Genomic DNA, 49,198 nt, shown 5'->3' on the forward strand with positions numbered 1-49,198 from the left:
CACCCACAGCGGGGGCGGGGGCGGTGCGTCAGGCGGTGATGCAGGTCGCCGTCGGGGCCGTGGTGTTGCCGTTGGAGTACAGGGTGATCCCGAATGAGTTGCCGTTGCCGTTGGGTGTGGCGGTCAGGGTGCCGGTGGTTCCGGACACGTCAGCGTTCCAGGAGCTCTGCACCGACTGGCCGGACCCGGTGCTGATGGTCACGAGCCAGCTGTCGGCGTCGGTGACCTCGAAGGTGGTGTTGAAGCGGTCACCCCACTCGTCGGTCTTCGTCACCGTGACGGTGCAGGCGTCGGCGCCTCCGTCACCCCCGGAGGCGGACGAGCAGGTGGCCGTCGGGGTCGTGGTGTTGCCGTTGGAGTACAGGGTGATCCCGAAGCTGTTGCCGTTGCCGTTCGGCGTGGCGGTGAGCGTGCCGGTGGTGCCGGACACGTCGGCGTTCCAGGAGCTCTGGACGCTCTGTCCGCTGCCGGTACTGATCGTCACGACCCAGTCGTCGGCGCCGCTGACCTCGAAGGTGGTGTTGAAGCGGTCGCCCCACGAGTCGGTCTTGGTCGCCGTCACCGAGCAGGTGCCGTCGCCCCCGGGGTCCGTGGGACCGCCGTCGTCCCCGCCGTTGTCGTTGCCGTCACCGCTGTTGAGCTGGTCGAGCACGTAGTTGTACGCGGCCTTCTTGTTGCCGTTGCCGTCGAACAGCAGCGGCGTGCCGGAGGCGCGCCACGAGTCGGTGTCCCGCACGCCCCACACGGTGATGCCCTGGCAGCGGGCGACGGCCATGCAGGCCTGGACCACGCCGCGGTACTGCTCGGCCTGGGAGGTGCCGGAGCCCTCGATGTCGAGCTCGGTGATCTGCACGTCCACGCCCAGGTCGGCGAAGTTCTGCAGGGTCTCGTGGTAGTTGCTCGGCACCGGGTTGCCCGAGTTGAAGTGGGCCTGGAACCCGACGCAGTCGATCGGGACGCCGCGCGCCTTGAAGTCGGCGACCATGTTGTAGACGCCCTGCGTCTTGGCGTGGTTCCAGTTGTCGGTGTTGTAGTCGTTGTAGCAGAGCTGGGCGTTCGGGTCCGCGGCGCGGGCAGCGCGGAACGCGGCCTCGATCCAGTCGTTGCCGGTGCGCTGCAGGTTGGAGTTGCGGCGGGCGCCGGACGAACCGTCCGCGAACGCCTCGTTCACCACGTCCCAGGAGTGGATCTTGCCGCGGTAGTGGGTGGCGACCTCGGTGACGTGGTTGAGCATCGCCTGGCGGAGCTGCTGCCCCTCCATGTTCTGCATCCAGCCCGGCTGCTGCGAGTGCCACGCCAGAGCGTGCCCGCGGACCTGCTTGCCGTTGCTGAGCGCCCAGTTCACGATCTGGTCGCCGCTGCTGTAGTTGAACTGGTTCTGCGACGGCTCCGTCGCGTCCATCTTCATCGCGTTCTCGGCCGTGATCATGTCGAACTCACGGTTCGCGATGTTCATGTACTGCTGGTCGTTCATCCGGCCGGCGGCGATCGCCGTGCCGAAGTAGCGGCCGGACTCGGCCGCGGCGTCCTGCAGGGTGGAGCCGGCCGCCTGGGCGGAGCCGACGCCGATGCCGGTGGTGATCACCAGCGCGGCGAGGGTGGAGAGCGCGGCGGTGCGCCGCCTCGTCGTGCTTCTCGAGAGTGGTGCTCGGGTCATCGTTGATCCTGCCTCCCTGGGCGGACCCACGCTGGTCCGCCCTGTCGAAAAGGATTTCGAGATTCGACCGTAGCGGGCCGACCAGGACTTCGCAATCGTTTTCGAGAAACTGGACGACGCCGCACGCTGCCCGGTTGCCCCGGACATCTCACCTGATCAGGGCCGGGAGCGCCCGGAGGTGTGCGTCCGGCTCAGAGCCCGGTGCGCCCGTCGATGCACTCGCGCAGCAGGTCGGCGTGGCCCATGTGGCGGGCGTACTCCTCGACCATGTGGATGATGACGTCGCGCACCTCCACGGTGCCGCCGTCGAACGGGACCTCGCGGTCCAGCTCCTCGTGGATCATCTGCTCGTCCGCGGCGTCCACGGCGGCGTGCCACGCCTCCCAGGCCTCGTCGGCGCACTCCTCGGTCGGGTAGACCTCGTCGAAGTCGACGTCCGCGGCGCGCGCCCGCTCGAACGGTCCGGGCGCGGCGGTGCCCTGGAGGACACGGGTGAACCAGTGGTGCTCAGCGTTCGCGAGGTGGCGCACCAGCCCCAGCAGGGACAGGTTCGACGGCGGCACGCTGCGCCGCGAGAGCTGCTCGGCGTCCAGGCCCTCGCACTTCATGACCAGCGTCATGCGGTACCGGCACAGGTACTCCCAGAGGGTCTCCTTCTCACCGACCGGGTCGATGCCGGTCGTCCGCGGGTCCTGCTCGGGTGCGACCCACATACCCGTCATCGTTGCGCTCACCCGCACAATCTGGCGGTCGACGGGCACCCAGGTCAAGGTCGCGAAGGCAACGATCTGGACACCTTCGGCGTGTCATTGGGTAGCCTTCGCCAACATGAGGCGGATCACAGCGAACGACGAGGCGCTGCCGCCCGCCGACGGTTCTTCCGTCGCCCCAGGTCAGACTGGCTTTCCGTTCGGTCCGGTGCCGACAGGTGGGGACGACGGCGCTGCCGCCGGAGACGCGCCGGCCGATCCGGGCAACCCGCCACCGGCCGCTCCCTGGGCCACGCCGCCGGCCTCGCCCGCGCCGCCCTGGGCGAGCGCCGTCGTCCCCACCGCGGCACCCGCGCTCGACGACGTCCTCGACGGCACGGCGGACGTCGCCGGGACCTTCCGCGACACGGACCGCAAGCCCCGCAAGACCAAGGGCAGGACCAGTGACAAGTCCACGAGGTCGTCGCGCCGCACGTCCCGCACGAGCCGGGAGACCGACTCCGGCGCCGGCGACGACGCGCCCCTGCCCGCACTGCTCGCGGACGCCCCGGGGGACGCAGCGCCCGACGCCCCGCCGTCGCGGCCGTCACGAACGTCGCGCTCCGCCCGGCGGCCCGCGACCCGCCGCGGCGGCGAGCCCCCCGCAGGTTCCGCCGTCGTGCAGGACCTCACGGCGCGCGCCCGGTCGGCGGCCACGGCGCTCCCGCGCCGGAAGGCCACCGGCTTCTTCGCCCGCAGGGCCACGCTGTTCGTCGCCGGCGCCGCGGCGCTGCTCGCCGGGGTGGGGGCCGGCGCGGCGGTCGACCTGGTGCGCGGCGGTGCGGAGACGAGCACCGACGTCGCGACCGCCGCCGTCGTGTCGCCGGAGGTGTGCGCCGCCGCCCAGGTCGCCTGGTCGCGGGCCGCGTCCGCCCAGGTCCGGATGGACGCCGAGTCGCCGCGGTCGCTGCGCACGGGGTTCGTCGGTGCGCGGGACTACCTCAGCAAGGTGGACCCGCCCGCCGCGGTCATCACCGACTGGGCGACCGTCCTGACGTACGTGACGGCCGCGGCGGACGCGGCACAGGAGGCGGAGGACGGCGAGGTCGGCGAGGCCGTCGCCGGTGCGCTGCAGGAGCACGACACCGCGGCGATGACCGCGGCCTCCCAGCGCATCACGGACTACCTGGGCGCCGACTGCGCGCCCGACGCGCCCTGACGCGCCCTGCTCGCCGGAACTTCGTCCCGACTCGCCCGGTCTGCCCCGTGAGACGTCTCACGAGATTCCGCCTGGATTTCCCGCGCGCGCGACGCGTAGGCCACCATGGTGGGATGCTGCCTCTCCGTCTGCGCACCCGCCGCACCGCCGCCGCCGTCGCGGTCGCGCTCGCCGCCGGGACGGTCGTCGGTGCCTGCAGCTCGTCCGAGGGCTCGCCGCAGGCGGCCTCCGAACCGGCTCCCGCCATCTCGATCGATTCCGACCTCTCGATGGGCACCGGCGACGGGAACGAGCCTTCCCCGGGCCTCAGCGAGGAGTGCGTCGCGCTCCAGGAGGCCTGGGCCGAGACCAACCGCGCCCTGGCCGGGGTCGACGAGGAGCACCCGCGGCTGCTGGTCGCCGGGATCCGGGCGGCCCACCGCTCCATCAGCTCGGTGGAGGACACCGCCGAGGTGCCCGGCTGGGACGGGATGACCGCCTACCTGGACAAGGCCGTCGGCGCCTTCGAGGACGTCGACCCCGACGACGACCAGGCGGTCGCCTCGGCGATGACCCTGGCCGTCTCCGACGTGGACACCGCGCGGGCCACCACGGCCCACGCGTCCGTGACCGAGTACCTCGAGGCCGGGTGCCGCGGATGACCTCTGCGCCCGCACCGTCCGGTGACCCCGGACAGGTGGAGGCGCTGCGGTCGGCGCTGGAGTCCTCCGGCTTCAAGGTCGACGGCGTCGAGGACCTGCTGGGCGACGTCGCCTCCGCCGCGCTGCACCGCGAGCAGGCCCTGCCCGCGCGCCGCGTGGTGGCCGGGCTCGACGACGCCCGCGCGACGCTCACCGCCCTCTTCCTGCTGGGCGACGACGTCTCGCGCGCCGCGCTGGATGCCGCGCTGCCCGGGGTGGGGGCCGACGGCGCCGCGCGGCTCGGGCTGGTGCGTGCGGCCGGCCAGGACCCGGTGGACCCCGTGCGCGCCGTCGTCGACCTGCGGCCCTACGCCGCCACCGACGCGACCGGTCCGGTCGGGTGGTGGCTGGCGAGCGACCTCGGCGAGGCCGTGACGGGGCGTCGGCTCGCGGGCGACCACGTGCTCGGCGCCGGTGGGGCGGCCCTGACGCTCGCTCAGGTCACGGTGCGCGCGCAGGTGGGCCGTGTGCTGGACCTCGGTACGGGCTGCGGCATCCAGGCGTTGCACGCCGCCCGGCACGCCCGCGCGGTCGTCGGCACGGACATCTCGCACCGTGCGCTCGGGTTCGCGCGTTTCAACGCCGCCCTGAACGCGCCCGGCGCCGACCTCACCCTGCGCCACGGCTCGATGCTGGAGCCCGTCGCCGGCGACCGGTTCGACCTGGTGGTCTCCAACCCGCCGTTCGTCATCACGCCGCGCACCGGCGCCGCCGGCGCCACCGTGTCCGCGGCGCTCGGCGACTTCGAGTACCGCGACGGCGGACGGGCCGGGGACGACCTCGTGCGCGACCTCGTCACGGGCGTCGGCGCCGTCCTCGCTCCCGGCGGGGTGGCGCAGATGCTCGGGAACTGGGAGCACCGCCGCGGCGAGCCGTGGACGGAGCGGGTGGGCTCCTGGCTCGACGACTCGGGCCTGGACGGTTGGGTCGTCGAGCGTGAGCTGCTCGACCCGGCGGAGTACGCCGAGACGTGGATCCGGGACGGGGGCACCACCCGGGCACGTGAGCCGGCCGCGTGGGACGCGGCCTACGGTGCCTGGCTGGACGACTTCGCCTCCCGCGACGTCGAGGCCGTCGGCTTCGGCATCGTCACGCTGCGCCGTCCGGCAGGGGCGGCCGACGGCGGCACGGGCGACGGGCGCGTCACGCTGCGGCGGCTCGAGGAGCACCACGGCTCCCTGCGGCAGCCGCTCGGCGGGCACCTCGCCGCGTCGCTCGCCGCGCACGACTGGCTGGAGCGCCACGACGACGACGCGCTGGCCGCGCAGCGCCTGGTCGTGGCGGGCGACGTCACCGAGGAGCGGTACCTGTCGCCGGGCGCGGCCGACCCGAACGTGATCGTGGTGCGCCAGGGTGACGGTCTGGGCCGCGGCGTCCAGGCCTCGACCGGCCTCGCGGCCTTCGTGGGCGTGTGCGACGGCGAGCTGACGGTCGGCCAGACCGTGGGTGCGCTGGCAGCGCTGCTGGACGTGCCGCCGTCGGACCTCGCGGCCGAGCTGCTGCCCGCCGTGCGCGGCCTGGTCCGCGACGGCTTCCTCGGTCCCGCCTGAGCGGACGGCCCGCTCAGGCCGGCGTGAGGTACGGGTCGGCCCAGGCGCTGATGATGCGGGCCGCGCGCTGGGCCTGGCCCGGCCTGGTCAGCAGGTGGTTCGAGCCCTCCAGCGAGACGAAGCTGCGGGGGTGCCGCGCGGCGCGGAAGATCTCGCTCGCGTTGTCGATCCCCACCGTGTTGTCCGTGGGGGAGTGCATCACCAGCAGCGGCAGGCCGAGCTCCGGGATGCGGTGCGCGAGGTCCGCGGCGCGGACGTCCTCGACCATCCCGCGCTTGAGGTTGAGGCGCTTGCCCCCGACCTGCCAGACGGCGTTGCCGCTCTCGAGGACCTGGTCGACGAGGTCGTCGTAGTGGTGCTCGGCATGGCTCGGGTCGAACGGTGCGCACGCGGTGACGACGGCGCGGGCGTCGGGGATCTCCGGCGCCGCGGCGATGGCGGCCGCACCGCCCCACGAGTGCCCCGCCACGACGCTCACCGGGGTGCCGCGCGCGGCCATGAGCTCGGCCGCGAGCACGGTGTCCGCGACCTTCACGGTGAACGACCCGTCGCCCCAGTCGCCCTCCGAGTCGCCGAGCCCCAGGTTGTCGTAGCGCAGCATGCCGATGCCCTCGGACGCGAGCTGCTTGCAGATCCGCGCCGCCGCCGGGGAGTCCTTGCCGAGCGTGAACCCGTGGACGAACAGTCCCCAGCCGCGCACCTCGCCCGCCGGCTCGTCGATGATCCCGGCCAGCTGCGGCCCCGTGCTGGACGCGAACGTCACGCGTTCTGCCATCGTGCTCCCTCTCGTCGGTACCGTGGGGCCAGTGTGCACACGGCACGTGTCTCGCGCGCACGACGGTCCGCACCGGAGCGCCGGGCCGGGCCGCTGTGACCAAGGGACCATCCCACAGATGCTCTGACGGAGATATCTTCTCGGTATGGAGATCGACCTCCGGCACCTGAGGCTGGTGACCGTCGTCGCCGAACAAGGCAGCGTGACGAAGGCGTCCGCGGCCCTCGGCATGGCGCAGCCGGCCCTGTCCGCACAGCTCAACCGCATCGACCAGGCCCTCGGCGGCCCCGTGTTCGTGCGCGACCGGCACGGCACACGCACCACCCCGCTGGGCGAGCTCGTGCTGCGGCACGCGCGCGTCCTGCTGCCCGCGATGGAGGCATTCCACGACGACGTGCGCCGCCACGTGCTCGCGCGGCCCGACACCGCCACCTCGCTGCGCGTGGGGACCGTCTCCACCGTCCTGGGCGGGATCTTCCTCAACCGGCTGCGCGCCGACCTCGCCGGCGTCACCGTCACGTCCTTCACGTCCTGGTCGGCGGACGCGGCGGCGGTGCGGCTGGCCGACGGCACGCTCGACGTCGCGCTGGTCGGTGCGTGCGGTGACGCCGTCCTGCCCACCGAGGGCGGCGTGGAGTGGACGCGGCTGCGCACCGACCCGGTGTTCGTGCTGCTGCCGGAACACCACCGGCTCGCGGGCGACGACGAGGTGCCGCTGGGTGAGCTCGCCGAGGAGAACTGGCTGTCCGCGCCCGGAGACGGCTGCTTCGAGCGGTGCTTCGTCACCGCCTGCGCCCGCTCCGGGTTCACACCGCGCGAGGTCAGCGAGACCGAGCGCGCGTCCGCCGTCGAGCAGGTCAAGGGCGGGCACGCGATCGCCCTCGTGCAGCCGCTGCTCCTCGACCTGCCCGGCGTCCGTGCGGTCGCCCTCGAGGGCGAGCCGCTGCGCTGGACGCAGTACGTGGCCTGGCGCGGGGACGCCGCGGAACGGTTCGACGTGGACGTCGTGCGGGCGGCCGCCGTCTATGCCCACGCAGAGGCCGTGCGCCGCACCCCCGCCTACGAGCGCTACGTGATCGCGCAGGGTTCGGCACCCTAGGAGCTCTTCCGCGGCGGCCGGGCGGGGCGCTACGGTGCCCTGCGTGTCGCGACGACGAGGGCCCAGCACCAGCCTGCGTCAGCTGGTCGCGCTCCTGGTCACCTTCGCCGTCGGGGTGGCGCTGGTCCTGGCGACGGCACTGCTCGCTCCGGACGTGCTGCGGATCGACGACTACCGGGGAGCCGGCACCTCGGCGGCATCGGCTGCCGGGACGGAGGTGCTGGTGCAGGCCGCGGTCCGGGGTGGGTCCGGCAGCGCGAGCACGGAGGGCAGTGACAGCGGTTCGAGCCCGCAGGAGTCCGCGGGTGTCGCGGCGGACGGCGAGCCCGAGTCAAAGCAGCCGGCCGACGAGCCCGACGGTCCCGCGACAATGGAGCCGGCCGACGAGGCCGACGAGCCCGCGACAAAGGAGCCGGCCGACGAGCCCGACGGGTCCGACGCGGTCGACGGCGGCGCGGCGAGGTCTGCGGGCGGGAACGACGGCATGGCCGCCCGCGTCCTGGCGCTCGTCAACACCGAACGCGCTGCTGCGGGTTGCGGCGACCTGCGTGCGGACCCGGCGCTGGACGACCTCGCGCTGGCCCACTCCCAGGACATGGCCGACCGGGAGTTCTTTGACCACACGAACCCCGAGGGGCTGAGTCCTTGGGACCGCGCCGACGCCGCGGGGGTGCCGGGCGTCGGCGCCGAGAACCTCGCCCGCGGCCAGCCGGACGCCGAGGCCGTGGTCGCGGCGTGGATGGACAGCCCGGGTCACCGTGCCAACATCCTGAGCTGCGACCTCGTGCGGCACGGGCTGGGGATGCAGGCAGGTCCCGGCGGCCCGTGGTGGACCCAGGTGTTCGGACGCTGACGCCGTGCCCGTCGCGGGGCAGGATCGATCAGCCGATGATGACGGCGGACTCGGGACGGCGGTAGAACTTGTGACGCGATCGCAGGGCCAGGCCCGTGCCGAGGGTGATCGGGCCGAGGCGCCCCAGGAACATCAGTACGGTCAGGAGCACCTGGTGCCAGCCGGCAAGATCGGCGGTGACGCCGGTGGACAGGCCCGTGGTGGTGAAGGCGGAGATCACCTCGAACAGCACGCGGTCGAGGGGCAGCACCGTCGGTGACACGGACACCGTGATGGCGAGCGTGGTGACCACGACGGCGGCCACGCCGACGAGCGCGACGGTCAGCGCCTGCCGCTGCGTCGCCCGGGCGATCCGCCGGTCGAAGGCGGTGACGTCGGGGTCGCCACGCAGCTCGGACCAGATGATGAACGCGAGCACCGCGAAGGTGCCGACCTTGACGCCGCCCGCCGTGCCGGCGCTGCCACCTCCGATGAACATGAGCATGTCCGTGAAGAACCAGGAGCCGTGGTTGAGCTCGGAGGTGTCGATCGAGTTGAAGCCCGCGGTGCGCGGCATGACGGACTGGGTGAAGGCGGCGAGCAGCTTGCCGGGGACGCTCAGCGGGCCGAAGGTCTGCGGGTTCGCCCACTCCACCACGAGGAAGAAGACGGTGCCGACCGTCAGCAGCACCGCCGTCGTCCCCAGGGTGAGGCGGGCGTGGATGCTCCAGCGCGTCGGGTCGCGCAGCGCCGATCGCAGGTTGTCGCCGCGCCGCGTGCGCGACAGGCGCCACAGCTCGAGCAGCACGGGGAAGCCGAGCCCGCCGATGATGACGGCCGCGCAGATCGGCAGGCAGATCCAGGGGTCGCTCACGAACCGCATGAGCGAGTCGCCGTAGATCGAGAAGCCGGCGTTGTTGAAGGCGGACAACGAGTGGAAGATCCCCGACCACGCGGCGTGCCGGAACGTCTCGCCGTAGCCGATCATGAGGCGGACCGTGAGGACCACGGCCAGGACGAGCTCCGCGACCACGGTGAAGCGCAGCGCCCCCAGCATGACCTTCTTGACGTCACCGAGCCCCACGGTGTGCGTGGACTCGGCGGCGACCATGCGGGTGCGGAGCCCCAGGCGTCGGGAGAGCAGCAGCCCCAGCAGCGAGGCGACGGTCATGACCCCGAAGCCGCCGATCTGGATCAGGACGAGGATCACGCCCTGGCCGAACGGGGTCCAGAACGTCTCCGTGTCGACGACGACGAGCCCGGTCACGCAGGCCGCGGAGGTCGCGGTGAAGAGCGCCTCGACGAAGCTGGCGCGCTGGCCGGTGGTCGAGATCGGCAGCAGGAGGAGCGCGGTACCGATCGCGATGGCCGAGAGGAACCCGAGCGTCACCACCTGTGCGGGTCGGCGTCGCAGGCTGGCGGGAGAGGGGCCCTCGGCGCGGGGGTCCCGCCGGAGTGGCAGGTGCACGAGCAGACAGTCTTGCACGCCCCTGGCCCGTCCACAGGGGCTAGAACGTGTGTTCGAAAGTTGGTAGGTTCGAACCATGACGACGCAGACCGCCGGCCCGCTCCCCGCCTTGGCTCCGGCCCCGGCGGACCGGCCGGCCGTGCACGCGGACGTCGAGATGTCCCGCCTCGACCACCTGCTCGACGCGCTGGCCGAGGTGCAGGCTGCGATCGGCACCCTGGAAGGGCGTCGTGCCGTCCTGCTGGCCGAGGCCGCCCAGCTCGCCGAGCGGGCAGAGGCCCGGCTGGTGGACGACGGCGGGACGGCCGCGCGTGCGACGTCGTCCCGGCGTCAGGAGCTCGCCCGCCGGGCCGTCGTGGCCGAGGTCGCGACCGTGCTGCACGTGGGCGAGCACGCGGCCGGAACGCTGTGCGACCACGCCGATGCTCTGCGCGCCAAGGCTCCGCGCACGTTGGCGCTGCTGTCGGCGGGCCGGTGCTCCTGGGCGCACGCCGCGCGCGTTGCCCGGCACGTCGCCGACCTGGACGAGGGCGACGCGCGGCGTGTGGAGGAGTCGGTCGCTCCTGTACTGACGACGAGCACCCCCGGGCAGGTCGATGCACGGGCCCGCCGGGCACGGGAGAACGTCCATCCTGAACCTGTCGAGGTGCGGCACGCTCGGGCCGTCGAGGCCCGGGGCGTCTACCTCGACGACGGCCGCGACGGCATGGCGTGGCTGTCGGCGCACCTGCCCGCGGTGGTGGCGCACGCCGCCTACGACAGGCTGACCAGCACGGCGACCGGCCTGCGGGACCAGAACGGGTCGCTCGGCCGGAGCCAAGGGATGGCCGATGCCCTCGCCGCGCTGCTGCTCGACGACGGCACGCTCGACCGCACGTGCATGCCCACGTCGGCCCGGCCCGCCCTGAACGTGCCCGACGTGACCGAACCGCCCGGACCCGCGCCGTCATCGACGATTCCTGCGCTGGCTGCACTGGCGAGGTCCATCCGACCGCGCGTGACGGTGACCGTGCCGGTGCTGACCCTCCTGGGTGCCGCCGACGTGCCGGGCGAGCTCGACGGCTACGGTCCGGTCGGCCCCGAGGCCGCCCGGGAGCTGGCCGAGCTGGCGCCGTCGTTGCGCCGTGTGCTGACGCATCCCGAGACGGGGGTCCCGCTGTCGGTCGGGCGCGAGTCGTACACGGTGCCGTCCGCGCTGAGGGCGGCCCTCGCACGGCGCGACGAGACCTGTCGCTTCCCTGGCTGCGGTGTCGCTGCCCACCGTGCGGACCTCGACCACACCACCGACTGGGCAGCTGGTGGAACCACCAGCGCGGACAACCTGGCCCACCTGTGTCGTCGGCACCACGTGCTGAAGCACCAGACGGGCTGGTCGGTGCGCCGGGTGGCACCCGACGAGGCCGGGGGTGACGGTGCCACCGGCGATCGACCGGGGCTGGGCGGCACGCTCGAATGGACGTCGCCGACGGGCAGGCGGCACGTGACCCGACCGGACGGCCGTCCGCCCGCCAGCATCCATCGGTCCGTCCCGGAGCCTCCGGTGCCACCGGGTCTTGAGCCGCCGGCCCCGCCGGATGTTGAGCCCCTCACCTCGCCAGGTCCGCAAAGGCTGGCATCGCCGGGTCCCGAGCCGCCGGCCCCGCCGGATGTTGAGCCACTCACCTCGCCAGATCCTGAGGCGTCAGCCTTGCCCGGCGCGACGCCGCCGCCCCACGGCTTCGGTGAGCCACCGTTCTGAGAGCGGCAGTGCGCGCTCAGCGCGACAGCGCCGCCAGCAGCCGGAAGGCCGCCAGTGCCACGCTCCGGCCGTGGTTGGTCAGCACGACGACGGCGTCGCCGGCGGCCGGCCGGAGGCACAGCGCCGAGCGGAACCCGCCGGTGCCCCCGCTGTGCCAGATCACCAGGTCGCGCCCGCGGCGTCGCTCGGCCTCGCCCACCGTGCGCTGCCAGGCGAGGCCGATGCGCGGGCCGTGCTCGGCCACGGCGAGCCGCACCGCCTCGCCGAGCTCACCCGGCGGAGGGTCGAGGTGCGCCCGCGCCCAGCCCAGGAGGTCGGTGGCCGTCGAGTGCAGGGCTCCGGCGCCGGGCAGGGCGCCGAGATTCCACGGGGCCGCCGGGGTGCGCCGTCGGTGGTGCCCGACGGCGGCACGGGCGGCCTGCTCGGACGTCGCACGCTCGCTGGTCCCCGTCGCGGCGAGCCCCAGCGGTTCGGTGGCGTCGCGGGCCACCAGCTCCGCGAACGGGAGGCCGGCGTGCCGGGCGAGGGCGATGCCGAGCAGGCCGAAACCGCTGTTCGAGTAGGCCTGGCGGCCGGTGCCGGGGGTACGCCGGAGCCTGCCCGAGCGGATCGCGCCGAGCAGCGCCTCCTCCGAGTGGTCGCGGTACGGGTCCAGGCCGCGGTACGCGTCGAGGGTGCCGCGCAACATCGGCACGTGGACGCGCGGCAGGCCGGACGTATGGGTGGCGAGGTGGCGCAGGGTCACCGGTGTGCCGTCACGTCCGAGGTCCGCGACCTCAGGGACCAGGTCCCCGACCGGCATGTCGAGATCGAGCTGGCCTGCCGCCACGGCACGGGCCAGCGTCAGGCCGGTGAAGGTCTTGGTGATCGAGCCGATCTCGAACCTCGTGAGCGCGTCCGGGGTGCCGCCGTCGGGCAGGGACGTGCGACCGGTGCCGCGCACCGTCATGGTGCCGTCGGGTGCGAGGTGCCCGACGACGACCCCGACGCGGCGGCGGGCCAGCCGGCCGGCGGCCCGTTCGAGGAGCGCGGCGGCGTCGCTCACGGTGCCGGCGGCAGGTGCTCGGCGCCCCGCAGGACGGCGGCGAGGATCGCCTCGATGGCGAAGGCGGTGGACTCCGGCAGGGAGACGACCTCCGGGTCGAGCAGCCACTGGGTCTGCAGGCCGTCCATGACGCCGATGACGGCGCTCGCGGCCCGTTCGGAGTCAGCGAGGGGCACCTCGACGCCCCGGTCGTGGGCCACCTCGCGCAGGGCTGCGGCGATCTCGGTGCGCAGCACCTCGAAGCGGTGTCGGACCCGGTCGGCGGCGGGGTGCCCGTCGGTGACCGCCTCACCCGTGAGGACGGAGTAGGCCTGGACGATGCCGCGGCGGTCGGTGTTGAGCTTGGCGGTCTTGAGCAGGTGGCGGAAGAGCTCCAGGCCACCGGGGATGTGCTTGCCCTCCAGGTGCTCGACGTCGACGCGGTCGCGGTACTCGAGCACCTCCCAGAGCAGCTTGTCCTTGCTGCCGAAGTGGTGGAGCACCCCTGCGTGGGTGATGCCCACCTGGTCGGCGACGTCGGCGAGCGAGCCCGCCCGGAAGCCCTTCGACCCGAAGACACGCGTGGCCGCGGCGAGGATCTCCTCGCGGCGCTCGGCGCGCGGGACGCGGCGGGCGCGTGGGGGCTGCGAGACGTCAGTCATGTCGTCACCATACTGTGACCTGGACTACTTACTGACTAGTCAGTAAGTGTGCTCTACTGGGCGTCGATGTCACCGCAGACAGGAGCAACCCGCGTGTCGATGCAGACCGTGCCCAGCAGCAGCACCGCTGTCGAGAACGGCCTCGAGAACGGCCTCGAGCACGATCTCGAGGCAGCACTCGACGCGCTCGTCGCGCGTCTCACCACCGCCGAGAAGACCGGCCTCGTCGTCGGCGCCGACATGTGGTCCACCCGCCCGCTCGCGCGGATCGGTCTCGAGCCGGTCGTGATGTCCGACGGACCCGTCGGGGTGCGCGACCCCCTCGGCGGCGGCACGTCCGCGATGCTCCCCGCACCCTCCGCGCTCGCCGCCACCTGGGACACCACGTCCGCCCGCCGGGTGGGCAGCCTCTTCGCCGCCGAGGCCCGCCGCCACGGCGTCCACGTCGTCCTGGCCCCGCAGGTCAACCTGCAGCGCACGCCGGTGGGCGGCCGCCACTTCGAGTGCTACAGCGAGGACCCGCACCTGACGGCGGAGCTCGCCGTCGCCGTCGTCGGCGCCGCGCAGGAGGACGGCGTGGCCATGTGCGTCAAGCACTACGTCGCCAACGACTCCGAAACCGACCGCACGCGCTACCTCGCCCGCGTCGACGCCCGCACCTTGCGCGAGGTCTACCTGGCACCCTTCGAGCGGCTCGTCGCGGCCGAGGCCTGGAGCGTGATGGGCGCGTACAGCGGCATCGACGACGGCACCACCGCCGCGCCCGCCCTCGAGCACCGTCCCCTGCTGACCGGCGTCCTCAAGCAGGAGTGGGGCTTCGACGGTCTCGTCGTCTCGGACTGGGTCGCCACGCAGTCGGTCGCCGCCGCCGTGCGGGGCGGCCTCGACCTCCAGATGCCCGGTCCCGACGGCGCGTGGGGAGACGGCCTGGACGCCGCGCTCGCGGGCGGCGAGATCGAGGAGGCCGAGCTCGACGACAAGGTCCGGCGCCTGCTGCGGCTCGCCTTCCGCGTCGGTCGGCTGACGCTGCCCGACGGCGGCACCCCGGACGGAGGACCGGCCCGCGTCACGCCCGGGTCGCCGGCACCGACGGGATCCGCACCGACGGGATCCGCACCGACGGGATCCGCACCCGGGGCATCCGCGCCGGGTTCGCCGGGGGACCGCGCGAGGTTCCTGCGCGAGCTGGCCGCCCGTGCCGCCGTCGTGCTCAAGGACGGTGCCGGCCTGATCCCGCTGCCCGGCGTCGAGGAGGGCGTCCCGCTGCGGGTCGCACTGCTCGGTGCGTCCGCCGTGGACCCGTTCTTCCAGGGTGGCGGCTCCTCGTTCGTGGTGCCCGAACGGCTGTCCTACCCCGCCGAGGCGCTCGCCGACGCCCTGCCCGCGGGCTCCCACCTCGACGTGGTCGCGGGCTCGCGTGCCCTGCGCAACCCGGCTGCGCTCGACGTCGGCCGCTGCACGGACCCCGTGACCGGAGCACCCGGCATCCGCGTCGAGCTGCTCGACGCGGCGGGAGAGGTCCGGCGCACCGAGGTGCGCACCACCTGGGACGGCTGGTACGGCGACGTCGGGCCCGAGGACGCCAGCCTGCGGCTCACCGCACGCGTCGACACGAGCGAGCTCGGAGCCCACGAGCTGGGTGTCGGCACCGTCGGCGTGCACCGCGTCACCGTGGACGGGCGGCTCGCCTCCGCCGGCGACGTCGTCGCGACCGAGGACGTCATCCTCGCCTCGACGCACAACCACCCGGTGGCCGGGACGGTGGCCGTCACCGGACCGACCGCCGACCTCGTCGCCGAGCTGCAGGTGGTCCACCCCGTCGGCTACGACCGGTTCGTCCGGGCCGAGATCGTGCACCGCCGCCCCGGCCCGCGCGCCGCGGAGGAGCTCCTCGCCGCCGAGGCCGCGGCGCGCGCCGCGGACGTCGCCGTCGTCGTCGTCGGCACCACCCACGAGGTCGAGTCCGAGGGCTTCGACCGGACCGACCTGCACCTGCCCGGCAACCAGGACGAGCTCGTCCGGCGGGTGGTCGCCGCCAACCCGCGCACCGTCGTCGTCGTCAACGCCGGCGCCCCGGTGCTGCTGCCCTGGCTCGAGGAGGTGCCCGCCGTCGTGTGGGGCTGGCTCGCCGGGCAGGAGGCGGGAGCGGCCCTGGCCGACGTGCTCACCGGCGTCACCGAGCCGTCCGGACGCCTGCCCTGGACCCTGCCGGCGCGGGCCGAGGACGTGCCGGTGCCGCACGCCGTCCCGGTCGGTGGGGTCGTCGACTACGCAGAAGGCCTCGACGTCGGCTACCGCGCCTGGGAACGGCACGGCGAGCCGGCTGGCGGCCCGCAGCCCGCGGCGCCCTTCGGCCACGGGCTGGGGTGGACCACCTGGAACTACGAGTCGGCCGTGACGGCCGGCGGGAGCCGCCCGGCCGCCGCCGACGAGGACGTGCAGCTCCGCGTCCGGGTGTGCAACACCGGACGCCGGACCGGGCGCGAGGTCGTCCAGGTGTACGTGGAGCCGCCGCCCGGCACCGCGCAGCGCGACCCGGCGCGCCCCGTGCGCTGGCTGGGCGGCTTCGCCGTCGTCGACGCCCGACCGGGCGAGGCCGCCGAGGCGGTCGTGACCGTCCCCCGCCGCGCGCTGCAGGTCTGGGACGCCTCGGCCGGCTGGACCACCCCGCCCGGCAGGTACCGGCTCCGCGCGGGCCGGTCGGTGCGCGACCTGCGCCTGGACGTGGACCTGCACGTCGACGCCTGACCCTCCGACGACCCCGACGACCCGACGACCCCGAAGAAGACCCGAGAAGAAGACTCGTGCAAGGAGGCACACCGTGAGTATTCGCAAGCTGTCGACGGCCGTCGCCGGCGCCGCCGTCGTCGCCCTGCTGGCGACCGCGTGCGGCGGTGGCGGCACCACCGCCACCGACGACCCGGACGCCCGGACAGGAGGCGGCACCGGAGAGGTCCTGACCGTCGGCATGCCGAACGGGACGCAGACCGAGAACCAGTCGCCCTTCGCGACCGGCTCGGCCGCCCTGTCCCTCGGCTACGCGTTCGTGATCTACGAGCCGCTCATGATGCTCAACGACGCCCGCCCCTCCGAGGAGCCGCAGCCCTGGCTCGCCGACTCCATCGACTGGAGCGACGACTACACGCAGGCGGTCATCACGCCCCACGAGGGGATCACCTGGTCCGACGGCGAGGAGTTCGACGCCGAGGACATCGCGTTCTCGATCCAGCTCCGCCAGGACTTCGAGGGCATCAACACCTCCGCCCTGCCGATCGAGGCGGTCGAGTCCGACGGCTCGACCGTGACCGTGTCGTTCGCGTCGCCGCAGTTCGTCAACCAGGCCAAGCTCGCGGACATGCTCGTCGTGCCCGAGCACCTCTGGGCCGCCGTCGAGGACCCCACCACCTTCACCAACACCGAGCCCGTGGGCACCGGCCCGTACACGCTCGAGTCCTGGACGCCGCAGGCCGCCACCCTGGTGGCACGGGACGACTACTGGGGCGGCGACCTGGCGGTGCCGGAGATCCGCTACTCGTCATACAACGACAACAACGCCCTGACGACGGCGCTCACCACGGGCGAGGCCCAGTGGGGCTGGACGTTCATCGCCGACTACGAGAACGTCTACATCGCCCAGGACCCGGAGCACTACCACCAGTACGCCGCCGCCGGGCTCGGCATCGACGCGCTGTTCCTCAACCTGGAGGAGAAGCCGTTCGACGACGTCGCCTTCCGCCGGGCGCTCAACATGGCCATCGACCGGGGTTCCCTCACCGAGGTCGCCACCTCCGGCGTCAACCCGCCGATCACGAGCGTCACGGGCCTGCCCCTGCCGGCCGGCGAGGAGTTCGTGAGCGACGAGTACGCGGGCCAGGAGTACGCCGTCGACGTCGAGGGTGCCAAGGCGCTGCTCACCGACGCCGGCTACACCGGGGTCGGGGAGAAGCTCGTGGACCCGGACGGTGAGCCCGTCGCGTTCGAGCTCACCAACCCGGCCGGCTGGAACGACTACCTCACCGCGCTGGACCTCATCAAGAACGCGGCGGCCGAGCTCGGCGCCGAGGCCACCGTCCAGCCGGCGAACGCCGACGGCTGGTTCGCGGACATCATCCCGCCGGGCAACTTCGACGCCACGCTGCACTGGACCGACGGCGGCGCCACGCCCTGGGACCTGTACGCCAACCTCATGGACGGCGCCCAGTACCAGCCGCTCGGCGAGCCGGCGACGTGGAACTTCGGCCGCTACCAGGACGAGGACGTCACCGCGGCGCTCGCCACCTACGCGGCCACCACGGACGACGCCGAACGCTCGGAGGCGCTCGCGACCATCCAGCAGCACTTCGTGGAGGACGTGCCGGCGATCGCCGTCTGGGCCCGGCCGGCGACCGCGCAGTACTCGTCGCTGAACTACGTCGGCTGGCCCTCCGAGGAGGACCCCTACAACCAGCCGCAGCCGACCGGGTCGCAGGCCGCGCAGATCCTGCTGAACCTCGAGCCGGCCGCGGGCTGACCGGGTTCCCGGCGTGACCGGCGGTCCCCGCCGCCGGTCACGCCGGTGCCCGCCGGCGCCCGCCGGACCTGCCCTCCCTCCGAACCCCTCAGGTGATCGCATGAGTACCCCAGCCCTCGGCGCCGCTGCGGTGCCACCGTCCGCGGCTCCGGCGTCCCCGGCGCCCGACGACGGCGCCGCTCCCGACGAGTCGCCCGTCCTGCGGGCGACCGGTCTCACCCGGCACTTCCCGGTGCGTGGCCGCCGGGGCGCCGTCGTGCACGCCGTGGACGGCGTCGACCTCGAGATCCACCGCGGCGAGGTCGTCGCGCTCGTCGGCGAGTCCGGCTCCGGCAAGTCCACCGTCGCGCGGCTCCTCGCGCAGCTGATGCCCCGGACCGCCGGCGGGCTCGAGCTGCACGGCCGGGACGCGACCGTCCGCGGACGCCGGGCCTTCCGCGCGTACTGCCGCCGCGTACAGATGATCTTCCAGGACCCGTTCGGCTCGCTGAACCCCGTGCACACGGTGCGGTACACGCTGTCCCGCAGCGTGCGCATCCACCAGGGCAGGCTGCGCGGCGCGGAGCTCGACGCCGCGATCCGGCGCGTCCTCGAACGGGTGCACCTGTCGCCCACCGACCGCTACATCGACAAGTTCCCGCACGAGCTGTCCGGCGGGCAGCGGCAGCGTGTCGCCATCGCGCGGGCGCTCGCCGCCGACCCCGAGGTGCTGCTCGCCGACGAGCCGATCTCGATGCTCGACGTCTCCATCCGGCTCGGCATCCTCAACCTGCTGCAGGACCTGCGCGACCGGCTCGACATCGCGATCCTGTACATCACCCACGACATCGCCTCGGCCCGCTACTTCGCCGACCGGACCGCCGTGATGTACGCGGGCCGGGTCGTCGAGTCCGGCGACAGCGAGTCCGTGACCCAGGACCCGAAGCACCCGTACACCCAGCTGCTCATCGGGTCCGCCCCGGATCCCGACGACCTGGCGGCGCGGGCGCGCGGTGCGCGTGGCGAGGCCCCCAGCCTCGTCGACCCGCCCGCCGGGTGCCGGTTCAACCCTCGGTGCCCCGTCGCCGCGGACGTCTGCCGGACCGAGACACCCGCGCTGATCGAGGTGGCGGAGGGCCGCCGGGTCGCGTGCTGGGGCTACTCCGACCGCCCCGACCGCCCCCGCGTCGGGGACGAGGGAGGCACGCGATGAGGTTCGCCGTCCGACGCACGATCTTCTACCTGATCACGGCCTGGGCCGCCGTGACGATCAACTTCCTCATCCCTCGACTCATGCCCGGCGACCCCGTCACGGCCCTCATGGGCCGGATGCAGGGTCGGATCGACTCGAACGCGGAGCAGTCCATCCGCGTCCTCTTCGGACTCGACACGGAGAGCTCGGTCTGGCAGCAGTACGTCGACTACTGGGGACTGCTGCTGCGCGGCGACCTGGGGCTGTCCTTCACGTTCTTCCCGACGCCCGTCGCCGACATCGTGCAGCAGGCGCTGCCGTGGACGGTCGGGCTCGTGGGGATCGCGACCATCATCGCCTTCACGCTCGGCACCCTCGTCGGGACGGCGATCGGCTGGCGGCGCGGCACGTGGGCGGACTCGCTGCTGCCGATCACCACGTTCTTCTCGGCCGTGCCGTACTTCTGGCTCGGGCTCATCGCCATCACGGTGTTCTCGGTGACGCTGGGCTGGTTCCCCTCGTCGGGCAGCTACGACCGCGGGCTCGTGCCCACCTGGTCGTGGGAGTTCGTCGGCTCGGTGATCTACTACGGGTTCCTGCCTGCCCTGACGGTGGTGCTGTCCTCCGTCGCGGGCTGGATCCTCGGGATGCGCAACATGATGGTGACGGTCTCCTCGGAGGACTACGTCACCGTGGCGCACGCCAAGGGACTGCCCGAGCGCACGGTGATGGTCGGCTATGCCGCCCGCAACGCGATCCTGCCCCAGGTGTCCAGCTTCGCGCTGTCCCTCGGTTTCGTCGTCGGCGGGACCCTGATCATGGAGATGGTCTTCTCCTACCAGGGCATCGGCTACACGCTCTTCCAGGCCGTGAACACCCAGGACTACCCCTTGATGCAGGGCTGCTTCCTGGTGATCACCCTGGCCGTGCTCGGGGCCAACATCATCGCCGACTTCGTCTACGCGGCGCTCGACCCGCGCACCCGTCAGGAGGGCTGAGCCATGACGCACGACGTCACGCTGGCCGAGGCCGAGACCGTCCCCGAGATGCGGGTCGAGCACGACGACGACCCCCGCCGCGCCAAGAGGTTCCTCTTCCTGCGCAACGGCAAGGCGCTCACCGGCATCGGCATCCTGCTGTTCTTCGGGATCCTGGCCCTGGTCGGCCCGTGGATCGCCCCCTACGACCCGAACCAGGTCTCCGCCGACCTGCTCCAGCCCCCGACGGCGGCGCACTGGCTGGGCACGGACCACACGGGGCGCGACATCCTGTCCCAGATCATCGTCGGCACGCGGGGCGTGCTGGTCGTGGGGCTGATCGCCGGCGTCTCGGCGACGGTCCTCGGGGTCGTCGTCGGCGTCACCGCCGGGTTCGTCGGCGGCGCGGGCGACGAGACGCTCTCCGCGCTGTCCAACGTGTTCCTCGTCATCCCGCAGCTGCCCCTCATCATCATCATCGCCGGGCAGCTCCCGACGGCGGGCGGCGTCACGGTCGCGCTCGTCATCGGCGTCACGGGCTGGGCGTGGGGTGCGCGCGTGCTGCGCGCCCAGACGCTGTCGCTGCGCAAGCGGGACTTCGTCGAGGCGGCGCGGGCCAACGGCGAACGCACCTGGCGGCTCGTGCTCGCCGAGGTGCTGCCCAACCTCACGGCGATCATCGCCGCGGGGTTCGTCGGCACGGTCACGTTCGCCGTGCTGTCCCAGGTGACCCTGGCGTTCATCGGGATCACGCCCGTGTCCGACTGGAACTGGGGGACCATCCTGTTCTGGGCGCAGAACAACCTGGCCCTGCAGCGTGGCGCGTGGTGGTGGTTCGTCCCCGCCGGCCTCTGCATCGCGCTGCTCGGCATGGCCCTGACGCTCGTGAACTTCGGCATCGACGAGTTCGTCAACCCTCGCCTGCGCAGCACGGGCATGAACGCGCGGTTGCTGCGCCGCCGCCGCATCCGTCCCCGCATCGGCTTCACGCCGGTGCTGCGCACCGGGCCGAGCCCTGACCGTCCGACCTCCGAGGAGCGCTCATGACCGCCTCGACCCTGCACGTCCCGACGGCCGGGCCCGGTGCGGGCGACCCGGTGCTCGAGATCGAGAACCTGTCCGTGGACTACGGATACACCGACGACGCCACGCACGTGCTGCGCGACGTGTCCCTCACGCTGCACCGGGGCGAGGTCCTGGGGCTCGCGGGGGAGTCCGGCTGCGGCAAGTCCACGCTGGCGTACGCCGCGATGCGGCTGCTGCCACCGCCAGGACTGATCAGGTCCGGCAGCGTGCACTTCACGGACCGCGACGGGACCCGGACCGACGTGCTGCGCCAGAGCGACGCCGAGCTGCGGGCGTCGCGCTGGCAGGACATGTCGGTGGTCTTCCAGGGCGCCATGAACTCGCTCAACCCCGTGTTCCGCATCGGTCGCCAGATCGCCGACGGGATCCTGGCGCACCGGCCGCGGACGACCCGCAAGGAGGCCCTCGAGCAGGCCGCCGGGCTCCTCGAGATGGTCGGGATCAACGCCGACCGCGCGCGCGACTACCCGCACCAGCTCTCCGGCGGCATGCGGCAGCGAGTGATGATCGCGATGGCCCTGGCGCTCGACCCGCAGGTGCTCATCATGGACGAGCCCACCACGGCGCTCGACGTCGTCATGCAGCGCCAGATCGTCGAGGAGATCGCGGACCTGCGCGAGCGGCTCGGCTTCTCGGTCGTCTTCATCACGCACGACGTGTCCCTGCTGATCGAGATCGCCGACCGGATCGCCATCATGTACGCCGGCGACGTCGTCGAGGACGCCCGCGCCCAGGACGTCTACCGCCGCCCGCGGCACCCCTACTCGTCGGCGCTCCTGCACTCGTTCCCCCCGCTGCGCGGCGAGCGGCGCGAGCTGACCGGCATCCCCGGGGCGCCGCCGGACATGCAGCGGATGCCTCCGGGATGCCCCTTCGCGCCGCGGTGCGCCCACACGACGGACGTGTGCCGCGAGGTGCGCCCGGCGCTGGGGCCGACCGCCCTCGCGGACCGCGGCGAGCAGGAGGCAGCGCGCCGGGTGGCCTGCCACCTGCACGACGCCGCAGCCGGACGGGGCGGGGGATCGCTGCCGGCGGGCCTCGCCCGCTGACGGTGCGCACGCCTCGCCCGCGGACCCCACTGCTCGTCCACCGGTTCCTCACACGGAGCAGATACGGTGACCTGCGTGAACGGTGACACTCGTGAGCTCCCGGCCGCGGTGCCCCCAGCGGGTGGCGCGCCGACCGCGCCTGCCCCCGCAGCTGTCCCGGCGGGACCTCGTCGCGCGGAGCCGGTCGCCTCGGTGGTGGCCCCGCCACCGCCCCGCGTCCGGCCGGGGGCGCAGGCGACCGCCGCGGTGGTCGGGCTGCTCGCCGTGGTCGCGCTCTGGCTGACCTACCGGGTCTTCGTGACGACGGTTCCCGGGCAGCGGCTCGACGAGCTGGCCTTCTTCGGTGCGGCCTACGGGCAGGGTCGGCTCTGGCAGGTGGCCGAGCCCGTGCTCGACGTGGTCTCGGTCGCCTTCGTCGTCGGCGGGCTCGGCGCGGCGATGGCCGTGGCGCTGGTCCGCCGGCGGTGGGTGCTCGCCCTCCAGGTGGCCGTGCTGGTCGGTGGGGCCAACCTCACGACGCAGCTCCTCAAGCACCAGCTGCTCACCCGGCCGGACCTGCTGCCCGGCTGGAACGGGGAGAACACGCTGCCCAGCGGTCACACGACGGTCGCAGCGAGCGTGTCCGTCGCCCTGCTCCTCGCCACCCCGCGGGCCTGGCGGCCCGCCGTGGCGGTGCTGGGGGCGGCCTACACCGGCGCCACCGGGGTGTCCACCCTCATCGGTCAGTGGCACCGGCCGTCCGACGTCGTGGCCGCCCTGTTCGTGGTGCTGGCCTGGGGTGCGCTGGTCTGCGCCATGACGCCCGCCAGCTCGCTCGACGTGGCGCCGCGCCGCCGGCGTCTGCCGTCCGGCCTGCCGCGGCCGAACGCCTTCGCGTCGCCGGGGTCGTCCGTCCTCGCCGGGCTGCTGCTCCTGGGGGCGGCGGTCACCGGCGGGCTCGCGCTGGCCGCGGGCGTGCGGCTCGCGGAGGCCGCCACCGTGCCGATCGCCGAGGACCTCACGGCCTACGCCGCCGGGGTGCTGGGCGTGCTGGCCGCCACGGCCGTGACCTTCGCCCTCCTCCTGCTGGTCCGCCAGGCGACGGCCCGCCCCGCCGAGGTAGTGCCCCGCTCGCCGAGGTAGTGGCGCACCCCGCCGGGGGCCGGGTCACCATCGTGGCGGGGCTGTGGACCGCGGTGCGAACGGCACATCGCTCCTCGGTAGAGTGCCGCCGTCGTCGTCCGTGTCGTACCGTGACAGGACGCCGCACCCCCTCGGCGCCCGCGCAGGACCGCCACACACCAGCGCACACCGCCCCACCATCGCTCAAGACCGTCGGAAAGCAGGAACGGATGCCACAGGCCCGCAAGCTCGTGATCGTGGAGTCTCCCACCAAGGCTCGCAAGATCCAGGGCTACCTCGGCGACGACTACGTCGTGGAGGCCAGCGTCGGCCACATCCGTGACCTGCCGCAGCCCTCCGACCTGCCGGCGGAGATGAAGAAGGGGCCCTACAAGAAGTTCGCCGTCGACGTCGACAACGGGTTCGACCCGTACTACGAGGTCTACGCGGACAAGAAGGCCAAGGTCCGCGAGCTGAAGGCCGCGCTGAAGGACGCCGACGAGCTCTTCCTCGCCACCGATGAGGACCGCGAGGGCGAGGCCATCGCCTGGCACCTCATCGAGGCGCTCAAGCCCAAGGTGCCCGTGCACCGCATGGTCTTCCACGAGATCACCCGCGAGGCCATCGCCCGCGCCCTGGAGAACACCCGCGACCTCGACTCCGACCTGGTGGACGCCCAGGAGACCCGCCGCATCCTCGACCGGCTCTACGGCTACGAGGTGTCGCCGGTGCTGTGGCGCAAGGTCCGCCAGGGCCTGTCGGCCGGGCGGGTGCAGTCCGTGGCGACGCGGCTGGTCGTCGAGCGCGAGCGCGAGCGCATGGCGTTCGTCACGGCCGACTACTGGGACGTCACGGGATCGTTCGCGCCCCAGGACGGCGACGACGCCGGCCAGCTCTTCCGCGCCCGGCTGACGGGCCTCGGCGGCGACCGCGTCGCGTCGGGCCGGGACTTCGACGACCTCGGCCGCCTCAGGGTGCGGACCGGCGTCGTGCATCTCGCCGAGACGGAGGCGCACGCCGTCGTCGCGGGACTCGAGGACGCGGCGTTCGCCGTCCGCTCGCTCGAGACCAAGCCGTACTCGCGCAAGCCGGCCGCCCCGTTCACGACCTCCACGCTGCAGCAGGAGGCCTCGCGCAAGCTGCGCATGGCCTCCCGGCAGACGATGCGCACGGCCCAGGCGCTGTACGAGAACGGCTACATCACGTACATGCGGACCGACTCGCCGGCGCTGTCGGCCGAGGCGACCGACGCGGCGCGGCGCCAGGCCGCCGAGCTGTACGGCCCCGAGTACGTGCCGGGTGCGCCGCGGCTGTACGCCTCGAAGAACAAGGGCGCCCAGGAGGCGCACGAGGCGATCCGGCCCGCCGGCGACTCGTTCCGCACGCCGGCGCAGGTCGCCCGCGAGATCTCCGGCGACCAGTTCAAGCTCTACGAGCTCATCTGGAAGCGCACCGTCGCCTCGCAGATGGCCGACGCGAAGGGGTCGACGGCGTCCGTGCGGCTCGCCGCGACGCTCGGCTCGGGCGCGGGGGAGCGCGCCGGCAGCGACGCCGTCTTCTCGGCGTCCGGCACGGTCATCACGTTCCGCGGGTTCCTCGCGGCGTACGAGGAGTCGCGCGACGTCGACCCGTCGGACGGTAACGGCGGCGGCAGCGGGAACGGAGCGGCGAAGGAGAGCCGGCTGCCGCGCATGGCCGAGGGGGACGCCCTGGCGAGCACCGAGCTGGCCGCGGAGGGGCACTCGACCTCGCCGCCCGCGCGGTACACGGAGGCGTCGCTGGTCAAGGCGCTGGAGGAGCTCGGCATCGGCCGGCCGTCCACGTATGCCGCGACGATCTCCACCGTCCAGGACCGCGGGTACGTGCGGACCAAGGGCCAGGCGATGGTCCCCACCTGGCTGGCGTTCGCCGTCGTGAAGCTGCTCGAGGAGCACTTCGGCCGCCTCATCGACTACGACTTCACCGCCGAGATGGAGGCGGACCTCGACCAGATCGCCGCGGGCGACCGGGAGCGGGTCGCGTGGCTGACGCGGTTCTACTTCGGCGAGGGCACCGACGGCGCCGCCGGCGAGGGTTCGCAGACCTGGGGTCTGCGCGACCTGGTGGCCGACCTCGGTGAGATCGACCCGGTGGCCGTCAACTCCGTGGAGATCGGTGAGGGGATCCGCGTGCGCGTGGGCCGGTACGGGCCCTACCTGGAGGACCTGCGCGCCGAGCCCGACAAGGACGGCAAGGCACCGCGCGCCTCCGTGCCGGAGGACATCGCACCCGACGAGCTGACGGTGGCCAAGGCCCGCGAGCTGCTCGCCGCGGGGGCCGACGACGGCCGTGTGCTGGGCGTCGACCCGGCGTCCGGGAACGAGATCGTGGCGAAGAACGGCCGCTACGGTCCGTACGTCACCGAGGTGCTCGACCTGCCGGAGATCGACCCCGAGCTCTCGGCCGCGGCGAAGAAGAAGGCGAAGGCCGCCCAGCCGAAGCCACGCACGGGCTCGCTGCTGAAGTCGATGGCGCTGGACACGGTGACGCTCGACGACGCGCTGAAGATCCTGTCGCTGCCCCGCGTGGTCGGCAAGGACCCGGAGTCGGGCGACGAGATCACCGCGCAGAACGGCCGCTACGGCCCGTACCTGAAGAAGGGGACGGACTCGCGCACCATCTCCTCCGAGGAGCAGCTGTTCACCATCACGCTGGACGAGGCGCTGAAGATCTACGCCGAGCCCAAGCGACGGGGGCGGGCGGCGGCGACGCCGCCGCTGCGCGAGCTGGGCGACGACCCGAACAGCGGCAAGCCGATCGTCGTCAAGGACGGCCGGTTCGGTGCCTACGTGACCGACGGCGAGACGAACCGCACGCTGCCGCGGGACCTCACGCCGGAGTCGATCACGCCGGACCGTGCGATCGAGCTGCTGGCCGAGAAGCGGGCGCAGGGTCCGAAGAAGCGCAAGGCGCCGGCCAAGAAGCCGGCGGCGAAGAAGGCTCCGGCCAAGCGGTCGACGTCGAAGAAGTAGTCCTTCGTCACTCCGCCCGGCGCCGCTCCACGACGTAGGAGTGGCCGTCGGGCCCGGTGACGCGCTCGAAGGTCTGCCGCAGCTCGGCCTCCCGCGCCTGGTCCTCCGGGCGCGGGGGGACGGCCGGCCCGCGCCGGATCGACGCGGGGCCGAAGATCGGCAGGAACGTCTCGGTGAGGCGCATGCCCCAGGTGCGGTCGTCGCCGGGGCGGCGGCTGAACAGTCCCATCGGTGCTCCTTGGTGCGCCGGTGCTCACGCCAGATACTTGGTGCACCAAGCATAACGCGGCCCTACGATGTGGTCATGGAACAGCCCGAGGATCCGCTCGCGCTCGAGGCCCAGGTCTGCTTCGCCCTCTCCGCGTCCGCCCGCGCCATGGTGGCGCTGTACAAGCCGGTCCTCGAGCCCCTCGGGCTGACCCACCCGCAGTACCTGGTGCTGCTCGGGCTCTGGGAGGACGCCGGGGCCGGGCGCACCACGACGGTCACCGGCCTGGCCGGGCGCCTCTACCTCGATCCGGGCACGCTGTCCCCGCTCCTCAAGCGGCTCGAGCAGCAGGACCTCGTCGAGCGGCGGCGCGCGACGACGGACGCCCGGGTCGTGGAGGTGCACCTCACGCAGGCGGGTGCGGCCCTCCGGCAGGAGGCGCTGCAGGTGCCCCGCCGTGTGGTCGAGTCCAGCGGGCTCAGCCTGGACGAGCTGCAGCGGGTCAAGTCGGCGGCGGACGCCGTCATCACCGCAGCGCACGGCAGCGCTACGGTGAGCGCATGACCGACACCGCCGCTGAGCTGCCCGCCGAGCACGCCGTCGACCCGGCCACCTACGCCGCCCGTCTGACCACCGCCGACCTGGCGGGCACCGTCCCCGAGCCGTCGGACGCACCCCCGCTGCGCTGGGGAGTGCTCGGCGCGGGCAACATCGCCGCCTCGTTCTCCGACGGCGTGCGCGACCGCACCGCGGCGCAGGTCGCCGCCGTCGGCTCCCGCTCGGTGGACAAGGCGCAGGCGTTCGCCGACGCCCACGCCCCGGGTGCCCGCGTCCATGGCTCGTACGCCGCCCTGGTGGCCGACGGCGAGGTGGACGCGGTCTACGTCGCCACTCCGCACTCGCACCACCTGGAGCACGCGCTGCTGGCGATCGAGGCCGGCAAGCACCTGCTGGTGGAGAAGCCGCTGACGCGCTCGGTGTCCGAGTCCCGCACGCTCCTGGACGCCGCGGAGGCCGCCGGGGTGTTCTGCATGGAGGCCGTCTGGACGCGGTTCCTGCCGCACGTCGCGGCGATCCGTGGCGCCATCGCGCGCGGCGAGATCGGCGAGGTGCGCACCGTCATCGCCGAGTTCGACGTCGCCTTCGCGTACGACCCGTCGCACCGGCTCTTCGCCCCGGAGCTCGCGGGCGGCGCGCTGCTCGACCTGGGCATCTACCCGATCACGTTCGCCCACGACCTGCTCGGCGCGCCGGACACCGTGCTGGCGCACGGCACGCTCGCCGAGACCGGCGTCGACGACCACGTGAGCATGATCCTCGGGTACGACGGCGGCGCGCAGGCGATCCTGCACACCTCCTCCGGGGCGTCCGGCGGCGCCGGGGCCCGCATCATCGGCACGCGGGGCCGCATCGAGATCCCGCAGTTCTTCTTCGGCCCCACCGGCTTCGAGGTGGTGCCCGACGACGGACCCTCCTGGAGCTTCACGTCGCCCGACGGCGAGGGCAAGGCCTACGAGGCGGCCGAGGTCGCACGGTGCCTGGCCGCGGGGCAGACCCAGAGCGCCCGCATGCCGTGGTCCGACACGCTCGAGGTCATGGCGGTCCTCGACGAGGTCCGCGCGGGCCTCGGGGTGGTCTACCCGGGCGAGTGAACCGGCAGCGCGTCGTCAGCGTCGGCGCGCTCAGCGCGTCAGCCGGCGGCCGGTGACGGCCTCCGGCGTGATGCGGACCCAGACGTTCTTGCCGTCGTCGAGGTAGCTGACCAGGCCGGTGGCCTCCGCCGCCGCCACGTCGGCGTCGTGCTCGAGGATCTCTGCGGTGCCCTTGATCACGACGCTCGTGGCGACCTCGGGCGTCCACTCGTCCGCCTCGAACGCCACCCGGGCGTTGACGGCCACCTCCGCCAGCTTGCTGCCCGGGTGCGTCACGAAGTACAGGCGGCCGTCGCCCACCGCGAAGGAGACGGGGAAGATCTCCGGCTCGCCGGCCACGGACGTCGCCAGCCGGCCCACCGGACGCCCGGCGAGGAACTCCCAGCTCTCGTCCTCGGTGAGCGGGCTCATGCTCTGTGCTGTCATGCCCCCATCGTCCCGCCGTGCGCAGCCTCCCGCCTGCCGAGCCGGTCCCCGACGGGCATGTCTGCCGCCACGGCTAGGGTGGCTGCCGTGAGCACAGCACCCGGGTACTTCGTGTCGTTCGAGGGCGGCGACGGCGCCGGCAAGTCGACGCACGTGCGTCTCCTCGGGAAGTGGCTGGGCGAGGTCACCGGCCGCGAGGTCGTGCTGACCCGGGAGCCGGGCGGGACGGAGCTCGGGGCGCAGCTGCGCCAGGCGGTCCTGCACGGCGAGGACCTCGACCCGAAGACCGAGGCGCTGCTGTACGCGGCCGACCGCGCGCACCACGTCGCCACCGTCGTCCGCCCCGCCCTGGCGCGCGGCGCCGTGGTGCTCACCGACCGCTACCTGGACTCCTCGGTGGCGTACCAGGCCGGCGGGCGAGAGCTCGCGGAAGGTGAGGTGGAGGACCTCTCTCTCTGGGCCACCGACGGCCTGCTGCCCGACGTCACGGTGCTGCTCGACCTGGACCCCGACGAGGCCGCCGGCCGGCTCTCCGGCTCGCCCGACCGCCTGGAGCGCGCCGGCGCCGAGTTCCACCGCCGCACGCGCGAGGCCTTCCTGCGACGGGCCGCGGCGGACCCCGCACGCTGGCTCGTCGTCGACAGCACCGCGTCGCTCGGCGACGTGCAGGGCCAGATCCGGGTCGACGTCGCGGCACGGCTCGGCCTGACGCCCGAGGTCCCCGCATGACCGCGACGAGCGGGACCGTCTGGGACGACGTCGTCGGGCAGCCGGACGCCGTGCGCGTGCTGCAGCGGGCGGCGTCCGACCCCGCGGCCATGACCCACGCCTGGCTGGTCACCGGCCCGCCCGGCTCCGGCCGGTCGGTGGCGGCGCGAGCCTTCGCCGCGGCCCTGCAGTGCCGGGGCACAGCGCCGGGTACACCGCCGGGCTGCGGACGCTGCCAGGAGTGCACCACCACCCTCGCCGGGACGCACCCGGACCTCACCGTCGTCGCGACGGAGAAGGTGGTCATCACCATCGACGAGGTGCGTGACCTCATCACCCAGGCCTCGCGCACCCCGTCGGTGGGGCGCTACCGCGTCATCGTCGTCGAGGACGCCGACCGGATGGCCGAGCGCACCACCAACGTGCTGCTCAAGTCGATCGAGGAACCGCCGTCGCACACCGTGTGGGTGCTCTGCGCCCCCAGCGTGCAGGACGTGCTGCCGACCATCCGGTCGCGGTGCCGGACCGTGGGCCTGCGCGTGCCGCCGCCGCAGGACGTCGCGGACCTGCTCGTGCGGCGCGACGGCGCAGACCCGGGCCTGGCGCTGGACGCCGCCCGGGCCGCGCAGTCGCACGTGGGGCTGGCCCGTCGGCTCGCGCGGGACCCGGAGGCGCGTTCCCGGCGCGCCGCCGTCCTCGAGGTCGCGCGGCGGATCCGGGGCGTGCCGGACGCGGTGCTCGCGGCCGCCGAGCTCGTCGAGGTCGCCAAGGCCGAGGCCACCGCCGCGACCGCGGAGCGGGACGCGACGGAGAAGGCCGAGCTGATGCGGGCGCTCGGCGTCGGCGACGGGGACACGCTCCCGCCCAAGCTGCGTTCCCAGCTCAAGCACCTCGAGGACGACCAGAAACGCCGCGCGACCCGCCGCCAGCGGGACGTGCTCGACCGCGCCATGGTCGATCTGCTGTCGCTCTACCGGGACGTCCTCGTGGTCCAGCTCGGCGCCGAGGTCGAGCTCGTCAACGCCGCGCACGCCGACGTCGTCCGCGCCCTGGCGCGCGACGCCACGCCGGAGCAGACCGTCCGCCGGATGGACGCCATCGGCACGGCGCGCGAGCGCCTCGAGGGCAACGTGGCGCCGCTGCTGGCGCTCGAGGCGATGGCCGTCGCGCTGCGCCCGCAGGGCTGACCAGCACCCCAGCATCCCGCCCGGCGTCAAGAGGGGGCTTGCGTTTTCACCCGGTTTGCTCTGTGATCGTCGGTGGCGTGCCATCCGGGCACCCCGACGACGATGAGGATGATGATGCGGATCCTGCTGCTGGTCTCGGCGTTCAACGGCTTGACGCAGCGCGTCTGGTGCGCGCTCCGGGACGAGGGACACGACGTCGGTGTGGAGATCGCCCCGGCCTTCGACTCGCCGGAGGCGCTGACCGCGGCCGTGGCGGACGCCGACCCCGACCTGATCCTGTGCCCGTTCCTCAAGCACCGCGTGCCGCAGGAGGTGTGGGACCGCTGGACCACCGTCGTCGTGCACCCCGGTCCGGTGGGGGACAGGGGGCCGTCCTCGCTGGACCACGCCATCCTCACGCGGCAGGAGCGCTGGGGCGTGACGGCCCTGTCCACCGTCGAGGAGATGGACGCCGGTCCCGTGTGGGCCACGTCGACGTTCGCGCTGCCCGACGTCCCCGTCGCGAAGAGCGCCCTGTACAACGGGCCCGTGGCCGACGCGGCCATGGCCTGCGTCGCCGAGGTGGTGCGCATGGTCGCGGCGGGCGAGCAGCCCGTGCCCGCCGACGACATGCCCCGCGAGGTCCCGGGGACCGGTGAGCTGCCGCTCCTGCGGCGCCCGGCGTTCGAGATCGACTGGTCGCTGCCCGTCGAGGAGCTGGCACGCCGGGTCGCGGCGGCCGACGGCGCCCCGGGCGCTCCGGCGCAGATCGACGGCGAGCGCTTCTGCCTGTTCGACGCCGTCGCGAGCCCCGACGTGCTGGACCCGGACGCCGAGCCGGGCACCGTCGTCGGCCACGACGTCGACGCCGTGGCCCTCGCGGCCTCCGACGGCACCCTCTGGGTGGGCTACGCGGCCACGCTGGCCGAGCGACGCGGCACCAAGCTGCCGGCGCGCATGGTCCTCGACCCCCGGTCGGCCTCCGTGCGGCGCGCCGGTCCGCCCGAGCTGGCCGAGACGCACTACGAGCGCGACGGCGACGTCGGCCTCCTGACGATCCGCTCCTACAACGGCGCGATGCACACCGAGCAGTGCCGGCGGCTCACCGCGGCCGTCACCGAGGCGCTCGCGGAGGACACGAGCGTGCTCGTCCTGCGCGGCACGGAGAGCCTGTTCTCCAACGGGATCCACCTCGGGGTCATCGACGCCGCCGAGGACCCGGCGGTGGAGGCCTGGGCGAACATCCAGGCCATCGACGACCTCTGCGAGGCGGTGGCCGGCGCGGACCAGCTCACCGTGGCCGCCTTCACGGCGAGCGCCGGGGCCGGTGGCGTGATGGCCGGGCTGTGCGCCGACGTCGTCCTGTCCCGGGACGGGGTGGTGCTCAACCCGTTCTACGACATGGGGATCTACGGCTCCGAGCTGCACACGTGGACCGTCGCCGCGCGCGTCGGGCCGGAGGTCGCGGACATGCTGCTCACCGGCCGGCTGCCCCTCTCCGCGCACCGCGCCGCCGATCTGGGCCTGATCGACGCCGTCGGGCCGCGGGACACGGGCGAGTTCGACGCCTGGCTCGCCAAGCGCGTCGCCGAGCTGGCCGGCCCGGCGGAGCTGGCCGCCGCGTCCGAGGCGGCCCAGGACCGGGCACCCGACCGGCCGCTGTCGTACCACCGCACGATCGAGCTGGCCGAGATGGCCCGCGACATCTTCGACGACCGCCACGGGTTCGCGGCCCGGCGGGGCGACTTCCTGCGCAAGGCCGCGGCACCCGAGACGCCCGAGCGGCTGCGGTTCGCGCGGTCGGGAGGATCGCCCGAGGAGGTTCGGTGAATGGTCGGCGGGTGCCCGTGCGCGGCCGGTAGGTTGGCCCCGTGATCTTCACCCACCACCGCCCGAGCCCGCCGTCCGCCCGCTCGAACGGTCGGCGGACCGCCGGCGTGGCCGCCGTCCTCGCCACGCTGCTCGTCCTCGCGGGGTGCACCGGGGGCGCTCCGGCCAAGGACCAGACGCCGGCCGGGCAGGCGTCGAGCGCGACCGGGGACGGAGCGCCCGAGGGCTTCGAGAAGTTCTACTCGCAGGACGTGGTCTGGACGGAGTGCCGCACCGACTTCGAGTGCGCCACCGTCGCGGCGCCGCTGTCCTGGAGCGACCCGGACGCCGGGGAGATCGAGCTGGCGGTCATGCGGACCCGGGCGGGCGGGGACAAGATCGGTTCGCTCCTGATCAACCCGGGCGGTCCCGGCGGGTCCGGCGTCGACTACCTCGAGGCCGCGGCGGCAACCTTCGGCGACCGGCTCCGCGAGTCGTACGACATCGTGGGCTTCGACCCGCGGGGCGTCCGGGACTCGACGGAGGTGCGGTGCTACGGCGACGCGAAGAAGGACCAATACCTGAGCGAGGACTTCGACCTGTCGACGGACGAGGGGCTGGCGGCCGCCCGGGAGTCGAACGCCGCCTGGGCCGCGGCCTGCGCGGAGAACACCGGGGAGCTGCTCGGCAACGTCGACACGCAGAGCGCCGCCAAGGACATGGACATGCTCCGCGCCGCCCTCGGTGACGACGAGCTCCACTACCTCGGCGCGTCCTACGGCACGAGCCTCGGCGCGACGTACGCCGGACTGTTCCCCGAGCGGACCGGCCGGCTCGTCCTGGACGGAGCCATCGACCCGCGGCTGGAGGACGGCGAGATGTCGGCCGGCCAGGCCGTCGGGTTCGAGAACGCCCTGCGCGCCTACGTCGACGACTGCCAGGGCGGTGCCGGCTGCCCGCTGACCGGGTCCGTGGACGACGGCATGCAGCAGGTGCGTGGCGTCCTCGACCAGGCCCTCGAGCGGCCGTACCCCACGGACAGCGACCGCGAGGTGACGCAGACGCTCGCGTTCTACGGCGTCGCCGTCACGCTGTACGACGAGCAGAACTGGCCGCTCCTGACCCAGGCGCTCGAGGAGGCGATCGACAAGGGCACCGGCACGATGCTGCTGTTCCTCGCCGACTTCTACAACGACCGGAACGCCGACGGCTCCTTCGCCACCAACTCGACCGAGGCGTTCAGCGCCGTCAACTGCCTGGACGGGCGCAGCGACCCCGACGTCGAGGCCATGCGGGCCGAGGCGGCGGAGATCGAGGCCGCGGCCCCGACCGTCGGCACGTTCTTCAGCTACGGCGGGATCTCCTGCGCCGACTGGCCGTACCCGGTGGTCGAGCAGGAGTACGACGTGGCGGCGCCCGGCGCGGCACCCATCGTGGTGGTCGGCACCACCAACGACCCGGCCACGCCGTACGTGTGGGCCGAGGGCATGGCGGAGGCGCTGGACTCCGCCGTCCTGGTGACCTACGAGGGCGAGGGGCACACCGCGTACGGCCGGTCGAACAGCTGCATCGACGACGCGCTCGAGGACTACCTCGTGGACGGCACCGTCCCCGAGGACGGCCTCACCTGCTGAGGTAGTGCCACCCCCGCCGAGGTAGTGCCGACCGCGCCGAGGTAGTAGCGCGGGCGCCGAGGTAGTGCAGGGCTTGCCGAGGTAGTAGCGCGCCGGACGTCGGGTGTGAGCCACGCGACGCCGGCGGGCCCGCGGATCCTTTTGGAATCGCGGCCGGGCGTCGGGTAGTCTGGGCGCGCCCGCTGATCGAGGCTCTGTCTCGGTCGTCGTCGGGCGCGCCGCCTTAGCTCAGTCGGTAGAGCGGTTCACTCGTAATGAACAGGTCATCAGTTCGATTCTGATAGGCGGCTCAGCGCGCGGAAGGCCCGGAACTTTGACGGTTCCGGGCCTTCGTCGTCCCTCGGCGCGTACCGCCCGCCGACGACGTCGCCGGCAGTCAGCCGCGAGGCTGCGAGCTGGTCTGCTGGAACCGGTCCGGCGGGCTGGGCTCGGCGGCCGTCTGCGGCGAGGCCTTGCTCCCGTGGCGCGTGCCGCCCTGCGACGGCGCCGCGTCCGGGTCGCCGCCCGAGGGCTGGGCGCCCTCGCGGAGCTCGTCCAGACGCTGGTCGAGCACCGTCAGCACGGGCACCCGGTTCCCGTGCGCGCGCTCGTAGGCGAGGATCTTCTCCAGCCCGCCGGCGTCGAGCTGCCGGACCCGGTGCGCGAGCGTCCCCACCGGCAGGTGGTCGTAGTCGGGCAGCGGCAGGTCGTCGTGGTCCGGCTCGGTGGTCGGGTTCGTCCGGTCGTCGGTCATCGTGTCCTCCCTCGCGAGCTGTCACGGGGTCGCCGTTCCCGACGACCGTAGGCAGGCTTGCCGTCGGCACGCATCCCCGCGTCCGACGCCGCCCGGCGGGCGCTCGCGCGTCAGCGCACCGCCTCGCTCGCGGTGCGCAGGTCGTCGACGAGCTCGCCGTACTTCTGCTCCCGGTCCGTACGGTCCCGCAGGCGCAGCAGGGCCGAGGGGTGCGTGGTGACGACGACGTTCTCCACGTCGCGCGCCACCCGCAGCCCGTCGCCGGGGTCGAGGAGCTGGCCGCGCAGCTCGCCGATCCTCACGGGCCGGCCGAGCACCGCGCGCGCGGCGGTCGCACCCATCGCGACCACCACCCGGGGGCGCACGGCGGAAATCTCCGCCTCCAGCCACGGCAGGCACGCGCGGACGTGCGCGACGTCCGGCTTCTTGTGCAGCCGGCGCGTGCCGCGCTCGGTGAAGCGGAAGTGCTTGACGGCGTTGGTCACGTAGACGGTGCCGGGCTCGATGCCGGCGGCCTCCAGCGCCTCGGCGAGCAATCGGCCGGCCGGGCCGACGAACGGCTCGCCCTCGCGGTCCTCGCGGTCGCCGGGCTGCTCGCCGACCAGCACGACGTCGGCGTCGTCCGGCCCGGTCGAGAACACGACCTGGGTGGCGGGGGACCACAGCTCGCAGCCGCGGCACGCGTGGGCCGCCGCGCCGAGCGTGGCGACGTCGGCGCCGTCGGGCACCCATCGCTGGGCGCCGGGGCGGTCGGGCGTGGTGCGGGGCACGGCGTCACCTCCGCCGCCAGGATCACGCGTGCGGCGTGTGCTCGCTCACCGGCGTGGGGACGGCGCGCCGGTAGGCTCTGGCCATGGCTTGGAGCTTCGGTCGGCGGCGTCCCACCACGTATCTGCTGGGCGAGGCGGTCGACCCGTACCCCGCTCAGGCGCCCGAGGCGCGCCGCGGCCGGGTCCGGCGGATCACGGAGATCGGTGAGCCGGTCCTGCACGCCCCGGCCCGCACCGTCGAGACGTTCTCGACGCCGGAGCTGGCCGCGCTCGTGGACGACATGTTCGCGACGATGGAGGTGGCGCAGGGGGTGGGTCTGGCGGCGCCGCAGGTCGGGGTCGACCTGCGGGTCTTCGTCTACGACCTGACGGACGAGCGCGGCGACCGCCACGTGGGCCACGTGGTGAACCCGTCGCTCGAGATCGACGACACGGCGGAGCTGATCACCGAGGAGGAGGGCTGCCTCTCCGTCCCGGGTGCCTACGTCCCCCTGGCCCGGCGGTCCGGGGCGACGATCCGCGGGGTGGACCAGCACGGCGGACCGGTGCAGCTCGAGGCCACGGGGTTCCTCGCGCGGTGCTTCGTGCACGAGGCCCAGCACCTGGACGGCACGCTCTACTGGGACCACCTGTCGAAGGCGGACCAGCGTGACGCCCTGCGGCAGCGGGACGAGGAACGCCCGGAGGTGCTGGCGACGCGGCGTGAGATCGCGATCGAGCTGGACAAGACACCGGCCGACTACCCGCCGGAACCGGCCGGCGGGCGCTGAGAAGAGGTCAGTCCCCGCGTCCGCGCAGCCGCCAGACCACGAGGCCACCGGCGGTAAGCCCGGCGGCGGCGAGGCCGAGCCCGGTGATCGCCCACAGCTCGCCGTCGCTCACGTCGGCCTCGGCCGCCTGGTGCTGGTCGTCGATCACGGGCAGCTCACCACCGAAGCTGCGGTCCAGCGCCTCGAACTGCTCGGCGCCCATCGCCCCGGTGGTCGCCGTCGCCGACGGTGCCGGACTCCGCCTCGCGGACGGCGACGGCGACGGCGACGGTGTCGGGGTGGCGCTCGGCGTCGGGTCCGGCGTCGGCGTCGGCGTGGGCACGGCGCTGGGCGACGGCGGCGCATCGGCCGAGGGTTCCGCCGTCGGGCGGGGGGACGGGTCGGCGGGGGTGCTGGGAGCTGCCGGCGACGGGGTGGGCTTGCTCGGTGGCGACGGGCTCTCCGCGGCCGGTTCGGTGCACCGGGGGCTCCCGTAGGACTCGTGCCACTCGCCGACGCCGGGCACCCGGACGTAGGCGACGCAGTAGCCGTCGGGCATCTCGGCCGCCGCGGCCGTGAACGCCACGTAGCCCCGCCGCGCACCGTCGAGCGACTCCGTGAGCCAGGCGTAGTCCCATCCCTCGCGGCTGCGGATCGAGTAGCCGACGCGCTGGTCGTCCTTGTGCTCGAGCTCCTTGCCGTCGAACGCCACGCCGTCGGCGGTCACGTCGAGGTCGCTGTCGGCCGCCGCGGGCAGCGTCGCCGCGAGGGCGAGGCCGGTACCGAGGGCGCCGGCGAGCAGGGCACGGACCGCAAGGCTGGCGACGCGCACGCGTGACCTTCCGACGCTGGGTGCCGGGGTTCCGGCGGGGCGAACCACATCGTAGGGGACGTGCTCGCACGCCTGGAACGCCCGGTCAGAGCGCGGCGACCCAGTCGGCGACGGCGGCCGCGACGGCGTCGTCCTGGTTCCGGACGTCGTGGGCCCCTGGCAGGGTGACCGTGCTGACCGGACCCGGGACGGCGGCGGTGTGGGCGGCCAGCTCGCCGGGGCTGCCGAAGGGGTCCCGGTCGCCGGAGACGAACAGCACGGGGACGTCGAGCTGTCCGAAGTGGTCGACCCGGAGCTTCTCGGGCTTGCCGGGTGGGTGGAGCGGGTAGCTGAGGAGCACCAGCCCGGCGGCAGGGAGTCCGTCGGCCACCGCCATCGAGCACATGCGCCCGCCGTACGAGCGACCGCCGAGCAGGATCCGCTCCGTGCCCACGCCGAGCTCGGCCGCGAGGTCCTCGGCCTCGGCACGCAGGTGCGCGATCGCGACGGGCGGCCGGTCCGGGGCTCGCTTGCCGGCGAGGCGGTACGGGAAGTCGACGCGGCGGACGGGCAGGCCGGGCGATGTCGGTGTCGGCGTGGCCAGCCTGTCCGCGACGGCGCGCAGGGTGTGGTGGTCGCGGTCGGCCCCGGCCCCCGGGGTGAGGAGGAGCCCGGCCGGACGGGAGGGTGACGCGGTCGACATGGACCCCAGTCTCGCGCACGATGTAACGTGTCCGTTCTACATCGTTGTACACACTGAACGAGGACACCATGACGGACCAGGTCGCCACCAACCCGATCGTGCTGCAGCGCGCCGACCCGCACGTGCTGCGCCACGACGGGCAGTACTACTTCACCGGCTCGCACCCGGCGTACGACCGGGTGGTGCTGCGCCGGGCCGCCCGGCTCGAGGACCTCCAGGAGGCGCCCGAGGTCACCATCTGGACCCGTCACGAGTCCGGCCCGCAGTCGCACCTGATCTGGGCTCCCGAGATCCACCGGGTCGACGGCGCCTGGTACGTCTACTACGCCGCCGCGCCGAACGACCACGGCACCGCGGACGCCCCCGGGGCGCACGAGACCTTCAACCACCGGGTGTTCGTCCTGGAGTGCACGGCCAACGACCCGCTCACCGGCGAGTGGGTCGACCGGGGCCAGGTGGACACCGGGTGGGAGAGCTTCGCGCTGGACGCGACGAGCTTCGTCCACGGCGGGCACCAGTACCTCGTGTGGGCCCAGCAGCACCTCGCGGTGCGCGGCCACTCCAACCTGTACATCGCCCGGATGGCGAACCCGTGGACGCTCGCCACGCCGGCCGTGGAGCTCTCCCGCCCCGAGCACGACTGGGAGGTCAAGGGCTTCTGGGTCAACGAGGGGCCGTCCGTGCTGGTGCGCGGCGGGCGGGTGTTCCTGACGTACTCGGGCGCCGCGACCGGCATCGACTACGCCATGGGTCTGCTGACCGCGGACGAGGGAGCCGATCTTCTCGACCCGGCCTCGTGGACCAAGAGCGCCGAGCCGGTGTTCGTCTCGGACCCGGCGGTGGGTCAGTACGGCCCGGGCCACAACTCGTTCACGGAGTCGCCCGACGGCGAGACCGTGCTCGTCTACCACGCCCGGACGTACACGGAGATCGCCGGCGACCCGCTGTGGGACCCCAACCGCCACGCGCGAGCGCAGGTCCTGCCCTTCGACGCCGACGGCGACCCGGTCTGGGGCACGCCGGTGCCGGACACGCGCCCGGTGCCGACGTCGACCGAGGTGCTCGCGCCGGACGGCGCCCCGAGCATGGCCTTCGTCACACCCTGACGTTCGTGCAGGTGACGGGCTTGTCGACCGGCCAGTAGGTGCCCGAGGCACTATTACATCGTTTACCGTGGCGGGGTACGGGCACACCGCAGGCCGCAGCCGGCCGTGCCAGAACAGCCGGAGGGAAACCGATGTCGGTCCAGCACCAGCCCAGCCAGCCGCAGGCGCCGCAGGCGCCGCAGGCGCCGACGCCGCACGCGCCGACCAGGGGCGCGCGGGCGCGCGACGCCCTGCGCAGGCCGGCCTTCTGGAACATCGGTGGGCTGTTCTTCTTCTACTTCGCCATCTGGCAGCTCGTGATGACCTTCCTCAGCCTCTGGCTGGAGCAGGAGGCCGGGATGACGAGCGGGAACATCGGTCTCGTCTTCTCGGTGATCGCGCTGGTCGCGTTCTGCCTGCAGCCGCCCTACGGCTACATCCAGGACCGCCTCGGGCTGCGCAAGCACCTCTTCGCGTTCGTGGTGGTGTGCGGGGCGCTCATGGGCCCGTTCTTCGCGTTCGTTTTCCTGCCGATCGTCGGCGTCAACCAGGTGCTCGGCGCCGTCGTCGCCGGTGCGTTCCTCGCCCTGGTCCTCAACGCCGGGGTGAGCGTGGTCGAGGCGTTCAACGAGCGCACCTCGCGGGCGAACGGCTTCGAGTACGGTCACGTGCGCCTCTTCGGCTCCCTGGCCGGTGCGACCGCCTCGCTCGTCGGTGGCTTCGTCTGGGCGTCGGACCCCGACAACATCTGGTGGGCCGCCACCTTCTCGGCGATCGTCCTCGGCGCCCTGCTCCTGGTCGTGCGCACCCCGAAGCCTGGCGACCCCGGGTACGCGGCCGTGAGCGCCGACCACGACACGGCCACCACCGGGAGCACCACTGGGAGCACCGCCGGGACCGCATCCGAGGCGTCCGGCTCGCAGGCGCTCCGGACGCTGCTCAAGGACCGCTCGTTCGTCGGCTTCATGGTGCTGATGTTCGGCACCGCGGCCCTCTACGACGTCTTCGACCAGCAGTTCCCGAACTACTTCGCCGACCATGCCACCGCCGTCGCCGACCCCGAGGTCTTCTTCTCGCGGGTCGTGTTCGTGCAGATCCTGCTCGAGGCGGCGGTCATGGTCGTCATGCCGTTCGTCATCAACCGCATCGGTGCCCGGTGGGGGCTGATCGCCTTCGCCGCGGTGCTCGTGGTGCGCGTGCTCGGCACGGCCTTCATCACGTCCACGGAGATGCTGGTCGTGTGGCGGCTCCTGGCGGCGCTCGAGATGCCGCTCATGCTGGTCTCCGTCATGAAGTACGTGACCCGCATGTTCGACGTGAAGTTCTCCGCCACCGCCTACATGATCGGGTTCAGCATGTCCAAGGCGGCCGGCGTCTTCGTCTTCTCGTGGCTGTTCGGCCTCTCCTACGACGCCATCGGGTACGCGCACTCCTACCTGATCATGGGCGGCGTGGTCATCGCGGTGACGCTCGTCGCGAGCTTCCTCATGCGTGACGACCGTGGCCGCGTGGCGCCCGGCGCCGGGGACCTCACGCCCGCAGGACGGTGACGGGGCAGCCCGCGAAGTCCAGCACCTGACGGCTGGTCGACCCCAGCACCAGCCGGTCGAAGCCGCCCAGCCCGCGGGCGCCGACCACCAGCCGGTCCGCGCCCTGGGAGGCCTCGATGAGCACCTTCGCGGCCTGTCCGTGCACCACCCGGGGGCGGATCCGGTCGGCCGGGACGTCCACCTCGGCAGCCGCGATCGCGGCGTCCAGGCACTGGCGGGCGAAGTCCTCGTAGTCGCTGATCGGCGGGGCCCACCCCCACGAGCCCGGCAGCGGCGCGAGCGTCGTGATCTGCCACGCGAACACCGGTTCCAGCAGGGCGCCCGACCGCGCCGCCACCTCGGCCCCGTGCCGCAGCGCGGCGACGGACGGTGCGGACGTGTCCACGCCCACCACCACGCGCGGGGCGGCCGACGGCGGAGCGGCGGCCGCGTCCACCGGTCCGGCTCCTGCGGTGGCCGGGGCGCCCGGGCCGGTGGCGTCGTCGTGCGGCTCGTCCGTCGGCCGGTCGACGTGGCGCACCACCGTGACGGGGACGTGCGCGTTCTCCACGACCGTCGAGGACACCGAACCGAGGATGCGGCGTCCGAGCCGTCCCCGCCGCCGTCGGCCGAGCACGAGCATCTGGGCCTCGGCGCTCGCGGCGAGCAGGGCGTCGGGGATCGGCCCGGGCAGGACGGCGTACTCGGCGTCGAACGGCTCGTGCCGCTCCCGCGCGCGGTCCAGGATGGCGGCCGTCTCGGCGCGCACCTCGTCCAGCACCCCGGTGAGCTCCGCCTCGTCCACGTCCGGGGCGACCCGCAGGACGGTCAGCGGATGTCCGCTCGACGAGGCCTCCATGACCGCCCAGTCCAGTGCCTCGTCCGCCTCGACCGAGCCGTTGACGCCCACGACGATGCCTTCCATACCGCCAGCCTAGGGCGCGCGGGTCAGCGACGCCCGGGCGGGTGCAGCAGCGACCGGATCGGCCGGGTGACCACGTCGACGCGGTCGACCAGGTCGGCCGGTCCCGTGACGACGAGGTCCCGCCCCGGCAGCGAGACGTGCACGGCCGTGACGTCCCGGACGCGGACCCGGGTCGCCGGCCGGGACGTCCCGTCGACGGTCAGCTCCGCGCTCTCGAGCGGCACGGCGTCCACCTCCGTCACGATCGACCGCATCGCGCTGCGGTAGTCCGCGAAGTCGTCCGCGAAGTCCGAGGTGCCGTGCGGCGTCTGCGTCGTGTCAGGCTCCACGGGAGAGGCGATGTCCGCGTGCAGGGGCGCGACCAGCGCGCCGCTCGCCGCCGCGCGCACCACGTCCTCCACCGCGTCGGCCGCCACCGGCGTCCGCAGCGTCTCCACCTCGAAGGACTCCCGCGCGAAGGTGCGGTACGACCGGACGAACCGGTCCGACGTCGGGTCGGTCTCGTCGTCGTACCCCGTGAGGGCCTCGTCCTCCAGGTCGAGGCCCCAGATCAACGGGTCCACGACCTCGCCGACCACTCCCGAGAACCGCGCCAGGCGCGCGTCCACCGGATCGGGCGGCCCCGGTCGCCCGCTCCGCGGCCGACCGGCCCGGCCCTGCCCCGCCTCGCGTCCGACGTCGTCCATGGTGGCCCTCCCCGTGTGCGGCGACCTGTTCTGCCCACCATTGCTCCGCGAGCGGTGTCTCGGCAACGGGGCGCGCCGTCACGCCCCTGGCGAACAAGGGCATCTGGAGGGGGGTGGGCATGTTGGGAGCGAATAGAGTCGTAGCGGTCAGGCTGTCGCCGTCGATCCGACGGGGCCAGGAAAACGCCGCTCGTGAGGGAGCAGCACATGTTCGAGAGATTTACGGACCGAGCCCGTCGGGTGGTCGTCCTCGCGCAGGAAGAAGCGAGGATGCTCAACCACAACTACATCGGCACGGAGCACATCCTGCTCGGCCTCATCCACGAGGGTGAGGGCGTTGCCGCCAAGGCGCTGGAGTCGCTGGGCATCTCGCTCGACGGCGTGCGCGCGCAGGTCACCGAGATCATCGGTGAGGGCCAGCAGGCCCCGAGCGGGCACATCCCGTTCACCCCGCGTGCCAAGAAGGTGCTGGAGCTGTCGCTGCGCGAGGCGCTGCAGCTCGGCCACAACTACATCGGCACGGAGCACATCCTGCTCGGCCTCATCCGCGAGGGTGAGGGCGTGGCGGCGCAGGTGCTCACCAAGATGGGTGCCGACCTGAACAAGGTGCGTCAGCAGGTCATCCAGCTGCTGAGCGGCTACCAGGGCAAGGAGCCGGTCGCCGCCGGCGGCCCGCAGGAGGGGCAGCCCTCCGGGTCCGCGGTGCTGGACCAGTTCGGCCGCAACCTGACGCAGGCCGCGCGCGAGGGCAAGCTGGACCCGGTCATCGGGCGGAAGCCCGAGGTCGAGCGGGTCATGCAGGTGCTGTCGCGCCGCACCAAGAACAACCCGGTCCTCATCGGCGAGCCCGGCGTCGGCAAGACGGCCGTCGTCGAGGGGCTGGCGCAGGACATCGTGCGCGGCGACGTGCCCGAGACGCTCAAGGACAAGCAGCTCTACACGCTGGACCTGGGCGCCCTGGTGGCCGGCTCGCGCTATCGCGGTGACTTCGAGGAGCGCCTGAAGAAGGTGCTCAAGGAGATCCGCACGCGGGGCGACATCATCCTGTTCATCGACGAGATCCACACCCTGGTGGGTGCCGGCGCCGCCGAGGGCGCGATCGACGCCGCCAGCATCCTCAAGCCGATGCTGGCCCGTGGTGAGCTCCAGACCATCGGTGCCACGACGCTCGACGAGTACCGCAAGCACGTCGAGAAGGACCCGGCGCTGGAGCGTCGCTTCCAGCCCATCCAGGTCAACGAGCCGTCGATGGAGCACGCGATCGAGATCCTCAAGGGTCTGCGCGACCGCTACGAGGCGCACCACCGGGTGTCCATCACGGACGCCGCGCTCGTCTCGGCCGCCCAGCTCGCCGACCGGTACATCAACGACCGGTACCTGCCCGACAAGGCGATCGACCTCATCGACGAGGCGGGCGCGCGCCTGCGCATCCGCCGGATGACGGCCCCGCCGGAGCTCAAGGAGCTCGACGAGCAGATCGCGGAGGCCCGTCGCGACAAGGAGTCCGCGATCGACGACCAGGACTTCGAGAAGGCCGCCGGCCTGCGTGACACCGAGAAGCAGCTCACGCAGCAGCGCGCCGACAAGGAGAAGGCCTGGAAGTCGGGCGACCTGGACACCGTCGCGGAGGTCGACGAGGAGCTCGTCGCCGAGGTGCTGGCGATGTCGACCGGCATCCCGGTCGTCAAGCTCACCGAGGAGGAGTCGAGCAAGCTCCTGCACATGGAGGACGAGCTGCACAAGCGGGTCGTCGGCCAGGACGTCGCCATCAAGGCGCTGTCCCAGGCGATCCGTCGCACGCGTGCCGGTCTCAAGGACCCGAAGCGTCCCGGTGGCTCGTTCATCTTCGCCGGTCCCACCGGCGTCGGGAAGACCGAGCTCGCCAAGGCGCTCGCCGAGTTCCTGTTCGGCGACGACGACGCGCTCATCCAGCTCGACATGTCGGAGTTCTCGGAGAAGCACACGGTCTCGCGGCTGTTCGGCTCGCCCCCCGGGTACGTCGGCTACGACGAGGGTGGTCAGCTCACCGAGAAGGTGCGCCGCCGTCCGTTCTCCGTGGTCCTGTTCGACGAGGTGGAGAAGGCCCACGCGGACATCTTCAACTCGCTGCTGCAGGTGCTCGAGGACGGTCGGCTCACCGACTCCCAGGGTCGTGTGGTCGACTTCAAGAACACCGTCATCATCATGACGACCAACCTCGGTACGCGGGACATCGCCAAGGGCGTCCAGACCGGCTTCAACGCCGGCGGCGACCTGGTGACGGACTACCAGCGGATGCGGGCGAAGGTCAACGAGGAGCTCAAGCAGCACTTCCGGCCCGAGTTCCTCAACCGTGTCGACGACACGATCGTGTTCCCGCAGCTGTCCGAGCAGGAGATCATCGAGATCGTCGACCTCGAGGTCGCCAAGCTCGACAAGCGTCTGCGCGACAAGGACATGGGCATCGAGCTCACCCCTGCGGCCAAGAAGCTGCTGGCTGAGAAGGGCTACGACCCGGTCCTCGGTGCGCGGCCGCTCAAGCGGGCGATCCAGCGGGAGATCGAGGACGCGCTGTCCGAGAAGATCCTGTTCGGCGAGCTCAAGTCCGGCGAGATGGTCCTCGTCGACGGCGAGGGCGAGGGCATCCTCGGGGAGTTCACGTTCCGCGGGGTGCCGAAGTCCGAGCACGACCGCGGGCCCGTCTCCGTGGGCGCTGCCGCGGCGCTCGACGCACCCACCGGTGTCTCCGTGTCCGACCTGCCGCCCACCGGGCAGATGCAGGCCGGCGCCGAGTAGCCCGGAGCGGGCTTCCCGCCGACTGACGACGCAAGGCCCCGGACCCTCCTCACAGGGTCCGGGGCCTTCGTCGTGCCCGGCTCAGCGCAGCCGGGCCAGGACCTGCGCGGCGAGGTCGGCGACGTCGTCGACGGTCCCGACGATGCCCGCGCGCTCGAGCTCGCCCGGAGCGGCGTAGCCCCAGCTCACGCCCAGGCAGCCGATGCCGTGCTCCGCCGCACCGTGGACGTCGTGCTCGCGGTCGCCGACCATCAGCACCGGGCCGTCCTCGGGCGCGGCCGGGGACTGCCGCCCGAGCGCGGCGAGCGCCTTGGCGATCACGTCGGCCTTGGTCGAGGTCGCCTCGTCCAGCGGTGCGCCGAACACGTCGTCCACCAGCGCGGAGAGGCCGAACCGCTCGCAGATCGGCCGTGCGAACACCTCGGGCTTGCTCGTGGCCACGGCGAGGACGCAGCCGGCCGCGCGCAGCTCGCGCAGGGCCGCCGGGACGCCGTCGAACACCGAGTTGTCGAACATGCCGCCGGCGGTGAAGGCCGCACGGTAGGCGGCGAGCGCCTCGCCGACCCGTTCGCGGGGCACGCCGTGGGTGGGGAAGGAGTCCGTGATCGGCGGGCCGACGAACGAGCGCAGCGTGGCGGCGTCGGGCACCGGCAGGCCGAGCGTGCGGTAGGCGTGCGCGGCCGACGCCGTGATGCCCGGCGCCGAGTCCATGAGCGTGCCGTCGAGGTCCAGCAGGACGAGGGGTGTGGTCACGGCGCCAGGCTACGTGCCAGGTTCAGATCGCCTGGGCGTGCTCCACGAGCCGGTCGAAGCCCTCGTCCAGCGCGCGGTCGACCACCTGCGCTTCGGGGTGCGCGTCGTACCAGGCGATCTGCTCGTGGGCGCCCTGGTCGTAGGTGATGGTGGTGCCGAACTCGGGCACGAGCGCCCGCAGCTTGGCGCAGTCGAACAGCATGGAGTGCGCCTTGTCTCCGAGGAGACCGTCGCCGACGTCGGGCAGGACGCGCGCGATCGTCTCGGACGGCACGTGGACGATCTCGGGGTCGGGCACCCCCGCCGCGGCGCCCAGCCACGTGTAGACCTGGTCCCAGGTGGGGGCGTGCGTGCCCATGATCTGGAACGTGTCGCCCACGGCGTGCGGGTGGCCCAGCAGGCCGACGAACCCGACGGCGAAGTCGTCCGTGTGGGTCAGCGTCCACAGGCTCGTGCCGTCGCCGTGCACGACGACGGGCTTGCCGGCCCGCATCCGGGCGACGTCCGTCCAGGCTCCGCTCGTCGGCAGCAGGGTGCGGTCGTAGGTGTGGCTGGGGCGCACGACGGTGGCCGGGAAGGCGTCCTCGCGGTACGCGCGCACCAGGAGGTCCTCGCCGGCGATCTTGTCGCGGGAGTACTGCCAGTACGGGTTGCGCAGCGGGGTCGACTCCGTGACCGGGAGGCGTGAGGGCGGCGTCTGGTACGCCGAGGCGCTCGAGATGAACACGTACTGGCCGGTGCGCCCCGTGAACCGCTCGACGTCCCGGGCCACGTGGTCGGGGGAGAAGGCGCGGAACTGGGCGACGACGTCGAAGTCGCGGCCGGCCAGCGCGGCGTCGACCGCGTCGTCGTCGGCCGCGTCCGCGACGAGCGTCTCGACGTCGGCGGGCAGCGGGCGGGTCGTCGAACGGCCGCGGTTGAGAACGGTGACGTGGTGGCCCTGCGTCACCGCGCGGGTCACCGAGGCGGCGCTGATGACGCCGGAGCCGCCGATGAACAGGATGCTCTGCGGATTGCGGGTTCGTGTGGGGGTCATGGCAGCCATGGTGCCCGACGGCGTGGCGTTCGGCACCGGGCGGGGCGGTCGGTGCGCGTGGTCGGCGCTCGCTGCCCGCTACGCGGCCGGCACGGTGAGGTCGGCGGGCAGGTGGGCGGGCAGCACCTCGCGCAGCGCGGCGATCCGCGCCTCCCGGGCGGCGCCGGTCATGCGTTCGGCGGGTGCGGTGATGGACACCGCGGCAATCGGCCGGCCGGCACGGAGCACGGCGACGGCGGCGCACGCGATGCCGGGCTCGTTCTCCTCGGTCTCGGTGGCGACGCCGGTGTGCCGGGCCTCGGCCAGCGCCTCCCGGAGGCGGTCGGCCGCGGTCCCGGGTGTGGCGTATGCGGCCAGGGCGGCGTCGTCGAACGGACCGGCAGCCAGGAGCGCGCGGCCGAGCGCCGTGGTGGCGGCGGGGCGGCGGCGTCCGACGGCGGACCATACCCGGACGGCCCGCTGCGGCTCGACCTTCTCCAGGTACACGACCTCCCGGCCGGCGAGGACGCCGAGGTGGACGAGCTCGTCGACCTCGGCGCTGAGGGCGTCGAGCGCGGGGCGCAGCAGGGCGGGCAGGTTCTCCTCGGCGAGGAACGTGCTGCCGAGCGCGAGGACGGCCGGGCCGAGGCGGTAGGTGCCTTCCTCGGTCTGCTCGGCGTAGCCCCGGTGGCGCAGCGCGGCCAGGGTGCGGTGCAGCGTGGACTTGTTGGCGCCGACCTCGGCCGAGAGGTCTGCCAGGGAGGTGCCGTCGGCGCCGGCGCGCCCGAGGGCGTCGAGCGTGAGCAGGGCCTTGTCGACGCTGCCGAGCGGGCTGGGTTCCATGGGACCGTCCTGGTAGGGTGCATTCCGTAGTGAACAACTGGCGTTCACCATAGCGAAACGGAGAGCAGATGTCACCCGGCGACACCCTGAAGACCCTCGAGCAGCACCGTCTCGTGCCCGTCGTCGTGGTCGACGGCGCGGAGCAGGGCCTCCGGCTCGCCGAGGCCCTCGTCGCGGGCGGGCTGCCCGTCGCCGAGATCACGCTGCGCACCGCGGGCGGGCTCGACGCGATCCGCGCCGTCGCGCGCGACCAGCCCGACGTCGTCGTCGGCGCCGGGACCGTCGTCACCGCGGCGCAGGTGGACGCCGTCGTCGACGCCGGCGCGCGCTACATCGTCTCGCCCGGCCTGTCGCGCAGCGTCGTCGAGCGCGCCCAGCACCACGGCGTGCCCGTGCTGCCCGGCGTCGCCACGCCGACCGAGATCATGGCGGCGCTCGACCTGGGCGTCGAGACCGTCAAGCTGTTCCCGGCCTCCGTCGTCGGCGGCCCCGCGGCCCTCAAGGCGCTCGCGGCGCCCTTCGGCACCGTGCGGTTCGTCCCGACGGGCGGCGTCAGCGCGGCCAACCTCGGCGAGTACCTCGCGCTGGCGCCGGTGCTCGCCGTCGGCGGCTCGTGGATGGTCGCCAAGAGGCTCGTCGACGCCGGCGAGTGGGATCAGATCACCCGACTCACCGCCGAGGCGGTCGACCTCGTGAAGGAGAACTCATGAGCAACCCGTCCGTCACCACGCGCCCCGCCGCGGACTGCCGCTACGACGTCGTCGCCCTCGGCGAGGTCATGCTCCGCATGGACCCGGGCGACCGTCGCATCCGCACCACCCGCAGCTTCGACGTCTGGGAGGGCGGCGGCGAGTACAACGTCGCCCGCGGGCTGCGGCGCTGCTTCGGGCTGCGCGGCGCTATCGTCACCGCGCTCGCGGACAACGAGGTCGGCCGGCTCGTCGAGGACTGCATGCTCACCGGCGGCCTCGACACCTCCTGGGTGCAGTGGCGCGAGTACGACGGCATCGGGCGCGAGGTGCGCAACGGGCTCAACTTCACCGAGCGGGGCTTCGGCGTGCGCGGGGCCGTGGGCACCAGCGACCGCGGGCACACCGCGATATCGCAGATGCAGCCCGACGACGTCGACTGGGACGCGCTGTTCTCCTCCGGTGTGCGGTGGCTGCACACGGGCGGCATCTTCGCGGCGCTGTCCGAGTCCACCGCCGACGTGGCCGAGGCCGCGATGTCCGCCGCCCGCCGGCACGGCACGATCGTCTCCTACGACCTCAACTACCGGCCCTCGCTGTGGAAGGGCATCGGCGGCGTCGAGCGGGCGCGCGAGGTCAACCGGCGCCTGGCCCACCACGTCGACGTCATGATCGGCAACGAGGAGGACTTCACGGCGTCCCTCGGTTTCGAGGTGGAGGGCGCCGACGAGTCGCTGACGGACCTCGACACGGGCGCCTTCCGGGCGATGATCCGCACCGCGGCCGAGGCGTACCCGAACTTCCAGGTGATCGCCACGACGCTGCGCGGCGTCAAGTCGGCGTCGGTCAACGACTGGGGTGCCATCGCGTGGTCGCGCGCCGAGGGTTTCGTGGAGGCCACCCACCGGCCCGACCTGGAGATCTTCGACCGCGTGGGCGGCGGCGACTCGTTCGCCTCCGGCCTGGCCTATGGGCTGATGGAGCTCGACTCGCTGGCCGAGGCCGTCGAGTACGGCGCCGCGCACGGCGCGCTCGCCATGACGACCCCGGGGGACACGACGACGGCGACGCTCGCCGAGGTCGCCAAGCTCGCCGCGGGCGGCAGCGCACGCGTCCAGCGCTGACTCTCAGCTCTCCTGCCCCCCGCCCCGCCCCGCGCTGTGGCTGCTCTGGGCGCTCTGGGTGTTGTGGGTGCACGACACGCCGTTTGTTGTCCAGCGATGACGGCGTG

General features: G+C 73.3%; 43 protein-coding genes and 1 tRNA gene. 27 read left to right on the forward strand and 17 right to left on the reverse strand.

Features of this window, described 5'->3' with window-relative positions; translation table 11 throughout:
- Positions 1 to 28: 28 nt before the first annotated feature.
- Together MWU57_RS13945 and MWU57_RS13950 are read right to left on the reverse strand one after the other, a co-directional pair.
- Complete coding sequence (locus MWU57_RS13945; protein ID WP_246909851.1) at positions 29 to 1,657, reverse strand: endo-1,4-beta-xylanase; 1,629 nt, start codon at positions 1,655 to 1,657, stop codon at positions 29 to 31.
- 191 nt (positions 1,658 to 1,848) lie between these two features.
- Entirely contained in the window at positions 1,849 to 2,370 is a 522-nt protein-coding gene (locus MWU57_RS13950) for a DinB family protein (protein ID WP_207767676.1), read from the reverse strand.
- Between the two features lie 205 nt (positions 2,371 to 2,575).
- Between MWU57_RS13950 and MWU57_RS13955 the strand changes: the two genes are divergently transcribed.
- From MWU57_RS13955 to MWU57_RS13965, 3 genes are all read left to right on the forward strand, one after another.
- On the forward strand, positions 2,576 to 3,565 hold the full coding sequence (locus tag MWU57_RS13955) for a hypothetical protein (RefSeq protein ID WP_246909854.1): 990 nt from the start codon (positions 2,576 to 2,578) through the stop codon (positions 3,563 to 3,565).
- Positions 3,566 to 3,678: 113 nt separating this feature from the next.
- Positions 3,679 to 4,206 (forward strand): hypothetical protein, encoded by a 528-nt coding sequence (locus tag MWU57_RS13960; RefSeq protein WP_246909856.1) that lies wholly within the window; start codon positions 3,679 to 3,681, stop codon positions 4,204 to 4,206.
- A complete protein-coding gene (locus MWU57_RS13965) occupies positions 4,203 to 5,795 on the forward strand; it encodes a methyltransferase (RefSeq protein WP_246909857.1) in 1,593 nt (530 codons plus the stop codon). The genes MWU57_RS13960 and MWU57_RS13965 overlap by 4 nt, the downstream gene beginning before the upstream one ends.
- A gap of 13 nt (positions 5,796 to 5,808) precedes the next feature.
- Here MWU57_RS13965 and MWU57_RS13970 read toward each other — a convergent pair whose 3' ends face one another.
- Positions 5,809 to 6,570 (reverse strand): S9 family peptidase, encoded by a 762-nt coding sequence (locus MWU57_RS13970; protein ID WP_246909859.1) that lies wholly within the window; start codon positions 6,568 to 6,570, stop codon positions 5,809 to 5,811.
- A gap of 145 nt (positions 6,571 to 6,715) precedes the next feature.
- Between MWU57_RS13970 and MWU57_RS13975 the strand changes: the two genes are divergently transcribed.
- Together MWU57_RS13975 and MWU57_RS18480 are read left to right on the forward strand one after the other, a co-directional pair.
- Positions 6,716 to 7,669, forward strand: a complete 954-nt coding sequence (locus MWU57_RS13975; RefSeq protein WP_106264725.1) for a LysR family transcriptional regulator — start codon at positions 6,716 to 6,718, stop codon at positions 7,667 to 7,669.
- A gap of 43 nt (positions 7,670 to 7,712) precedes the next feature.
- Positions 7,713 to 8,522, forward strand: a complete 810-nt coding sequence (locus tag MWU57_RS18480) for a CAP domain-containing protein (RefSeq protein WP_246909862.1) — start codon at positions 7,713 to 7,715, stop codon at positions 8,520 to 8,522.
- Positions 8,523 to 8,550: 28 nt separating this feature from the next.
- On the opposite strand, the gene MWU57_RS13985 is transcribed toward MWU57_RS18480, so the two are convergent.
- The gene (locus tag MWU57_RS13985; protein ID WP_246909865.1) at positions 8,551 to 9,969 is read right to left on the reverse strand and encodes a TrkH family potassium uptake protein; all 1,419 of its coding nucleotides are present in this window, start codon (positions 9,967 to 9,969) and stop codon (positions 8,551 to 8,553) included.
- A 76-nt stretch (positions 9,970 to 10,045) separates the two neighbouring features.
- Between MWU57_RS13985 and MWU57_RS13990 the strand changes: the two genes are divergently transcribed.
- The gene (locus MWU57_RS13990) at positions 10,046 to 11,707 is read left to right on the forward strand and encodes an HNH endonuclease signature motif containing protein (RefSeq protein WP_246909867.1); all 1,662 of its coding nucleotides are present in this window, start codon (positions 10,046 to 10,048) and stop codon (positions 11,705 to 11,707) included.
- Positions 11,708 to 11,723: 16 nt separating this feature from the next.
- Here MWU57_RS13990 and MWU57_RS13995 read toward each other — a convergent pair whose 3' ends face one another.
- Together MWU57_RS13995 and MWU57_RS14000 are read right to left on the reverse strand one after the other, a co-directional pair.
- The gene (locus tag MWU57_RS13995; protein ID WP_246909869.1) at positions 11,724 to 12,752 is read right to left on the reverse strand and encodes a serine hydrolase; all 1,029 of its coding nucleotides are present in this window, start codon (positions 12,750 to 12,752) and stop codon (positions 11,724 to 11,726) included.
- Entirely contained in the window at positions 12,749 to 13,393 is a 645-nt protein-coding gene (locus MWU57_RS14000) for a TetR/AcrR family transcriptional regulator (protein WP_246909871.1), read from the reverse strand. The genes MWU57_RS13995 and MWU57_RS14000 overlap by 4 nt, the downstream gene beginning before the upstream one ends.
- A 99-nt stretch (positions 13,394 to 13,492) precedes the next feature.
- Between MWU57_RS14000 and MWU57_RS14005 the strand changes: the two genes are divergently transcribed.
- The 8 genes from MWU57_RS14005 to topA all read left to right on the forward strand — a co-directional run bounded on the left by MWU57_RS14005 (position 13,493) and on the right by topA (position 26,298).
- Positions 13,493 to 16,141, forward strand: coding sequence for a beta-glucosidase (locus MWU57_RS14005; protein WP_246909932.1), 2,649 nt, complete (start codon positions 13,493 to 13,495; stop codon positions 16,139 to 16,141).
- Positions 16,142 to 16,214: 73 nt separating this feature from the next.
- Complete coding sequence (locus MWU57_RS14010) at positions 16,215 to 17,903, forward strand: ABC transporter substrate-binding protein (RefSeq protein WP_246909873.1); 1,689 nt, start codon at positions 16,215 to 16,217, stop codon at positions 17,901 to 17,903.
- Positions 17,904 to 18,003: 100 nt separating this feature from the next.
- Entirely contained in the window at positions 18,004 to 19,095 is a 1,092-nt protein-coding gene (locus MWU57_RS14015) for an ABC transporter ATP-binding protein (protein WP_246909875.1), read from the forward strand.
- Positions 19,092 to 20,072, forward strand: a complete 981-nt coding sequence (locus MWU57_RS14020) for an ABC transporter permease (protein WP_246909877.1) — start codon at positions 19,092 to 19,094, stop codon at positions 20,070 to 20,072. The genes MWU57_RS14015 and MWU57_RS14020 overlap by 4 nt, the downstream gene beginning before the upstream one ends.
- Before the next feature lie 3 nt (positions 20,073 to 20,075).
- The gene (locus tag MWU57_RS14025) at positions 20,076 to 21,098 is read left to right on the forward strand and encodes an ABC transporter permease (protein ID WP_374108562.1); all 1,023 of its coding nucleotides are present in this window, start codon (positions 20,076 to 20,078) and stop codon (positions 21,096 to 21,098) included.
- Positions 21,095 to 22,186, forward strand: coding sequence for an ABC transporter ATP-binding protein (locus MWU57_RS14030; protein WP_246909879.1), 1,092 nt, complete (start codon positions 21,095 to 21,097; stop codon positions 22,184 to 22,186). The genes MWU57_RS14025 and MWU57_RS14030 overlap by 4 nt, the downstream gene beginning before the upstream one ends.
- A gap of 75 nt (positions 22,187 to 22,261) precedes the next feature.
- Positions 22,262 to 23,308 carry a phosphatase PAP2 family protein gene (locus tag MWU57_RS14035; protein ID WP_246909881.1) on the forward strand — a complete coding sequence of 349 codons (1,047 nt, stop codon included), beginning with the start codon at positions 22,262 to 22,264 and terminating at the stop codon, positions 23,306 to 23,308.
- A gap of 209 nt (positions 23,309 to 23,517) precedes the next feature.
- Positions 23,518 to 26,298: a type I DNA topoisomerase gene (topA, locus tag MWU57_RS14040; RefSeq protein WP_246909883.1), complete on the forward strand. Its 2,781-nt coding sequence runs from the start codon at positions 23,518 to 23,520 to the stop codon at positions 26,296 to 26,298.
- 7 nt (positions 26,299 to 26,305) lie between these two features.
- On the opposite strand, the gene MWU57_RS14045 is transcribed toward topA, so the two are convergent.
- The gene (locus MWU57_RS14045) at positions 26,306 to 26,527 is read right to left on the reverse strand and encodes a hypothetical protein (protein ID WP_106264743.1); all 222 of its coding nucleotides are present in this window, start codon (positions 26,525 to 26,527) and stop codon (positions 26,306 to 26,308) included.
- Between the two features lie 75 nt (positions 26,528 to 26,602).
- Here MWU57_RS14045 and MWU57_RS14050 point away from each other — a divergent pair, with 75 nt between their 5' ends.
- Complete coding sequence (locus MWU57_RS14050; RefSeq protein ID WP_246909886.1) at positions 26,603 to 27,070, forward strand: MarR family winged helix-turn-helix transcriptional regulator; 468 nt, start codon at positions 26,603 to 26,605, stop codon at positions 27,068 to 27,070.
- Positions 27,067 to 28,158: a Gfo/Idh/MocA family protein gene (locus MWU57_RS14055; protein ID WP_246909888.1), complete on the forward strand. Its 1,092-nt coding sequence runs from the start codon at positions 27,067 to 27,069 to the stop codon at positions 28,156 to 28,158. The genes MWU57_RS14050 and MWU57_RS14055 overlap by 4 nt, the downstream gene beginning before the upstream one ends.
- A gap of 30 nt (positions 28,159 to 28,188) precedes the next feature.
- Here the strand turns inward: MWU57_RS14055 and MWU57_RS14060 are convergent, their stop codons facing one another.
- Positions 28,189 to 28,584: a pyridoxamine 5'-phosphate oxidase family protein gene (locus tag MWU57_RS14060; RefSeq protein ID WP_106264748.1), complete on the reverse strand. Its 396-nt coding sequence runs from the start codon at positions 28,582 to 28,584 to the stop codon at positions 28,189 to 28,191.
- A 57-nt stretch (positions 28,585 to 28,641) separates the two neighbouring features.
- Here MWU57_RS14060 and tmk point away from each other — a divergent pair, with 57 nt between their 5' ends.
- The 5 genes from tmk (at position 28,642) to MWU57_RS14085 (ending at position 34,191) form a co-directional block, all read left to right on the forward strand.
- Positions 28,642 to 29,313, forward strand: coding sequence for a dTMP kinase (gene tmk / locus MWU57_RS14065; RefSeq protein ID WP_106264750.1), 672 nt, complete (start codon positions 28,642 to 28,644; stop codon positions 29,311 to 29,313).
- A complete protein-coding gene (locus tag MWU57_RS14070; protein WP_246909890.1) occupies positions 29,310 to 30,479 on the forward strand; it encodes a DNA polymerase III subunit delta' in 1,170 nt (389 codons plus the stop codon). Before tmk ends, MWU57_RS14070 begins: the two co-directional genes overlap by 4 nt.
- 102 nt (positions 30,480 to 30,581) lie before the next feature.
- Positions 30,582 to 32,288 carry an enoyl-CoA hydratase-related protein gene (locus MWU57_RS14075; RefSeq protein WP_246909893.1) on the forward strand — a complete coding sequence of 569 codons (1,707 nt, stop codon included), beginning with the start codon at positions 30,582 to 30,584 and terminating at the stop codon, positions 32,286 to 32,288.
- Between the two features lie 41 nt (positions 32,289 to 32,329).
- Positions 32,330 to 33,901, forward strand: coding sequence for an alpha/beta hydrolase (locus MWU57_RS14080; protein WP_246909895.1), 1,572 nt, complete (start codon positions 32,330 to 32,332; stop codon positions 33,899 to 33,901).
- A 217-nt stretch (positions 33,902 to 34,118) separates the two neighbouring features.
- A tRNA-Thr gene (locus MWU57_RS14085) sits at positions 34,119 to 34,191 on the forward strand.
- Between the two features lie 86 nt (positions 34,192 to 34,277).
- Here the strand turns inward: MWU57_RS14085 and MWU57_RS14090 are convergent.
- The gene (locus MWU57_RS14090; protein ID WP_246909898.1) at positions 34,278 to 34,634 is read right to left on the reverse strand and encodes a hypothetical protein; all 357 of its coding nucleotides are present in this window, start codon (positions 34,632 to 34,634) and stop codon (positions 34,278 to 34,280) included.
- Positions 34,635 to 34,744: 110 nt separating this feature from the next.
- A complete protein-coding gene (locus tag MWU57_RS14095; protein WP_246909901.1) occupies positions 34,745 to 35,404 on the reverse strand; it encodes a UdgX family uracil-DNA binding protein in 660 nt (219 codons plus the stop codon).
- 83 nt (positions 35,405 to 35,487) lie between these two features.
- Between MWU57_RS14095 and def the strand changes: the two genes are divergently transcribed.
- Positions 35,488 to 36,174, forward strand: coding sequence for a peptide deformylase (def, locus tag MWU57_RS14100; RefSeq protein WP_106264759.1), 687 nt, complete (start codon positions 35,488 to 35,490; stop codon positions 36,172 to 36,174).
- A gap of 7 nt (positions 36,175 to 36,181) precedes the next feature.
- On the opposite strand, the gene MWU57_RS14105 is transcribed toward def, so the two are convergent.
- On the reverse strand, positions 36,182 to 36,985 hold the full coding sequence (locus tag MWU57_RS14105) for a hypothetical protein (RefSeq protein WP_246909906.1): 804 nt from the start codon (positions 36,983 to 36,985) through the stop codon (positions 36,182 to 36,184).
- 85 nt (positions 36,986 to 37,070) lie between these two features.
- Entirely contained in the window at positions 37,071 to 37,667 is a 597-nt protein-coding gene (locus MWU57_RS14110; RefSeq protein WP_246909909.1) for an alpha/beta family hydrolase, read from the reverse strand.
- Positions 37,668 to 37,735: 68 nt separating this feature from the next.
- Here MWU57_RS14110 and MWU57_RS14115 point away from each other — a divergent pair, with 68 nt between their 5' ends.
- Both MWU57_RS14115 and MWU57_RS14120 read left to right on the forward strand, forming a co-directional pair.
- Positions 37,736 to 38,773, forward strand: a complete 1,038-nt coding sequence (locus MWU57_RS14115; RefSeq protein ID WP_246909911.1) for a family 43 glycosylhydrolase — start codon at positions 37,736 to 37,738, stop codon at positions 38,771 to 38,773.
- Between the two features lie 131 nt (positions 38,774 to 38,904).
- Positions 38,905 to 40,302 (forward strand): oligosaccharide MFS transporter, encoded by a 1,398-nt coding sequence (locus MWU57_RS14120; RefSeq protein WP_246909914.1) that lies wholly within the window; start codon positions 38,905 to 38,907, stop codon positions 40,300 to 40,302.
- Here the strand turns inward: MWU57_RS14120 and MWU57_RS14125 are convergent.
- Both MWU57_RS14125 and MWU57_RS14130 read right to left on the reverse strand, forming a co-directional pair.
- Complete coding sequence (locus tag MWU57_RS14125) at positions 40,283 to 41,206, reverse strand: universal stress protein (RefSeq protein ID WP_246909917.1); 924 nt, start codon at positions 41,204 to 41,206, stop codon at positions 40,283 to 40,285. The two genes, MWU57_RS14120 and MWU57_RS14125, sit on opposite strands and share 20 nt — an antisense overlap.
- Positions 41,207 to 41,229: 23 nt before the next feature.
- The gene (locus MWU57_RS14130) at positions 41,230 to 41,892 is read right to left on the reverse strand and encodes a hypothetical protein (protein WP_243400797.1); all 663 of its coding nucleotides are present in this window, start codon (positions 41,890 to 41,892) and stop codon (positions 41,230 to 41,232) included.
- A 207-nt stretch (positions 41,893 to 42,099) separates the two neighbouring features.
- On the opposite strand from MWU57_RS14130, the gene MWU57_RS14135 reads away from it, so the two are divergent.
- On the forward strand, positions 42,100 to 44,667 hold the full coding sequence (locus MWU57_RS14135; protein ID WP_106264767.1) for an ATP-dependent Clp protease ATP-binding subunit: 2,568 nt from the start codon (positions 42,100 to 42,102) through the stop codon (positions 44,665 to 44,667).
- Between the two features lie 81 nt (positions 44,668 to 44,748).
- Here the strand turns inward: MWU57_RS14135 and MWU57_RS14140 are convergent, their stop codons facing one another.
- From MWU57_RS14140 to MWU57_RS14150, 3 genes are all read right to left on the reverse strand, one after another.
- The gene (locus tag MWU57_RS14140) at positions 44,749 to 45,420 is read right to left on the reverse strand and encodes an HAD hydrolase-like protein (RefSeq protein WP_246909921.1); all 672 of its coding nucleotides are present in this window, start codon (positions 45,418 to 45,420) and stop codon (positions 44,749 to 44,751) included.
- 22 nt (positions 45,421 to 45,442) lie between these two features.
- The gene (locus MWU57_RS14145) at positions 45,443 to 46,456 is read right to left on the reverse strand and encodes an NAD-dependent epimerase/dehydratase family protein (protein ID WP_374108563.1); all 1,014 of its coding nucleotides are present in this window, start codon (positions 46,454 to 46,456) and stop codon (positions 45,443 to 45,445) included.
- Between the two features lie 78 nt (positions 46,457 to 46,534).
- Complete coding sequence (locus MWU57_RS14150) at positions 46,535 to 47,278, reverse strand: IclR family transcriptional regulator (RefSeq protein WP_246909925.1); 744 nt, start codon at positions 47,276 to 47,278, stop codon at positions 46,535 to 46,537.
- Positions 47,279 to 47,346: 68 nt separating this feature from the next.
- Here MWU57_RS14150 and eda point away from each other — a divergent pair, with 68 nt between their 5' ends.
- Both eda and MWU57_RS14160 read left to right on the forward strand, forming a co-directional pair.
- Complete coding sequence (gene eda / locus MWU57_RS14155; RefSeq protein ID WP_246909928.1) at positions 47,347 to 47,988, forward strand: bifunctional 4-hydroxy-2-oxoglutarate aldolase/2-dehydro-3-deoxy-phosphogluconate aldolase; 642 nt, start codon at positions 47,347 to 47,349, stop codon at positions 47,986 to 47,988.
- Positions 47,985 to 49,091, forward strand: coding sequence for a sugar kinase (locus MWU57_RS14160; protein WP_246909930.1), 1,107 nt, complete (start codon positions 47,985 to 47,987; stop codon positions 49,089 to 49,091). Before eda ends, MWU57_RS14160 begins: the two co-directional genes overlap by 4 nt.
- The last annotated feature ends 107 nt before the right edge of the window (positions 49,092 to 49,198 follow it).

The organism is Isoptericola sp. S6320L (assembly GCF_023015685.1).
Classification (GTDB): domain Bacteria; phylum Actinomycetota; class Actinomycetes; order Actinomycetales; family Cellulomonadaceae; genus Isoptericola; species Isoptericola halotolerans_A.

Excerpts from the sequence above, each read along its gene's own strand:
- MWU57_RS13945 (WP_246909851.1), bottom strand. The coding sequence starts at position 1,657 with ATGACCCGAGCACCACTCTCGAGAAGCACGACGAGGCGGCGCACCGCC.
- MWU57_RS13950 (WP_207767676.1), bottom strand. The coding sequence starts at position 2,370 with ATGTGGGTCGCACCCGAGCAGGACCCGCGGACGACCGGCATCGACCCG.
- MWU57_RS13960 (WP_246909856.1), top strand. The coding sequence starts at position 3,679 with ATGCTGCCTCTCCGTCTGCGCACCCGCCGCACCGCCGCCGCCGTCGCG.
- MWU57_RS13965 (WP_246909857.1), top strand. The coding sequence starts at position 4,203 with ATGACCTCTGCGCCCGCACCGTCCGGTGACCCCGGACAGGTGGAGGCG.
- MWU57_RS13970 (WP_246909859.1), bottom strand. The coding sequence starts at position 6,570 with ATGGCAGAACGCGTGACGTTCGCGTCCAGCACGGGGCCGCAGCTGGCC.
- MWU57_RS13975 (WP_106264725.1), top strand. The coding sequence starts at position 6,716 with ATGGAGATCGACCTCCGGCACCTGAGGCTGGTGACCGTCGTCGCCGAA.
- MWU57_RS13990 (WP_246909867.1), top strand. The coding sequence starts at position 10,046 with ATGACGACGCAGACCGCCGGCCCGCTCCCCGCCTTGGCTCCGGCCCCG.
- MWU57_RS14000 (WP_246909871.1), bottom strand. The coding sequence starts at position 13,393 with ATGACTGACGTCTCGCAGCCCCCACGCGCCCGCCGCGTCCCGCGCGCC.
- MWU57_RS14005 (WP_246909932.1), top strand. The coding sequence starts at position 13,493 with ATGCAGACCGTGCCCAGCAGCAGCACCGCTGTCGAGAACGGCCTCGAG.
- MWU57_RS14015 (WP_246909875.1), top strand. The coding sequence starts at position 18,004 with ATGAGTACCCCAGCCCTCGGCGCCGCTGCGGTGCCACCGTCCGCGGCT.
- MWU57_RS14020 (WP_246909877.1), top strand. The coding sequence starts at position 19,092 with ATGAGGTTCGCCGTCCGACGCACGATCTTCTACCTGATCACGGCCTGG.
- MWU57_RS14025 (WP_374108562.1), top strand. The coding sequence starts at position 20,076 with ATGACGCACGACGTCACGCTGGCCGAGGCCGAGACCGTCCCCGAGATG.
- MWU57_RS14030 (WP_246909879.1), top strand. The coding sequence starts at position 21,095 with ATGACCGCCTCGACCCTGCACGTCCCGACGGCCGGGCCCGGTGCGGGC.
- topA (WP_246909883.1), top strand. The coding sequence starts at position 23,518 with ATGCCACAGGCCCGCAAGCTCGTGATCGTGGAGTCTCCCACCAAGGCT.
- MWU57_RS14045 (WP_106264743.1), bottom strand. The coding sequence starts at position 26,527 with ATGGGACTGTTCAGCCGCCGCCCCGGCGACGACCGCACCTGGGGCATG.
- MWU57_RS14050 (WP_246909886.1), top strand. The coding sequence starts at position 26,603 with ATGGAACAGCCCGAGGATCCGCTCGCGCTCGAGGCCCAGGTCTGCTTC.
- MWU57_RS14055 (WP_246909888.1), top strand. The coding sequence starts at position 27,067 with ATGACCGACACCGCCGCTGAGCTGCCCGCCGAGCACGCCGTCGACCCG.
- MWU57_RS14060 (WP_106264748.1), bottom strand. The coding sequence starts at position 28,584 with ATGACAGCACAGAGCATGAGCCCGCTCACCGAGGACGAGAGCTGGGAG.
- tmk (WP_106264750.1), top strand. The coding sequence starts at position 28,642 with ATGTCTGCCGCCACGGCTAGGGTGGCTGCCGTGAGCACAGCACCCGGG.
- MWU57_RS14070 (WP_246909890.1), top strand. The coding sequence starts at position 29,310 with ATGACCGCGACGAGCGGGACCGTCTGGGACGACGTCGTCGGGCAGCCG.
- MWU57_RS14075 (WP_246909893.1), top strand. The coding sequence starts at position 30,582 with ATGAGGATGATGATGCGGATCCTGCTGCTGGTCTCGGCGTTCAACGGC.
- MWU57_RS14090 (WP_246909898.1), bottom strand. The coding sequence starts at position 34,634 with ATGACCGACGACCGGACGAACCCGACCACCGAGCCGGACCACGACGAC.
- def (WP_106264759.1), top strand. The coding sequence starts at position 35,488 with ATGGCTTGGAGCTTCGGTCGGCGGCGTCCCACCACGTATCTGCTGGGC.
- MWU57_RS14110 (WP_246909909.1), bottom strand. The coding sequence starts at position 37,667 with ATGTCGACCGCGTCACCCTCCCGTCCGGCCGGGCTCCTCCTCACCCCG.
- MWU57_RS14115 (WP_246909911.1), top strand. The coding sequence starts at position 37,736 with ATGACGGACCAGGTCGCCACCAACCCGATCGTGCTGCAGCGCGCCGAC.
- MWU57_RS14120 (WP_246909914.1), top strand. The coding sequence starts at position 38,905 with ATGTCGGTCCAGCACCAGCCCAGCCAGCCGCAGGCGCCGCAGGCGCCG.
- MWU57_RS14125 (WP_246909917.1), bottom strand. The coding sequence starts at position 41,206 with ATGGAAGGCATCGTCGTGGGCGTCAACGGCTCGGTCGAGGCGGACGAG.
- MWU57_RS14130 (WP_243400797.1), bottom strand. The coding sequence starts at position 41,892 with ATGGACGACGTCGGACGCGAGGCGGGGCAGGGCCGGGCCGGTCGGCCG.
- MWU57_RS14135 (WP_106264767.1), top strand. The coding sequence starts at position 42,100 with ATGTTCGAGAGATTTACGGACCGAGCCCGTCGGGTGGTCGTCCTCGCG.
- MWU57_RS14145 (WP_374108563.1), bottom strand. The coding sequence starts at position 46,456 with ATGACCCCCACACGAACCCGCAATCCGCAGAGCATCCTGTTCATCGGC.
- MWU57_RS14150 (WP_246909925.1), bottom strand. The coding sequence starts at position 47,278 with ATGGAACCCAGCCCGCTCGGCAGCGTCGACAAGGCCCTGCTCACGCTC.
- eda (WP_246909928.1), top strand. The coding sequence starts at position 47,347 with ATGTCACCCGGCGACACCCTGAAGACCCTCGAGCAGCACCGTCTCGTG.
- MWU57_RS14160 (WP_246909930.1), top strand. The coding sequence starts at position 47,985 with ATGAGCAACCCGTCCGTCACCACGCGCCCCGCCGCGGACTGCCGCTAC.